General features: G+C 65.8%; 54 protein-coding genes, 1 pseudogene and 1 riboswitch (1 of these 56 only partly in view). Of the genes and pseudogenes, 31 read left to right on the forward strand and 24 right to left on the reverse strand.

All coding sequences use genetic code 11. The features are described from left to right. Window positions 1-114: 114 nt before the first annotated feature. Window positions 115-1,110: a serine hydrolase domain-containing protein gene (locus L6D77_RS08660; RefSeq protein WP_236170036.1), complete on the reverse strand. Its 996-nt coding sequence runs from the start codon at window positions 1,108-1,110 to the stop codon at window positions 115-117. A gap of 114 nt (window positions 1,111-1,224) precedes the next feature. Between L6D77_RS08660 and L6D77_RS08665 the strand changes: the two genes are divergently transcribed. From L6D77_RS08665 to L6D77_RS08675, 3 genes are all read left to right on the forward strand, one after another. Continuing rightward, on the forward strand, window positions 1,225-2,124 hold the full coding sequence (locus tag L6D77_RS08665) for a LysR substrate-binding domain-containing protein (protein ID WP_232881082.1): 900 nt from the start codon (window positions 1,225-1,227) through the stop codon (window positions 2,122-2,124). A gap of 83 nt (window positions 2,125-2,207) precedes the next feature. Continuing rightward, complete coding sequence (locus tag L6D77_RS08670; protein ID WP_232881084.1) at window positions 2,208-2,891, forward strand: phytanoyl-CoA dioxygenase family protein; 684 nt, start codon at window positions 2,208-2,210, stop codon at window positions 2,889-2,891. 94 nt (window positions 2,892-2,985) lie between these two features. Continuing rightward, window positions 2,986-3,486, forward strand: coding sequence for a DUF4019 domain-containing protein (locus tag L6D77_RS08675; RefSeq protein ID WP_232881086.1), 501 nt, complete (start codon window positions 2,986-2,988; stop codon window positions 3,484-3,486). 13 nt (window positions 3,487-3,499) lie between these two features. On the opposite strand, the gene L6D77_RS08680 is transcribed toward L6D77_RS08675, so the two are convergent. The 15 genes from L6D77_RS08680 to L6D77_RS08750 all read right to left on the reverse strand — a co-directional run bounded on the left by L6D77_RS08680 (window position 3,500) and on the right by L6D77_RS08750 (window position 19,985). Next, on the reverse strand, window positions 3,500-4,840 hold the full coding sequence (locus L6D77_RS08680) for an LLM class flavin-dependent oxidoreductase (protein ID WP_232881088.1): 1,341 nt from the start codon (window positions 4,838-4,840) through the stop codon (window positions 3,500-3,502). After that, window positions 4,827-6,371, reverse strand: a complete 1,545-nt coding sequence (locus tag L6D77_RS08685; RefSeq protein WP_232881102.1) for a DHA2 family efflux MFS transporter permease subunit — start codon at window positions 6,369-6,371, stop codon at window positions 4,827-4,829. Before L6D77_RS08685 ends, L6D77_RS08680 begins: the two co-directional genes overlap by 14 nt. Window positions 6,372-6,442: 71 nt before the next feature. Continuing rightward, entirely contained in the window at window positions 6,443-7,192 is a 750-nt protein-coding gene (locus L6D77_RS08690) for a tRNA-dependent cyclodipeptide synthase (protein ID WP_232881104.1), read from the reverse strand. A 5-nt stretch (window positions 7,193-7,197) separates the two neighbouring features. Further along, window positions 7,198-7,974 carry a 2OG-Fe(II) oxygenase gene (locus L6D77_RS08695; protein WP_232881106.1) on the reverse strand — a complete coding sequence of 259 codons (777 nt, stop codon included), beginning with the start codon at window positions 7,972-7,974 and terminating at the stop codon, window positions 7,198-7,200. 231 nt (window positions 7,975-8,205) lie between these two features. Continuing rightward, window positions 8,206-9,426 carry a TonB-dependent receptor plug domain-containing protein gene (locus L6D77_RS08700; RefSeq protein WP_232881117.1) on the reverse strand — a complete coding sequence of 407 codons (1,221 nt, stop codon included), beginning with the start codon at window positions 9,424-9,426 and terminating at the stop codon, window positions 8,206-8,208. Between the two features lie 58 nt (window positions 9,427-9,484). Beyond that, complete coding sequence (locus L6D77_RS08705; protein WP_232881119.1) at window positions 9,485-9,979, reverse strand: RidA family protein; 495 nt, start codon at window positions 9,977-9,979, stop codon at window positions 9,485-9,487. An 88-nt stretch (window positions 9,980-10,067) separates the two neighbouring features. Then, a complete protein-coding gene (locus tag L6D77_RS08710; protein WP_232881121.1) occupies window positions 10,068-11,642 on the reverse strand; it encodes a flavin monoamine oxidase family protein in 1,575 nt (524 codons plus the stop codon). 246 nt (window positions 11,643-11,888) lie between these two features. Beyond that, window positions 11,889-13,091 carry a dipeptidase gene (locus tag L6D77_RS08715; protein WP_232881123.1) on the reverse strand — a complete coding sequence of 401 codons (1,203 nt, stop codon included), beginning with the start codon at window positions 13,089-13,091 and terminating at the stop codon, window positions 11,889-11,891. A 151-nt stretch (window positions 13,092-13,242) separates the two neighbouring features. Then, entirely contained in the window at window positions 13,243-14,202 is a 960-nt protein-coding gene (locus tag L6D77_RS08720; RefSeq protein ID WP_232881132.1) for an ABC transporter substrate-binding protein, read from the reverse strand. 15 nt (window positions 14,203-14,217) lie between these two features. Then, window positions 14,218-15,027: a class II aldolase/adducin family protein gene (locus L6D77_RS08725; RefSeq protein ID WP_232881134.1), complete on the reverse strand. Its 810-nt coding sequence runs from the start codon at window positions 15,025-15,027 to the stop codon at window positions 14,218-14,220. Continuing rightward, window positions 15,024-15,971, reverse strand: a complete 948-nt coding sequence (locus L6D77_RS08730; RefSeq protein ID WP_232881136.1) for an NAD(P)-dependent oxidoreductase — start codon at window positions 15,969-15,971, stop codon at window positions 15,024-15,026. The genes L6D77_RS08725 and L6D77_RS08730 overlap by 4 nt, the downstream gene beginning before the upstream one ends. After that, window positions 15,968-17,158 (reverse strand): acyl-CoA dehydrogenase family protein, encoded by a 1,191-nt coding sequence (locus L6D77_RS08735; protein ID WP_232881138.1) that lies wholly within the window; start codon window positions 17,156-17,158, stop codon window positions 15,968-15,970. Before L6D77_RS08735 ends, L6D77_RS08730 begins: the two co-directional genes overlap by 4 nt. Then, the gene (locus L6D77_RS08740; RefSeq protein ID WP_373870581.1) at window positions 17,155-17,916 is read right to left on the reverse strand and encodes an ABC transporter ATP-binding protein; all 762 of its coding nucleotides are present in this window, start codon (window positions 17,914-17,916) and stop codon (window positions 17,155-17,157) included. Before L6D77_RS08740 ends, L6D77_RS08735 begins: the two co-directional genes overlap by 4 nt. 2 nt (window positions 17,917-17,918) lie before the next feature. Beyond that, window positions 17,919-18,734, reverse strand: coding sequence for an ABC transporter permease (locus tag L6D77_RS08745; RefSeq protein WP_309295651.1), 816 nt, complete (start codon window positions 18,732-18,734; stop codon window positions 17,919-17,921). Window positions 18,735-19,088: 354 nt separating this feature from the next. Next, window positions 19,089-19,985, reverse strand: a complete 897-nt coding sequence (locus tag L6D77_RS08750; protein WP_232881140.1) for a LysR family transcriptional regulator — start codon at window positions 19,983-19,985, stop codon at window positions 19,089-19,091. Between the two features lie 108 nt (window positions 19,986-20,093). Between L6D77_RS08750 and L6D77_RS08755 the strand changes: the two genes are divergently transcribed. Further along, window positions 20,094-20,696 carry a cysteine dioxygenase family protein gene (locus tag L6D77_RS08755; RefSeq protein ID WP_232881142.1) on the forward strand — a complete coding sequence of 201 codons (603 nt, stop codon included), beginning with the start codon at window positions 20,094-20,096 and terminating at the stop codon, window positions 20,694-20,696. After that, the gene (locus tag L6D77_RS08760; RefSeq protein ID WP_232881144.1) at window positions 20,693-22,276 is read left to right on the forward strand and encodes a rhodanese-related sulfurtransferase; all 1,584 of its coding nucleotides are present in this window, start codon (window positions 20,693-20,695) and stop codon (window positions 22,274-22,276) included. Before L6D77_RS08755 ends, L6D77_RS08760 begins: the two co-directional genes overlap by 4 nt. A 146-nt stretch (window positions 22,277-22,422) precedes the next feature. Here the strand turns inward: L6D77_RS08760 and paaX are convergent, their stop codons facing one another. Both paaX and paaY read right to left on the reverse strand, forming a co-directional pair. Then, entirely contained in the window at window positions 22,423-23,346 is a 924-nt protein-coding gene (gene paaX, locus L6D77_RS08765; RefSeq protein WP_232881156.1) for a phenylacetic acid degradation operon negative regulatory protein PaaX, read from the reverse strand. 59 nt (window positions 23,347-23,405) lie between these two features. Next, a complete protein-coding gene (gene paaY / locus L6D77_RS08770) occupies window positions 23,406-24,005 on the reverse strand; it encodes a phenylacetic acid degradation protein PaaY (RefSeq protein WP_232881171.1) in 600 nt (199 codons plus the stop codon). 332 nt (window positions 24,006-24,337) lie between these two features. On the opposite strand from paaY, the gene paaF reads away from it, so the two are divergent. The 19 genes and pseudogenes from paaF to L6D77_RS08865 all read left to right on the forward strand — a co-directional run bounded on the left by paaF (window position 24,338) and on the right by L6D77_RS08865 (window position 43,529). Then, entirely contained in the window at window positions 24,338-25,111 is a 774-nt protein-coding gene (paaF, locus tag L6D77_RS08775) for a 2,3-dehydroadipyl-CoA hydratase PaaF (protein WP_232881174.1), read from the forward strand. 32 nt (window positions 25,112-25,143) lie between these two features. Then, window positions 25,144-25,938 carry a 2-(1,2-epoxy-1,2-dihydrophenyl)acetyl-CoA isomerase PaaG gene (gene paaG / locus L6D77_RS08780; RefSeq protein ID WP_232881185.1) on the forward strand — a complete coding sequence of 265 codons (795 nt, stop codon included), beginning with the start codon at window positions 25,144-25,146 and terminating at the stop codon, window positions 25,936-25,938. 2 nt (window positions 25,939-25,940) lie between these two features. Continuing rightward, entirely contained in the window at window positions 25,941-27,458 is a 1,518-nt protein-coding gene (gene paaH, locus L6D77_RS08785; RefSeq protein ID WP_232881195.1) for a 3-hydroxyacyl-CoA dehydrogenase PaaH, read from the forward strand. Further along, window positions 27,451-27,900, forward strand: coding sequence for a hydroxyphenylacetyl-CoA thioesterase PaaI (paaI, locus tag L6D77_RS08790; RefSeq protein WP_232881197.1), 450 nt, complete (start codon window positions 27,451-27,453; stop codon window positions 27,898-27,900). Before paaH ends, paaI begins: the two co-directional genes overlap by 8 nt. Beyond that, window positions 27,893-29,113: a 3-oxoadipyl-CoA thiolase gene (gene pcaF, locus L6D77_RS08795; RefSeq protein ID WP_232881199.1), complete on the forward strand. Its 1,221-nt coding sequence runs from the start codon at window positions 27,893-27,895 to the stop codon at window positions 29,111-29,113. The genes paaI and pcaF overlap by 8 nt, the downstream gene beginning before the upstream one ends. 95 nt (window positions 29,114-29,208) lie before the next feature. Continuing rightward, a complete protein-coding gene (gene paaK, locus L6D77_RS08800) occupies window positions 29,209-30,528 on the forward strand; it encodes a phenylacetate--CoA ligase PaaK (RefSeq protein WP_232881211.1) in 1,320 nt (439 codons plus the stop codon). Window positions 30,529-30,743: 215 nt separating this feature from the next. Next, window positions 30,744-31,733 (forward strand): 1,2-phenylacetyl-CoA epoxidase subunit PaaA, encoded by a 990-nt coding sequence (gene paaA, locus L6D77_RS08805; protein WP_232881213.1) that lies wholly within the window; start codon window positions 30,744-30,746, stop codon window positions 31,731-31,733. A 26-nt stretch (window positions 31,734-31,759) separates the two neighbouring features. Beyond that, on the forward strand, window positions 31,760-32,041 hold the full coding sequence (gene paaB, locus L6D77_RS08810; RefSeq protein WP_023631078.1) for a 1,2-phenylacetyl-CoA epoxidase subunit PaaB: 282 nt from the start codon (window positions 31,760-31,762) through the stop codon (window positions 32,039-32,041). Window positions 32,042-32,049: 8 nt separating this feature from the next. Next, window positions 32,050-32,808 carry a 1,2-phenylacetyl-CoA epoxidase subunit PaaC gene (gene paaC, locus L6D77_RS08815; RefSeq protein WP_232881226.1) on the forward strand — a complete coding sequence of 253 codons (759 nt, stop codon included), beginning with the start codon at window positions 32,050-32,052 and terminating at the stop codon, window positions 32,806-32,808. After that, on the forward strand, window positions 32,795-33,319 hold the full coding sequence (paaD, locus tag L6D77_RS08820) for a 1,2-phenylacetyl-CoA epoxidase subunit PaaD (RefSeq protein ID WP_232881239.1): 525 nt from the start codon (window positions 32,795-32,797) through the stop codon (window positions 33,317-33,319). Before paaC ends, paaD begins: the two co-directional genes overlap by 14 nt. A gap of 15 nt (window positions 33,320-33,334) precedes the next feature. Further along, a complete protein-coding gene (gene paaE / locus L6D77_RS08825; protein ID WP_232881260.1) occupies window positions 33,335-34,411 on the forward strand; it encodes a 1,2-phenylacetyl-CoA epoxidase subunit PaaE in 1,077 nt (358 codons plus the stop codon). Window positions 34,412-34,622: 211 nt separating this feature from the next. Continuing rightward, a complete protein-coding gene (locus tag L6D77_RS08830) occupies window positions 34,623-34,931 on the forward strand; it encodes a DUF485 domain-containing protein (protein ID WP_110993846.1) in 309 nt (102 codons plus the stop codon). Next, window positions 34,922-36,490 (forward strand): annotated as a pseudogene (locus tag L6D77_RS08835) (cation acetate symporter); the annotation flags it as partial. The gene L6D77_RS08830 and the pseudogene L6D77_RS08835, both read left to right, overlap by 10 nt. A 36-nt stretch (window positions 36,491-36,526) precedes the next feature. Beyond that, on the forward strand, window positions 36,527-37,759 hold the full coding sequence (locus L6D77_RS08840) for an OprD family porin (RefSeq protein ID WP_232881263.1): 1,233 nt from the start codon (window positions 36,527-36,529) through the stop codon (window positions 37,757-37,759). A gap of 24 nt (window positions 37,760-37,783) precedes the next feature. Beyond that, window positions 37,784-39,847, forward strand: coding sequence for a phenylacetic acid degradation bifunctional protein PaaZ (gene paaZ / locus L6D77_RS08845; protein WP_232881273.1), 2,064 nt, complete (start codon window positions 37,784-37,786; stop codon window positions 39,845-39,847). 140 nt (window positions 39,848-39,987) lie between these two features. Further along, a riboswitch (cobalamin riboswitch) is annotated at window positions 39,988-40,193 on the forward strand. Window positions 40,194-40,300: 107 nt separating this feature from the next. Beyond that, entirely contained in the window at window positions 40,301-41,077 is a 777-nt protein-coding gene (locus L6D77_RS08850; protein WP_232881275.1) for an ABC transporter ATP-binding protein, read from the forward strand. Continuing rightward, on the forward strand, window positions 41,074-42,036 hold the full coding sequence (locus L6D77_RS08855; protein ID WP_232881277.1) for an ABC transporter substrate-binding protein: 963 nt from the start codon (window positions 41,074-41,076) through the stop codon (window positions 42,034-42,036). Before L6D77_RS08850 ends, L6D77_RS08855 begins: the two co-directional genes overlap by 4 nt. Further along, entirely contained in the window at window positions 42,033-43,079 is a 1,047-nt protein-coding gene (locus L6D77_RS08860; RefSeq protein WP_232881279.1) for a FecCD family ABC transporter permease, read from the forward strand. Before L6D77_RS08855 ends, L6D77_RS08860 begins: the two co-directional genes overlap by 4 nt. A gap of 138 nt (window positions 43,080-43,217) precedes the next feature. Next, a complete protein-coding gene (locus tag L6D77_RS08865) occupies window positions 43,218-43,529 on the forward strand; it encodes a hypothetical protein (protein ID WP_232881281.1) in 312 nt (103 codons plus the stop codon). Window positions 43,530-43,546: 17 nt separating this feature from the next. Here the strand turns inward: L6D77_RS08865 and L6D77_RS08870 are convergent, their stop codons facing one another. After that, entirely contained in the window at window positions 43,547-45,166 is a 1,620-nt protein-coding gene (locus L6D77_RS08870) for an ATP-binding response regulator (protein ID WP_232881283.1), read from the reverse strand. 107 nt (window positions 45,167-45,273) lie between these two features. On the opposite strand from L6D77_RS08870, the gene L6D77_RS08875 reads away from it, so the two are divergent. Further along, the gene (locus tag L6D77_RS08875) at window positions 45,274-45,888 is read left to right on the forward strand and encodes a LuxR C-terminal-related transcriptional regulator (protein WP_232881286.1); all 615 of its coding nucleotides are present in this window, start codon (window positions 45,274-45,276) and stop codon (window positions 45,886-45,888) included. Between the two features lie 23 nt (window positions 45,889-45,911). Here L6D77_RS08875 and L6D77_RS08880 read toward each other — a convergent pair whose 3' ends face one another. Together L6D77_RS08880 and L6D77_RS08885 are read right to left on the reverse strand one after the other, a co-directional pair. Then, window positions 45,912-46,463 carry an ATP-dependent Clp protease proteolytic subunit gene (locus L6D77_RS08880; protein ID WP_153785062.1) on the reverse strand — a complete coding sequence of 184 codons (552 nt, stop codon included), beginning with the start codon at window positions 46,461-46,463 and terminating at the stop codon, window positions 45,912-45,914. A gap of 12 nt (window positions 46,464-46,475) precedes the next feature. After that, window positions 46,476-46,847, reverse strand: coding sequence for a low affinity iron permease family protein (locus L6D77_RS08885; protein ID WP_232881287.1), 372 nt, complete (start codon window positions 46,845-46,847; stop codon window positions 46,476-46,478). A 145-nt stretch (window positions 46,848-46,992) separates the two neighbouring features. Between L6D77_RS08885 and L6D77_RS08890 the strand changes: the two genes are divergently transcribed. From L6D77_RS08890 to L6D77_RS08900, 3 genes are read left to right on the forward strand one after another with little or no spacing between them, the layout of a single operon-like run. Further along, window positions 46,993-47,766, forward strand: coding sequence for an endonuclease/exonuclease/phosphatase family protein (locus L6D77_RS08890; protein WP_232881297.1), 774 nt, complete (start codon window positions 46,993-46,995; stop codon window positions 47,764-47,766). After that, a complete protein-coding gene (gene clsB, locus L6D77_RS08895; RefSeq protein WP_232881299.1) occupies window positions 47,763-48,965 on the forward strand; it encodes a cardiolipin synthase ClsB in 1,203 nt (400 codons plus the stop codon). The genes L6D77_RS08890 and clsB overlap by 4 nt, the downstream gene beginning before the upstream one ends. After that, window positions 48,965-49,924: a lysylphosphatidylglycerol synthase domain-containing protein gene (locus L6D77_RS08900; protein ID WP_232881315.1), complete on the forward strand. Its 960-nt coding sequence runs from the start codon at window positions 48,965-48,967 to the stop codon at window positions 49,922-49,924. Before clsB ends, L6D77_RS08900 begins: the two co-directional genes overlap by 1 nt. 127 nt (window positions 49,925-50,051) lie before the next feature. Here L6D77_RS08900 and L6D77_RS08905 read toward each other — a convergent pair whose 3' ends face one another. Then, window positions 50,052-50,243, reverse strand: coding sequence for a con-10 family general stress protein (locus tag L6D77_RS08905; protein WP_232881317.1), 192 nt, complete (start codon window positions 50,241-50,243; stop codon window positions 50,052-50,054). A 252-nt stretch (window positions 50,244-50,495) separates the two neighbouring features. Here L6D77_RS08905 and L6D77_RS08910 point away from each other — a divergent pair, with 252 nt between their 5' ends. Then, the gene (locus L6D77_RS08910; protein WP_232881320.1) at window positions 50,496-51,695 is read left to right on the forward strand and encodes a Bcr/CflA family efflux MFS transporter; all 1,200 of its coding nucleotides are present in this window, start codon (window positions 50,496-50,498) and stop codon (window positions 51,693-51,695) included. Between the two features lie 5 nt (window positions 51,696-51,700). Further along, window positions 51,701-52,297 carry a TetR/AcrR family transcriptional regulator gene (locus L6D77_RS08915; protein ID WP_232881322.1) on the forward strand — a complete coding sequence of 199 codons (597 nt, stop codon included), beginning with the start codon at window positions 51,701-51,703 and terminating at the stop codon, window positions 52,295-52,297. A gap of 30 nt (window positions 52,298-52,327) precedes the next feature. Here the strand turns inward: L6D77_RS08915 and hpaR are convergent, their stop codons facing one another. After that, on the reverse strand, window positions 52,328-52,750 hold the full coding sequence (hpaR, locus tag L6D77_RS08920) for a homoprotocatechuate degradation operon regulator HpaR (protein WP_110993855.1): 423 nt from the start codon (window positions 52,748-52,750) through the stop codon (window positions 52,328-52,330). A gap of 175 nt (window positions 52,751-52,925) precedes the next feature. Beyond that, window positions 52,926-53,828, reverse strand: a complete 903-nt coding sequence (hpaA, locus tag L6D77_RS08925) for a 4-hydroxyphenylacetate catabolism regulatory protein HpaA (RefSeq protein ID WP_232881324.1) — start codon at window positions 53,826-53,828, stop codon at window positions 52,926-52,928. Between the two features lie 163 nt (window positions 53,829-53,991). Between hpaA and L6D77_RS08930 the strand changes: the two genes are divergently transcribed. Continuing rightward, a protein-coding gene (locus L6D77_RS08930) for a fumarylacetoacetate hydrolase family protein (protein ID WP_232881337.1) crosses the window boundary here: on the forward strand, window positions 53,992-54,630 show its 5' portion. It continues 36 nt past the right edge of the window; only the first 639 of its 675 coding nucleotides appear in the window; its start codon is at window positions 53,992-53,994; its stop codon lies beyond the right edge, outside the window.

The following is a 54,630-nucleotide window of genomic DNA, read 5'->3' on the forward strand; positions in this document are numbered from 1 at the left end:
GAAGGAGTGGGGGCAACAGCAGCTGCGCTGGTAGACTTATCCACAGTTGCTGGTAACAAAATCAGCAATCCGCCCTGGGTCAAATTTCAATCGGCAGGGTGGGTCAATTTTCCATCAGCGCCAACACAGTTGTCCGCCATCAAGCACGAATTCGCCAAAACGACCCCAGTCGCGCAGCGTGGCGTTGAAACCGTGGCCGCCCATGTCGACTTTTCCAGGGACCAGCGCATGCCAGACACCATCCTGCTGCATGCCGTAACGGCTCCACAGGCGGCTTTCCAGATACTTGGCAATGGTCATGCCCGTGGCGTTTTCCAGTACGCGGCCCACCAACCAGGCACCCCCGGTGTTATAGGACCAGACTTCACCAGGCTTGACGCCTGGCTTGCGCTTGACCGAGCGCACCAGGTTGAGCACGCAGTCATAAGGCTCAGGCTTGGCCTCGCACTGCGTCATATGTGAGAAATCGGAGTCTTTGGAGGTGTAATCTTCGTTCCATTGCACGCCAGAGGTGTGCTGCATCAACTGGTGCAGGGTCACGTCCTGCCATTCGGAGCCTTTGAGTTCCGGAATGTAGACCGAGATCTTGTCGTCCACGGACTTGATCTTGCCTTCCTTCACTGCCATGCCGACCAACACGCTGACCACCGATTTGGCCACCGAGCGCGAGGTCCACAGGGTTTGCGATGTATTGCCCTTGCCATAGTACTCATAGGCAATCTTGCCGTCTTTGAGTACTAACAAACCGGTCACGCTCTGGCTGGCCAGGTAATCGGCAAGGCCGCGTTCCTTGCCTTCCAGGCTGTACTGCACGTCCTTGAGCGGTTTGCTCGCTGCCGGTAGCGGGAACGCTTTGGATTTATGTGTACTGAATACATCCCCGTCGTACATACGATACGTATTACGAAAACCCACCACACGGGTCTCTTGATCCCAACTGAGCATATCCTTGGGCGCCGGCAGCACCTTGTCGAACGGCCGCGGGCACTGCTCTAGGCCTGGCACGCCGCACGCGCCCTTGCTTTCGGCGGCCTGGGTCAGGCCGGAGGTAAGTGCCAGGGCCAGCAGGCTCAGGCCGGTGAACGACTTCTTTCTTGTTGTAGGTCGCATCGGTGGCTCCTCAAAGCGTGGAATTACGCTCGTTGGAGTGTCGGCAACTTGTATCACGCCGAAAAGCACAATAAATTTGCAGCCACTATTACAAAAACTAACAGCCAGGCCGCCATGAACCGTGATCGCTTGCCCCCGCTCAACGCCGTGCGTGCCTTCGAAGCCGCGGCGCGCCTGGGTAGCTACGTCGCCGCCTCGCAAGCGCTGCATGTGACCCAGCCGGCCATCGGCCGCCACGTGAAAAACCTTGAAGACTGGCTGGGTGTGCGCCTGCTTGAACGCTCATCGCGTGGCGTCAGCCTGACCTTGCAAGGCGCGCACTATTACAAGGCCGCCGCCGAAGCCCTGCAGATGCTCGCAGATGCAGGGGCACGCCTGGCCAAGCGCGGCGATGAGCGTTGGTTGCGCATCCTCTGCGGCCCGGCGTTCGCCTCACGCTGGCTGACGCCCCGAATCGAGATCCTGCACAGCCTGCGACCGGATCTGAAAATCGCCATCGAACCCAATTCAACCTTCAACAGCGTCGACGCGCGCCAGGCGGATCTGGCCATCGCCTACGGGTTGCCTGGCGAGCTCTCCGGCGTGCGCGAGGTGTTGATCCGCCCAGAAGTGTTTCCGGTTTGTGCGCCAGGCTACCGCGCACAACTGCCCGCGGGGCTGGAGGCTGAAGACCTGCCGGGCTGTCAGCTGATTCATGTGGACGACGGCACCTGGTGGAACAGCTGGTTCGCAGCCCTGGGCCTTCGCGTACGGGTCAAGGCGCAGACCTCGCATGTCAGCAACGACATTGTGCTGAACCTGGCCCAGCGTGGTCATGGCATCGCATTGGCCAATGAGGTGCTGGTTGGTCGGGAACTGCGCGAAGGCACACTGGTGCGCTGCGTGGCGCAGGCAGTGCCGCTGGAAAGCTATCAACTGCTGACCCCGGCACAAGCCCCCTCTTCCGATGCCCTTTGGTTCATGCAATGGCTAGCCACTACTCTGTGCGAACCTTATCCTGATAATTCGCAGTAACTTCGGCCAAAATCCACAATAATCGGCGATAACTCAACTAAATAAGCATTTAGTCGAGTTATCAACAAAGGACTTCGCCCGCCATGATCCCGCGCGACCAGCTCCACCAAGACGGCTACCTCCTCCTGCGCCAGGCGATCCCAGCCGACTGGCTGCAGGCCCTGCGCAGTACCTTCGACACCTGTAGCAAGCCCTCGGACCAATGGCCAATGCCGCGCGGCAATGACTGGCGCCATTCGCTGCTGGACACCGACCCGATGATCCAGCGGGTGTGCCGCCTGCCCCAGGTCCTGGCCGCCGTCGGCGAACTGATCGGCGAACGCTTCTTCCTTTCCCAGGTGGATGGCCGCGAGCCGCTGGCCGGTGGTGGTTACCAGCAACTGCACCGCGACCTGTCGGTGCACCGGCCGGGCGACATCGCCAACGCCCTGGCCTTCTTCGACGACTACGGCCCCCAGAACGGCGCCACCCGCCTCATTCCCGGCAGCCATCGCCCCGCCACCGACGCCCCGCCCTGCGACTTCAGCGACGAATCCGGGGTCGTGCAACTGTCTGGTGCGGCAGGCGACATCCTGGTGTTCGACGTCGACCTGGTGCATGCCGCCAGCCTGAACCACTCCGGCGCGCGTCGGCGCTCCATCCTGATCGGCTACTTCGCGGATGCGCTGTATGAAACCCATCTGCAAACGCTCGACCTGAGAAACATACGAATGGACACCAGCGAGCGGTTCAACCCTGCAGCCTTTGCCCCTTGGGTTCAGTCATGACGCCGGTCAAGCTGACCTTTGCGCGCTCGACTGGCCATTGCCTGCGACATTCGATTTAATCGTCTGCTGGACCCCTCAACACTCGAGGCTTTGCATGAAGCAGGTTTTCGCCCTATGTGTCAGCGTGTCGCTACTCTCAGGCTGCGATGTCGCGATCAACACCAACGTACCCACCTCAAACGCATCGGCAGTCACGCTCTCCCAGCCAGACTCAGCGCAACAACAGCGGCTGGCAGCCGACACAGCGGCCGAATTCCTGTTGTTGCTGGATGCAGGACGAATCGACATGACCTGGCCGCCTGCTGGCTCGGCCCTCAAGGCAGCGACATCCGAGTCGAACTGGGTAAAAGGAATCCGCGGTTTGCGCGCGGGGCTTGGTGAGCTCAAGCAACGTGATCAGTTCCAGGTTGCGTTCACCAAACAGCTACCGGATGCGCCGCCCGGCCATTACGCAGCCGTTCAGAGCCAGTCGACGTTTGCAAACATTGTGGTCACCGAAGCCGTGCTGCTCAGCGAGGAAGCTGATCAATGGCGTGTGGTCGGCTACAACATCAGTAAAACCGTCGAAGTCTCCGCAGGGATTCGGCTCTTCTAGCGCAATAATCGACTCACCCCGCGAAGTGCCGATTCTGCACAGCGTCCAGGCCCAGGTTTTCGCGTAATGTCCGCCCTTCGTATTCACGTCTGAACAAGCCGACGCGCTGCAACTCGGGTATCACCCATTCAACGAAATCATCCAGCCCACCTGGTAAATGGGTGAACAACAGATTGAAACCATCCGCCGCACCCTCCTCGAACCAGGTCGCCATCTCATCGACAATCTGCTGGGGCGTGCCGACCATCAACCGGTGCCCACCCGCCCCCAGCTTGCGCAGCAGTTGCCCGGCCGTGGGCCGCTCCCGGCGAATCAAGTCCACCACCAATTGCTGACGGCTTTTGTGGCGCTCGGTCACAGGCAATGGGTCCGGCAACACCACCGGCGCATCCGGGGCCAGGCGCTCCAGATCGATGCCGATATCCAGCAGGAACGACAGCGCCTTGAGGGCCGCCTCCGGGTCCACCAAGGCTTGCAATTGCTCGTGCTTCTCCTGCGCCTCGCTGGCGGTGCGCCCGACCACGGGTGCCAGCCCGGGAAACACCTTCAGGGCCGTCGGCGCACGGCCAGCGTTGGCCAGGCGCTGGTGGATATCGTCGTAGAAGGCTCTGCCCTCCTCCAGGCTTTGCTGGGCGGTGAACACCAACTCGGCGCTGCGCGCCGCCAGCGCACGGCCTGCCGGCGAAGAGCCGGCCTGGGCAATCACCGGCCAGCCCTGCACCGGCCGAGGCGCGTTCAATGGCCCACGTACACGGAAGTGTTCGCCCTGATGGTCGAGCACACGCATGCGCTCTGGCTTAAGCCAGGTGCCCGACACCTTGTCCAACACAAACGCATCGTCCGCCCAGCTGTCCCACAACCCGGTCACCACATCGAAAAACTCTTCGGCGCGCGCATAACGGTCGGCATGCGGCAGATGCCCCGGCTGGTTGAAGTTCTCGCCGCCAATCAACGCCGTCACCAGGTTCCATCCGGCCCTGCCACCGGACAGATGATCGAGCGACGCGAACTTGCGGGCAATGTTGTACGGCTCGTTGAAGCTGGTGTTGGCGGTGGCGATCAGGCCGATATGCCGTGTCACCACGGCCAACGCCGGCAGCAAGGTCAGCGGGTCCCAGCGCAGGCTGTAGGCACTGCTGCGCAATACCCGAGGGTCCAGGTCCCCCACTGCCACGTTGTCATTGAGGAACAGCGCGTCGAAACGCCCCCGCTCCAACGTCTGGGCGTACTGCCGATAGCGCTCGAAGTTGATCGAGGCATCGGCATCCGCCTGCGGGTGGCGCCAGCTGCCGGCATGGGCGCCCGAACCGGACAGGAAAGCGCCCAGCCGCAGGCGTGCGTCACGCCTTGCCATGGTTAGGCTCCTGCGCAGGCGCGGCAAGTGCCTTGGTGCGCAGCAGTACGCGCACTGCCCCCCAGACCAGCACCAGGCTCACGGCCAGGAAGATCATCAGTGCCTGGTAGCCTTGCAGAAACGCGTCATGCACCCAACCTTGCAACACATCGCTGCCCTGCCCCAGGTGCTGGGCAAGCAATGCTGCGCCCTGCTCCGGCGAGGCCGCCGCCCGGGCCAGCCAGTCGGTCTGCGCAGGCAGCCCTGTGGCCCGCGACAACGCCTGCGCCGCCACTTCGCGGTAAAGCCCAGCCCCCACCGCCAGCCCCAGGCCGCCACCGACGTTGTGCAGGGTCATCAGTGAGCCCATGGCCACCGAACTCACCTGCTGCGGCACCGACGAAATGCCCAGCACCGTGGAAGGCCCGAGGATGCATGCCCAGCCCAGGCCCATCACGGCAAAGGCCGCCAACAGATGAACCAGCGACGTGGCTTCGCTGAACGCAGCCTGTAGCCCGGCCGACAGCACGAACAGCAGCAACCCGGCCTGCACCAGCAGCGCCGGGCCTTTGCGGTCCACCAGCCGCCCGACCAGCGGAGACAAGAACGCCACCCCAAGCGTGGTCGGCAGCAGCAACAGCCCACTGGCCTGAACACTCTCGCCACGTATCAATGCCAGATACAGCGGCATCAAGAAGAACGCGACGCAGTAGAATACCGCCAGCCCGAAACTGGCCGTCACCGCCGCCGCGAAGCGCCGGTTGGCGAACAGCCGCAGGTCGATGATCGGTGCCTGCACCCGCAACTCCACCCCGACAAACGCCAGCAACGCCACGACTGCAATCGCCAGCACGCGCAATGTCTGCAGCGATGTCCAGCCCCAGGTGGTGCCCTGCACGATCACCAGCACCAGGCTCGGCAAGCCCACCAGCAGCAACACCGCTCCAAGCCAGTCGAGGCGCGAATCGTTCTGCTGCGCACGCGACTCTTGCGCCGCTACGGCAATGATCGCCAGGCTCAGCAACACGAAAGGCACGTTGACCAGGAAGATCCACTGCCAACCGAAGGCACTGGTGATCAGCCCACCCAACACCGGCCCGGCCGCAAGGCCAATACCGTTGACACCGAACAGCACGCCGAACGCCTTGCCCTGCTCCTCACTGGCAAAGGTCGCCGCGACGATCGCTCCAGAGGCGGTGTACAGCACCGCGCACGCCAGCCCTTGGGCAATCCGGGCGGCCACCAGCGTATCGATGTCGCTGGAAAGCCCCGCACCGAGCGAGGCCAGCCCGAATACCACCAGGCCTATGCTCAGCACCCGCCGGCGGCCCTTGAGGTCGGCCAGGCGCCCCACCAGCACCATGGCGCTGGACAACGCCAGAATGAAGCCATTGATAACCCATTGCAGGCTGTCCACTGTCGCACCAAGCTCGGCCTGTAGCGCCGGCAACGCCGTGTTGACGATGGTGAAGTCCACACACCCAAGAAAACTGGCGATGCTCACCCCGAGCAAAGCCCACCATTTGCGTTGCTGTTGCGCAAAAACGCCCATGGAAACTCCTTCCGTCATTTCAGTAAGAAGGCCGTCGTCCGTGTGGCGTGGGGCCTGCGTGGTAAAGGCTTTCAGATGGCGATGGCACTGCCGGCCCAGGCCGGGTGCGCCGCCCCCGGCAAGTTGAAGGGAATCGGGATGCCGCGTTTCTTGAACTTGAGCGGCAGCCAGTGCACCCGCTCGGGGGCATGGGGCTCGATCAGCAGGCGCCGCGCTTCGGCCATGGCATGGGTCATCTGCTGCGGGTAGATCACATAGTCGTAACCCTCCTGCGCCCACTGCGGCAGGATGATCGGCACCTCTTCCAGGATGTACTCGCGGCACTGGGCGGCGGCACGCTCAAGGTCAGCCTCGGGGTCGCGCAATCGCAAGCGCTCGATGAACACGCCAATGGTGCTCTCGATAGCCCCGCGCAGATCCTCGCTGTCACGGTACAGCGCGTTCACCTGCTGACGCAGGTCGGCATAACGGTCCGAGGCCAGCTCCTGGTTCCAGCGGCTGATGCTCACCGGCGCCTCCAGCCCCGCCAGGTACTTGCGGTTGCGTGCCAGCCACGCATCGCCGTCGCGGATCGACGCCGACAACGCCTCGCCCGGCGACTTGCCGTGCTTGTTGTGGCGCTGCAAGGTGTCGGCCACCACGACCTTCACCTGGCTGAAACCGGACTTGTTGATCAGGTGCACCGTCGAGCTGAGCTTCTGCTCCTCGTGGTACTCCTGCCCCACGCTGATCGCCAGCACGCAGCGCTTGCCGGTGAAGTCCAGTTCTTCGCCACCCTTGTTGAAATAGGCTTTGAGATTGATCGCTTCCACATTGCTCATGTCGTCTAGCTCCAGTAGGCCAAAGGCTGGTCGTCGCCGAAATAACCGATGAATACGCCGAGGGTGACCCGGGTGCTGCTGGCCGACGGCCGCACAGCATGGATCAGCCGCGGATTGAGGAAGATCAGGTCGCCCGGCTCGGGTTTGACCACCAGGTCCGGCGGCGGCAGCAGGTGCCGCTCGATGCCATAGGCGCGCTCGCCACGCAGCCGGGTATATTCGCGTTCGTCCGGGTGCAGGTTCCAGATTTCCAGTTCGCCGCCGTCCTCGGGGATCTGCAGGTAGATGTTGGTGGAGAGCTGGGTCAGCAACTGCGGGTGATGGTCTTGCGGGGCGTTGCGCGCCAGGTCATCGGTGTGCGGCGTCAGGTCGACGTTGTTGCCCTGAAAGCGGGCGATGCCAACGAAGCATTTCTGCCCGTTCACATCCAGCAGCCGCGCACCCTTTGCCCAGACTTCATCGAGCAGCAGGCGCAGTTGGTCGATGGGCGATGCCAGCGGCCCGAAGGCGCTGCGGATCTTGCGGATATTGGTGATTGCCTGGTCGTGATAAGCGGCACGGCTGGCATCGTCGTTGATCTCGATGTAGGCCTTGCCGAGGCGCACGAACTCGGTCTGCTCACTGAAGGCGCCACGCAGTTCATGATGGCTCAGCCGGTCCAGGGCCAAGGCCACGGTATCGGGCGATGCAAAACCTTTGATCTGGATGCCCAGGGTGCGGGCGTGAATAACATCTTGTATCTGTGCAGCAGTCAACGCTTCGACGGTGGTAACGGTCAGCATGAACACTCCCTCGCCTATTCCTTGAACGGTTCATTGCGCTTGAGGCGACGTCCTTGTCGTGAGTTCCTTTCAACGCCAGGTCATCTTCAGTAATACCCAAGCACTTGTGAAATATCGTTTTTCTCTAACATCCAAACATTTTTCAAAATATTACAAAGCAACTTTGATAATTATCAGCAATGCGCATGAAGATTATAAAAGTTTCATTTTAAAGTTCGTCGCTAGTTGAACTTATTGCGGCGAATTGAATTGGCGATCCACCAGATGTTCGGCCTCGAAGCCTGTCGCGATGACCCCCTCCTCCTGATACAGCCGCGCCGTGTTGGCCAGGTCCTGTACCAGCGCGTCGTCCACCGCCACCCTGAGGTTGTTGTCGGTGTACAGCTTGGCCTTGTCGCGACCGTAAGTGGTCGACAGGTCGTAGTCCCAGTCGGCGGCCAGCCCCTTGAGCCCGGCGAGCACCTGGTAATCGGTCTCCTCCACTTCACGGGTGGCCTGGCCGCCCTTGGGGTACGGCGGGTTGGCCAGCCAGTTGGTGGCCGTGATGTCGGTGGGGGCGCGGTGGCCCAGCACTTTCTTGCCGTCGCGGTAGCTCAGGGTCGAGAACGAATACAGCTTCAGGTCCTCGCCCAACGGCAGTTCAAGGTTGTAGGCGCCACTGTAGGTACGGTCGCGGCCCAGGCCATATTCCTCGCCCCAGCCATGGCGCTCGGTCAGCCGTGGGTCAGGCTGGCCGTTGGCCAAGGTGGTGAAATTGCCGCGCACGGCGCCGGCGCGGTCGTAGGGTTCCTGCAGCTTGGCGTCGAACGACAGGTTGGCGAAACCGCCGTCGCCCAGCGCGAAGCCCGCGTTGGCCGCTTCATGGCCGCTGGTGCCATCGCCGGCATAGTACTGGCCCACGGAACTGTCGGAGGTGATGCCCTCGGCGTCCCGCTTGAGGATGATGTTGATCACCCCGGCGATCGCGTCCGAGCCATATTGCGCCGCCGCGCCATCGCGCAGTACCTCTATACGCTCGATGGCCGCGGTGGGGATCAGGTCCAGGTCCACCGGCACGGCCGCCGTGCCCACCCGGGCGTTGTTGTTGATCATCGCCGTGTTGTGGCGGCGCTTGCCGTTGACCAGGATCAGCACCTGGTCACCACCCAGCCCGCGCATGCTGATGCCGCGCACCAGGAACGCCGTACCGCCGCCGTTGATGGTCGGCGCGTTGAACGACGGCAACAGGCGCGTGAGCATGTCCTTGAGGCCGTTCTGGCCACTGGTGCGCAGCTGCTCGCCGGAGATCACGTCCACCGGCACCGGGCTGTCGGTCACGGTACGTTGCTGGCTGCCACGCACACCGGTCACCACCACGGTGGACAGGGCCGGGTCGTCGACGGCGAAGGCTTCGCCGGTAAAAGCAAGGGCCAGGGCCGCGGCCACTGGGGAAAGCACGAAGGTCTTGGGCATCTGGGGACTTCCTTGAGGCGGCCGTTCTCGCGGCCGTCATGTCGCATTCAATAAGGGCTCAGCGGGTTTTGGCGGCGACCGCCTCGACCTCGATCAAGGCACCGGGCAATACCAGCCCGGCCACCTGCACCGTGGTGCGGGTCGGCTTCAACGGTTGCCGGTCGCTGCCGAAGAACTGCCGAAAGCCCCGCTGCAAGCCGTCAAAGTCCATGCGCCCCTGCAACTGCGGGTCGCCCACCAGGTACACCCGCAGTTGCACCACATCGCCCAGGCCCAGGCCACGGGGCGCCAGGGCGGCTTCGACCTTGCGCAGCACCGCGACGGTCTGCGCCTCGGTGTCGCCACCGGCACGCAGCGCGTCCTTGGCCGCCTTGGGGTCGACCGGGTCCGGCAAGATGCCGGACACGAACGTCAGCGCCGTGTCCGGCGGCAGGGTCGCCGACTGCAGGATCGGCGAGTTGGGAAAGCTCGAAGGGATGCGCTCGATGTCCGCAGCCTGGCCGGCAGCGGCAAACAGAACCCCCAACCCCAGAAGGGCGTATTTGAAAGGCATGGCGAAGCTCCACGATGTGTAGGCGCCAGCCTCGGAGGTCCGCTACCTGGCAGATGGTTTCAAGTTATGAGCCCGGCATCGCCTGGGTTCAGGCGGTTTTCCGGGAATGCGAGGTGCCTTGCGCACGCTCGAAAAGGTTGCGCACCACGCGCCTCGCGGCACTGGCAGCGGTCTCCTGCCAGATACCCACGCCGCTGTGGGCCAGCCCGTCGCTGGTCAGGTGCACACGGCCCTGGGCCTGATTGAGCAGGTCGTAGTCGGCGTCGGCCAGGGCATGGTTGATCCACGGGCCGAGGCTGTGCGGGATGCGGTTCCAGTCGACCACCAGCGGCTTGCGCAGCTCATGGCCGTGGCCAGGGTGCAGCAGCTCCACCGCCTGGCGCGACAGGGCGATCTGCTCGGCCACGCTCTTGTCGCCGAACTGCCGGGCGACCTCGCCGTTGTTGTAGGCAGCCACCAGGATGCCCTCCGGCTGGTTGAAGCCACCGCTGGGGTACCACAGCCCGGACGACGCCTGGTTGATGAACGACAGCCCGCCGTAGATCTGGTAATCGGTCTCCCAGAAGCGCCGTGACTGCCAGGCCACCTTGTTGGCATAGCCGAACTGCACGCTGGCAATCGCCTGGCGCGCCGCCGCGCTGAAGTTGTGGTCGAGCTTGGCCAGCAAGGGCAACGGCAAGGCGATCACCGCGTAGTCGCTGCTGATCCGCAGGTCCTGGCCATGGTGCCGGTAGCCGATTTCGACCCGGTCTTCATGGTTGCGGATCGAGGCCACCTGCGCCCCCAGGCGCAGGGCATCCTGCAAATGCCGCTGGAAGGCCAGGGGGATACGGTCCATGCCCCCCACCGGCTGGAACATGGTGGGTGAGAACTCCGGGTATTCGTCGATCATCAGTGCGGTGCCCAGCGCCGGGTTGAGCAAGGTGCGCAGCGGCAACGGATCATTGCGCTGGGCCAGTTGATCGCCGGCCCCAGGCCAGACCTTGTAGCCCGAGCGCGCCGAACCCAGGTACTCGAGCTTTTCCGAAAGGTCGCCCCAGGAGCGCAGAAAGCCCAGCAGGTTGCGCTGGTCGGCCAGGCTCAGTTCCTGGTCCAGCGCCTGGCGATTGACCGCCTTGGCCAGCAGCTCGGCCAGGTGGCCACGGCTGTCATTCACCGCCTGGCGGATCTGCATCGGCGGTTGCTCCAGGTCAGGTCGCACCAGGGCATTGCGGCTGGTGTTGACCAGCACCTCCAGCTCCACCCCCAGTTCACGGCAGTAACCGAGCATCAGCTGATGGTGGCTAGGCAAGCGCCCGGGGCCGGCATTGAGGTAGAAGCCGTGGTCGAACTCAGCGGTCTGCATACTGCCATCGGTGAAGCCGACGCGGTCGCCACCGCGGATGGTCCAGTTGCGCCCGCCCACCCGTTCACGGGCTTCCAGCACCGTCACCGCGAAGCCCGCCTTGCGCAGTTCGTAGGCGGCCACCAGGCCACCAATGCCAGCACCGACCACCGTGACACTGGCGCCCTGCCCTACGCTGGCCGGTGACAGCGCCGCATAGTTCTCCTGGCTGGCACGCGCCGGGCTCATCACCCCGAGCAGGCCCATCGCCGCGGTGGCCGCCTGCAGGCCACCGACTGCGCCGATACGGGCAATGAGCTGTCGTCTGGTCAAAGGCATCGCGGGCACTCTCCCTGGTCCACGGTTATTGCATTCGGTTATTACCGCTTGATTCAAAGCTGCAATAACGCTCTATGTGGAGCCATCCTAGAGAGGCGATCGGGATAAGAGAAATACATTTTGAGCATATGCAAATATTAAATTGTTTAATGTCTTTATCATTCCATGCTGCGTATTTCGCATAATTATCTTGTTACATCAGCAGCGGCGTGGGTGCGGGCTTACCCCGCGATAGGGCCTCTAGCCTCAATGCACAGCCTGCGCCTCCCCCATCACCCGCAGCAGGTTGCCGCCCCAGATATCCGCAAGGTCGCCCTCGCCATACCCCGCCTCCAGCAACCGCTGGCTGATCACCGGCAACTGGCTCACATCGCGCAGCCCCTCCACCCCGCCGCCACCGTCCCAGTCCGCGCCAATCCCTACGTGCTTCGGTCCGACCACTTCGAGGATATGCAGCAGGTGACGCATGAAATCGTCCAGCCGGGTGGTCGGCAATGGGTGCAACGCCTCCGCCTCGCGGATGCGCCTGGCCAGGTCCGCCACCTGCGCGGGCGCCAGGCTCGCCGCCAGGCGAAACTCCCGGTACAACGGCGCCAGCGCCTTGTCCCGCTCAGGGTCGGGTAGCCGCGGCACCAGGTCGCTGGCGTAGCTGTTCACCTGGATCACCCCACCCTTGGCCGCCAGCCGGCGCAAACGCTGGTCATCGAGGTTGCGCGGATGCGGCCCGACCGCCCTGGCCCCCGAATGCGAGGCGATCACCGGGGCGCTCGACAGCGCCAGCACCTGGTCGAACACCGCATCGGAGGCGTGGGACACATCGATGAGTATCCCCAGCCGATTGGCCTCCAGCACCAGTGCCCTGCCGGCAGGGCTCAGCCCATGCCACTGCGGTAACGCGGTCGCCGAATCGGCGAAGGTATTGTTCTGCGCATGCACCAGCCCCAGCATGCGCAGGCCCAGCCGGTGGTAGGTGGCCAGCCGGCCAGGGTCCGCCGCCAGCGGTTCGGCGTTCTCCATGCTGATCAGCACCACCCGGCGCCCCGACGCGACGATGGCCGGTACCTGCCTGGCCTCGGTCGCCAGGGAGAATTCCGTGGGCCGTGCGGCGACCATGTCGCGGATCCGGGTGATCACCGCCAGGCCATGTTCACTGGCCAGGGTGCGGCCCTCCGGGGTAAGCGGCCCTTGGGGCGTGAACACCGAGAAGAACCCACCATCCAGCCCGCCTTCGCGCATGCGCGGCAGGTCCACCTGGGAGAGATCGTCGGTGTAGGTGTGGCGCTGGCTGATATCCCAACCTGGCCGGGCCAGCTGCATCGGTGTGTCCAGGTGGCTGTCGAGGACGATCAGGCGTTCGTGCAGCGCCCGGACAGCGGGCGGCACATCGGCCTGTGCACAGGCGCAGGCCAGCACCAGGGCGAATCCGGCGTAATGGGGAAAGCGATACATGAGGGGCAAATCCTTTCGCTAGGTGTACAAGACTGCGGGCGCAAGCCTATGGACTTGCACACACTGTAGGAGCGGCCTTGCCGGGGCGCCGGACCGGCAAGGCCGCTCCTACAGAAAAGCGGCGGTTCACCGCTGCGGCCGCGCAGGACGGCTACACACGCTCCCAGCGGAAACTGCGGTCCCATAGCGGCGCCACATCCAGGCGCTGAGGCAGCACCCCGGCGGCATAAAAGGTGTCGGCGACATCCTGCTGCGAACGCACCGCCGCATCGTCCACCGCCTGCAGCACCCGTGGCCCGCTTTGTGCGCGGTACTGGGCCATGAACACCTCACGAGGGATGCCGAGGATCTGCTCGCAGCGCGCCGCCCAGGCCTCGGGGTTGCGCTGTACCCACTGCCAGCTGTGGTACTCGCGCTGCACGTAGTCCTCGATGGCCGCGCGCTTGCGCGGGTCTTCGATGGCGCGCTGGTTGGCGGCGATCACGTAGTTGCCCGACAGGTAGCCCTGCCCGGTACGCAGCACCCGCGCGCCGCTGCGCAGCTCGGCCAGCTGGATGAAGTAGCCAAAGGTCACCCAGACATCCAGGTTGCCGTTCTGGAACGCGGCAAAACCATCCTGGGGCGTCAGTGCCAGGGGCTGGATGTCATCCAGGGTCAGGCCCTGCTCTTTAAGGGCGCGCAGCAGCAGGTAGTGCGACGAGGTGGAGCGTATATACCCCACCCGCTTGCCGCGCAGTTCCGCCAACGACTGCATGGTCGAGCCCTTGGGCACCACGAAGGCCTGGTTGTTGACGTCGCCGGTCAGCACGGCGATGAGCTTGACCGGTGCCTGGTTCCTGATGCCGAAGATCGGTGGGATCTCACTCATCGGCGCCAGGTCGAGGGTGCCGCTGATCAACGCTTCGAAACCAAGGTTGCCGCCGTTGAACTCGGCATATTTCACGGCGTAGGGCGGGCGCTCGATACCGGCCTGCTCGAAGAAGGTCGGTGCCGCGCCCTTGTAGGTGGCCACACCCAGGGTAAGGCCCTGCCAGTCGCGGGCGAAGGCGCCCGGCAGGGCACAGGCCAACCCGGCAACGGCGCTGTACTTGAGAAAGCGACGACGGTTCATCAATGCTCCTTGCACTCAGTCGAGAAAGTCCGGTTCGTCGCGCAACAGGCGGTCCCAGTACGGCTGGAAACTGAACCAGCCGCCAAACTCGGTACCCACCTGCCGTGCAGTGTGCTCGGCCACGGCCGCGGGGATCGGCCGTGGCGTACCTGCGGCTTGGGCCAGCAGTTGCGCATGGGCAGCGTTGTCCAGGGCGATGAAACGCCACACCGCCGCCTCCACCGTGCGCCCGACGGTGAGCAGGCCATGGTTCTGCAGGATCAGCGCGACCTTGTCCGGCCCCAGCGTGGCGGCGATCCGCGCCCCTTCGCTGGCCTCCAGCACTACGCCGGTGAAGTTGTCGAACAGCGCATGCTTGCCATGAAAGGCGCAGGCATCCTGGGTCAGCGGGTCGAGCAGCCGGCCCAGGCTGGAAAACGCCTTGCCGTACAGCGAATGGGCATGGGCCGCCGCCACCACGTCCGGGCGCGCCTCGTGCAGGGCCGCATGGATGGCGAACGCGGCCAGGTTGAGCGCGCCCTGCCCTTCGACGATCTCGCCGTGGGGGTTGACCAGCAACAGGTCGCTGACCCGGATATGGCCGAAGTACACACCCACCGGGTTGACCCAGAAGTGATCGGGGTATTGCGGGTCGCGCACGGTGATATGGCCGGCGCCGCCCATGTCGAAGCCGTGGCGGGCGAACAGCCGGAACGCACCGGCCAGGCGCTGCTTGCGCAACAGCCGCTCGGCCTCGACCGTGGCCTGCTGCGGCGGCTCCTGCCAGCGAAACACCGTATGGCCATCGCGCGGCAGTGAATAGGCAGAGGGTTGATGGGCGCTCATGGGGTTCCTCCGTGGGCTTGCAGCAGGTTTTCCAGCGGTCGTGCGCTACGGAAATGTTCAAGGTTGCGCGCCAGCAGCGCGGCGAGGTTGCGGTACACCTGCGGCGTGTTCGCCGAGGTGTGGGGGCTCAGCCGGACCTTGGGGTGGCGGTACAACGGGTGGCCGGGCGGCAGTGGCTCGGGCTCGGTGACATCGAGACTGGCCAGGGCCAGGCGGCCGCTGTCCAGTGCTTGCAGCAACGCCTGCTGGTCCACCAGCGTACCCCGGGCAAGGTTGATCAGATGCAGGCCGGGTTTGGCAGCGGCCAGGGTCTGCTGATTGACCACATGCCGGGTTTCAGCGCTGGCTGGTGCCGCCAGCACCACGTGATCGGCCCGGGCGAACAAGGCCTCGAGGCTGGCCACACCCTGCACCCCCGGCACTTCATAAGGCGTGTGCGAGCGCCTCAGCGCGATCACTTCCATACCCAGCGCCAGCGCCTTGCCGGCCAGTGACTGCGCGATGCTGCCGAAGCCATAAAGCCCCAGGGTACTGCCCGCCAGCGACGCCAGCGGGCGCTGTTGCCAGTGGCGACTGTCATCTATCCATACCTCGGGCAGCTGCTTGGCGGCCGCGAACATCGCCGCCAGGGCGAACTCGGCCAGGCTGTCCGCCGTCACCCCCCGGGCACTGGCCACCGGCAGCGGTGCAAGCAGCCAGTCAGGGAAAGCGTCCACCCCCGAGCTGGCCAGTTGCACGAAGCCCAGACCATACGGCCAGCCCACGGGCGGCTCCGGCGCATCGCGCCAATCGGCGTGGGGTGCGGCCACCAGCGCCAGCACATCATCCGGCAACGCCTGCGGTACGCCCCTGGGCACTGCCAGCACGTCCACCCCCGGCAACTGTTCGGCCAGCAACGCGTTGAAGCGCGCGTCCAGCTGGCTGGCAATCCGCACGCCGCTCATGCCTGGCCGCCACGGCTGGGCAAGGCAAAGGCGGTGCGCCCGGCGGCGCCCAGCACCGCATCGTTCTGCGGCGTATGGATACGGCTGCACAGCACATCGCGGTAATGCCGCTCCAGTGGATTGCCCCGGGCCAGCGCCGGGTTGCCGATGGCCTCCACGCCCAGCTCGACGGCGCTGATGGCCTGAGTGGTGACCAGGTACTTGACCTGGGTGGCTTCACTGGCGGGGATGCGCCCTTCGGCGGCGGCATCGAGCAGCACGCGGTTGGACAGCAGCAAGGCATCGATGCGCCCCACCAGCTCCTGGAAGCGCGGCAGGCTCGACAGCGGTGCGCCGAGGTTGGCCGGGGTACGCCCGGCCAGCCAGCCCACCAGCCAGTCGCGGGCGGCGCGGGCGACACCGTCATAGATGCTCGACAGCAGCACCGCCAGCCACAGCACACCGTTGTGGTCCAGCTCGGACGGGCGTGGCTGGTGCGCGGGCAGGATGTCCACGGCGTGTTCTGCAGGCACCAGCACATCCTCGAAGATCACGTCATGGCTGCAGGTGGCCCGCATGCCTAAGTGATCCCAGGTTTCCTCGACCCGAATGCCCGGCGTATCGCGATGCACCAGCCAGGTGCCGACGCGTGGCTCGGCCTCGTCGCTACGCGCCCACACCGACAGCCAGGTCAGGCCGGGGATGCCGGTGGAGTAAATCTTGCGGCCATTGATACGCCAACCCTCGGGCACACGCCGGGCAATGGTGCCCGGCAGGCCGCCACGGGCCGGTGTGCCCAGGTCGGGCTCGACGCGCAGGGCGTTGATCAGCGCGCCATGCTGCACCGCCTCGCGGGCCAGTTGCAGGCGCAGGTGCTCCGGCCACGCCTGGTTCTGCTGCAAGCGGGTGTGCTGCAGATACTGCATCACCAGCACCAGCGCCGTGGACGGCTCGCCCCGGGCCACGGCGGCGACCACCCGCCGCGCCTGGGCCAGCGTGGCCTCGCTGCCGCCCAGCCGACGCGGCACGGTCAGGGCCAGCAGGCCATGCTGGTGCAGGCGTTGCAGGTTGGCGTGGGGAAAGCTGGCATGGCGGTCATGTTCGGCGGCGCTGGCGGCGAATGCCTCGCTCAGCTCCGCCAGCAGGTCGGCGAAGGCTGGCGAGTCAAGGTCCAGTGTGTGCGCAGGGGTATTCACATCGAGGCTCATCGTTGGGCAGTCCGTGCAAGGGTGTGGGCATGGCTGGCAGCTGGAGGTTCGACCCCCAGCAGGCTCAGCAAATGCTGACGCAGGTCCTGAAACCCGCGGCTGGCCACCTCGCGCGGGCGCGGCAGGCGAATGGCGATCTGCTCGGCGATACGCCCCGCCTCCAGCACCACCACACGGTCGGCCAGCAGCAGGGCTTCATCGACGTCGTGGGTCACCAGCAGCACCGAGGGCTGGTGGCTGCGCCACAGCTCGATGATCAGCTGGTGCATGCGAATGCGGGTCAAGGCATCCAGCGCCGCGAACGGCTCGTCGAGCAGCAGCAGCTGCGGCTCGCGCACCAGGGCGCGAGCCAGGGCCACCCGCTGTGCCTCACCGCCGGACAAGGTGCCCGGCCAGGCCCGCACCCGATGGGCCAGGCCCACCTCGCGCAGGGCCGCCAGCGCCCGGTTTTTCGGCTCGGCACCGCGCAGCCCCAGGGTCACGTTGCGCCAGGCCCGTTTCCAGGGCATCAGCCGCGGCTCCTGGAACACCGCCGCATGGGCCTGCGGCACCTCCAGCGTGCCGGCATCCATCGCATCCAGCCCGGCCAGGGCCCGCAACAGCGTGGTCTTGCCCGAGCCGCTACGGCCCAACAAGGCGACGAACTCGCCGGCAGCCAGGTCCAGGTCCAGGCCGTCGAGCACCGCCTGGCCTGCGAACCGGCGCGTCAAACCGCGCACCCGCACCGGTGGGCGCAGGCGTTGCAGTGCAACATCCATGGTCAGTTCCTTATGAAGGTGGGGCGCCAGGCCAGGGCCAGGCGTTCGAGCAGACGCACCAGGCCGTCGATCGACAGGCCCAGCACGCTGTAGACCAGCAGGCAGATGACGATCACATCGGTGCGCATGAAGTCGCGGGCATCGTTGACCAGGTAGCCCAGCCCGGCGCTGGCGTTGATCTGCTCGACCACCACCAGGCCCAGCCAGCTGATGCCGAAGGCGTAGCGCAGGCCCACGAAGAACGCGGGCAAGGCGCCGGGCAGGATCACGTGCCAAACCAGCTCCAGCCGGCCCAGGCCGAACAGTTGGCCGGCCTCCACCAGCTTGGGGTCGACACCGCGAATGCCAGAGAACAGCGTGAGGTACACCGGGAAGGTGGTGCCCAAGGCAATCAGCGCGATCTTCGGTGTTTCCCCCACGCCGAACCAGAGGATGAACAGCGGCACGATGGCCAGGAACGGCAAGGTGCGCAGCATTTGCACAGGTGAATCGATGGCGATCTCACCCCGGCGCGACAGCCCCGCCAACAGTGCCAGCAAGGTGCCGATCGACACGCCAATGGCCAGGCCGCTCAGGGCGCGCTTGAGGGACACCCACAGGTGGCCGGCCAGTTCGCCGCTGACGATCATCTGCCCCAGCGTGTCACCGATGGTGCTGGGCGCGGCGATGATGCGCGCTGGCAGCACCCCGGTACGCGAGGCCAGTTCCCACAGCAGCAACAGCAACAGTGGGCTGACCAGGCGCAGGCCGAGGTTGTGCAAGGCTCGCAGGTGCAGCTGGGCCGTGGCGGGTGCCAGGCTAGTGCTTTGGCGGGGCATTCCTTCTCCTCCCGTGGGGCCGATCCATTGTCGTAGGGCCGCCGGCGGGAGTGTTGATCTAGCCCGCGGCAGCCTGGCTTGATCTACATGCTATCGGTCTTAAAAACGCTCGTGAAATTCGATCTGCTTCTAACCTAATATACGAATTGTGCATTTGTACTTATTGTTTATATGCAAGAGATTTTGATTGTGCAGGCTGCGCGATAGCGCGACAGGCACCCAGGCAGGCGCCGCCTCTGCCACAGGAATGACTGGCCGCTCCTACATCTGTTTCGGGCCGGTCTCTTCTGTGCCATCACCTAGTCCGCCTTGTTGGCACGACGCGGAATCGCATGGGCTCGCAGGGCCGCACCCCTATTGCTGATTCGCCACCCGCTGCGCCACCGTCTCGCCAAACAACGCCACCGGCGCCTGCAAATTGCCCAGAAAGCGCGGATGAATCAGCCACAGGTCGATCACCGGCTTGAAGTCGCTGACCGGCACGATCTCCAGGCGCTCGCGGTGGCGGCTGTTGTCCAGCAGCGGCCGCGGCACCAGGCCCAAACCCAGGCCGTTGGCGATCAGGCCCAGTTGCAGCTCGGTGCCAAAGGTTTCCAGGTTGATCCGCAACGACAGCCCTTCATCGTTCAATGCCCGCTGCAAGCCGGCACGGAAGCCACAGCCATCCGGGTTGAGCACCCAGCCGCGCTGGTAACAGTCCGCCAGCTTGTAGCTGCGTTTGCGCACCTCGCCCTGGGCTGCGACCACCACCAGGTCCATGCGCGCCAACGACCGGCCGACAATGCCCTCGGGGAACACCTTGCCCGCCGGGAACAGCGCTGCCACCGCATCCAGCTCGCCGTTCTCCATCTTGCCCAGCAGGTGGCTGCCCCAGCCGGTGGCCACCTGGGCCTGCAGCTCTGGGTATAGCGCCTTGAGCTGGCTCAGGGCATCGAGCAGTACCACGTCGCCGATGGTTTGCGGCACCCCCAGGCGCAACGCGCCGGTCGGGGAGGAATCACTGAGTACCAATTCGCGCAGCGCGTCCATCTCACGCAGCACCGCGCGGCACTGTTCGTACACACGCATGCCCATGGGGGTCGGCTTGAGGGGTTTGGTGTTGCGGTCCAGCAGGCTCACGCCCAACGCCTCTTCGAAATTCTGCACCCGGCGGGTGATGGCGGGCTGGGTCAGGTGCAGCGATTCGGCAGCCTGGCTGATGGATTGGCTGCGGATGACGGCCACGAATGCATCGATATCATCTATCTTCATTCTTAATTCGCATAATAAATATATGGAAAAATACGCAACAAGAATAATACCTTTTGCCCTGCCACGGTAGCGTTCACCGCTACCTCACCCAGGACATAGAGGGAAGCCATGTCTCATACACCCAACCTTGCACGACTGCGCCGCTTTGTCGTCGACCTTGCCGAGCTGCTCGCCCAGGCGCCGGACGAACCCCGGATACTCGACCAGGGGGCCGGCCTGCTGCGCGAACTGATCAGCGCCGACGACTGGCTGCCGGACGATTACGCCCGACCGAGCCCGGAACGCTACCAGCAATACCTGCTGCACGCCGACTCACGCCAGCAGTTCTCCATCGTCAGTTTTGTCTGGGGGCCAGGCCAGGCGACGCCGGTGCACGACCATCGCACCTGGGGCTTGATCGGTATGCTGCGTGGCAGCGAAATCAGCCAGGGCTTTGCCCTCTCGAAAGGCGCACTGGAGCCCGCTGGGCCTGCCGAGCAACTGCAGCCTGGGCAAGTGATTGCCGTGTCGCCGCGCATCGGCGACCTGCATCAGGTGCGCAACGCCTACGACGACCGCACCTCGATCAGCATCCATGTCTACGGCGCCAATATCGGCGCGGTGCGTCGTGCGGTGTACGGCCCCGACGGCCAGGAGCAACCGTTCATTTCCGGCTACAGCAACCATCACCTGCCCAATCTCTGGGATCTGTCGAAAGAGCATCGCGTATGAGCCAGGTCACCCGCCGTAACTATCAGGATATCCGCCGCGCCCTCCTTGCCCGCCAGGAGCTGGCCTTGCTCGACGTGCGCGAAGAAGATCCCTTCGCCCAGGCCCACCCGCTGTTCGCCGCCAACCTGCCGTTGTCGCGCCTGGAGCTGGAGGTCTTCGCCCGGGTGCCGCGCCGCACAACACCGGTTACCGTCTATGACGACGGCGAAGGCCTGGCTGCGGTGGCGGCGCAGCGCCTGCTCGCCCTCGGCTACCGCGATGTGGCCCTGCTCGAGGGCGGCCTGAACGGTTGGCGTGAGGCCGGTGGCGAGTTGTTCAAGGACGTGAACGTGCCCAGCAAGGCGTTTGGTGAGTTGGTTGAAGCCGAACGGCATACCCCGTCGCTGGTCGCCGAAGAGGTCAAGGCCCTGCTCGATGCCCAGGCCAACGTGGTGGTGCTGGATGCCCGGCGCTTCGACGAGTACCAGACCATGAGCATCCCCGGCGGTATCAGTGTGCCCGGCGCCGAGCTGGTGCTGCGGGTCGCGGAGCTGGCGCCCGACCCCACCACCCACGTCATCGTCAACTGCGCCGGGCGCACCCGCAGCATCATCGGTACCCAGTCACTGGTGAATGCCGGTATTGCCAACCCGGTGTCGGCACTGCGTAACGGCACCATTGGCTGGACCCTGGCCGGGCAGGCGCTGGAACATGGCCAGTCGCGACGCTTTGCCGCCGTATCGGCGGCTACCCGCAGCAACGCTGCCCAGCGTGCTCGAAGTGTGGCGGACCGCGCCGGTGTAGCGCGTATCGACCTCACGGGCCTGCACCAATGGCAGGCCGAGCCTGCGCGTACCACCTACCTGTTCGATGTGCGCACCCCCGAGGAGTTTGCCTTGGGCCACCTGCCCGGCGCCCGCTCGACGCCCGGCGGCCAGCTGGTGCAGGAAACCGACCATTTCGCCAGCGTGCGTGGCGCACGCCTGGTGCTGGTGGACGACGACGGCGTGCGGGCCAACATGAGCGCATCCTGGCTGGCACAACTGGGCTGGCAGGTCGCGGTGCTCGAGGGGGTGTCCGTTGCCGACTTCAACGAACCGGGGGCCTGGGTGGCGCCGGTGCCCGCACCACCGCAGGCACAAGCCATCACACCGGCCAGCTTGGCCGAGTGGCTTGAACAGCCGGCCACCCAGGTGCTGGATTTCACCACCAGCGCCAACCATGTCAGGCAGCATATCCCCGGCGCCGTGTGGGCACTGCGTAGCCAGCTGGCGCAGGTAGTGGCGGCATTGCCCGAGGCGCAGCGTTTCGTGGTGACCTGCGGTTCAAGCCAGCTGGCGCGCTATGCGGCGCCGGAGGTGGCGGCTTTGAGCGGCAAGCCGGTGTTCGTGCTCGAAGGCGGCAATAGCGCCTGGATAGCTGCCGGGTTGCCAACCGAACAGGGCGAACAGCGCCTGGGGGCGCCGCGTATCGACCGCTACCGCCGGCCTTACGAGGGCACCGACAATCCGCGGGAGGCGATGCAGGGCTATCTGGATTGGGAGTTCGGGCTGGTGGAGCAGTTGGGGCGTGATGGGACCCATGGGTTCTTCGTGATCTGAAGCGTCAACCGGCCTTGCGTCATGCGCCAAGGCGTGCAGCGGTACCTTCACAGGAATAATTAGCCCGAAACAAATGTGGGAGCTGGCTTGCCAGCTCCCACATTTGTTTCGGGCCAGTTATGCCTGAGAGATCACCACTGTCCGCCTCATCCCAATCCACCAAAGCGTTTGTAGAAGCTCTCATTGGCATCCGGCAACGGCCCGTCAGCGGTCTCCAGCGCATTGGCCAGGTACTCTTCCGCCCGCCCTTGCACCAGTCGGTACAGGTTGCGGCACAACTGCCGCGCCGCGCGGCCTTCCCAATCACCCGGCAACAGCTCGTCCGGCAACTGCGGATCGCGCAGCAGCAGGCGACGGTATTCGTGGATCAGCAGGGTGCGGGCCAGGAAACAGTCGCCGGCGTCGGGCGCCTCCAGCTCTTTCATCGCCTGCCACAAAGGGCGGAACAGGCGAATGAACTCGCTGTAGTGCTGGCCCAGCTCATCGATGCTCCAGCTCTCGCGCACCTGCGCGCGCAGGGCCTTGGAGGCCAGCACCTCCTGGGCGTGGGTCTCGAACACGATACTGTCATCCTCGGCGTCCAGCTCGCGCAGGGTCGCCGCCAGGTCGGCACGGTCGCTGCGCGGGCAGCCCAGCAGGTTCGGGCCCATGGCACCGAAGCCTTGCCACTCCAGCTCTTCACGCACGCTTTTGCGTTTGGCGGCATCGAGCTGCGACAGCAGCACCAGCGTCCAGGCACCGTTCCAGGCCGGCAGGCTGGCACTGTAGACACGCTTGAAGGCTTTTTCGAAGCGCCGCCGGCCGGTGCCGGTCAGGCTGTAGTAGCTGCGCCGGCCAACCTTCTCGGCAGTCAGCCAGCCTTCCTTGGTCAGGCGGAAGATCGAAGTGCGGATCAACCGTTCATTGATGCCCATCGGCTCCAGCAGGTTGATCAGGCTACCCAGCCAGACCGTGCCGCCATGGGGTTCGATGGCATCGCCATAGAGGGTGATGATCAACGAGCTGGCGCGGATCGGCGTCTGCTCCTGGAAGCGGGTGATCAGGTGGTTCAGGGGGGCAAGGCTGCTCATGGGGGAACGCGGCGCGGCTAAAGCCTCGACTATACCTGCCTGCCGTGGCCGTGCAAGGTTCATGCGCCGCCCTCGGCCTTGGGCCGGAAACCTGAATCGCCCATGCGTGGGCGCTGCGTCTCTGCTTCGGTCAATGGCGGGCACTCCACCATCGATGTCATGCAACGCCGGGTCAGGGCGTGGTATTGGGCGGTGCCGCGTTGCTTCCAGGCCAGTTCCTGGTCGCTGAGCGGGCGCTTGACTTCGGCCGGTGCCCCGACCACCAGGCTCTGCTCCGGGCACTGGAAGCCAGCCTTGACAAAGGCCGTGGCGGCGACGATGCAGCGCGGCGCGATATGCGCACCATCCATCACCACCGCATTCATGCCCACCAGGGCATCTTCGCCCACCCGGCAACCGTGCAACACCGCGCCGTGGCCAACGTGGCCATTGCGCTCGACCACTGTGTCACCGCCAGGGAAGCCGTGCATCACGCAGGTGTCCTGCAGGTTGGCGCCCTGCTCCAGGACGATGCGCCCGAAGTCGCCGCGCAACGAAGCCAGCGGGCCCACATAACAATCGGGGCCGATGATCACATCACCGATCAGGACCGCGCTTGGGTGGACGTAGGCGCTGGGATGAACCACGGGGGTCAGGCCGTCGAGGCGGTAGCAAGGCATGGAGGGGCTCTCGATGTGATTCAGAAGTCTGAAGAATCATGTATCAATTCAAATCGCAACGTCAAATGTGAAGCGACGTATCGCTTCCAGGGTGACGATTCAACGCAGCCGAACCAGCACCAACAGTGCTTTCCCTGGCTTGTACACATGCAACTCAATGGGTGAGGCCGGCTTGCCAGCGCAGTGCCACAACAGCAAAGCCAACCAACAACGAGATACACATAATCAATTTATGTATTGATATTTGGTATCGCATTGCGTCTATACTTGCCCCACAACACCAACAAAAGCCGGCCCCAGCCGGTGCCGAACGTGCAGCCTGAGGTACCACCATGCCAAGCAACCTCGTTGTGCAGCCCCCAGTGGACGGCGTCCGCCTGGTCACCCTGCACCGCCCGCAAGCCCTCAACGCCTTGAACACCGAGCTGCTGGCTGAACTGGCCGCCGAACTCGACGCCGCCGAGCGCGACGAACACACCCACGCCGTGGTCATCACCGGCAGCCGCAAGGCCTTCGCCGCTGGCGCCGATATCCATGAAATGGCTGAACGTGACCTGGTCGGCATCCTCAACGACCCTCGCGTGGCCTATTGGCAACGCATCGCCACCTTCTCCAAGCCACTGATCGCCGCCGTCAACGGCTTCGCCCTGGGTGGCGGCTGCGAACTGGTGATGTGCGCCGATATCGTTGTCGCCGGCAGCGATGCGCGCTTCGGCCAACCCGAAATAAACCTTGGCATCATCCCCGGCGCTGGCGGCACCCAGCGCCTGCTGCGGGCGGTAGGCAAGCCGCTGGCCATGCAGATGGTCCTCGGCGGCGAGGCCATCGACGCCCGCCATGCCCTGCAGGCCGGCCTGGTCAGCGAAGTCACCGAGCCTGAGCTGACGGTCGAGCGCGCCCTGCAGCTGGCCCGCGCCATCGCCGCCAAGGCGCCGCTGGCCGTGCGCCTGGCCAAGGAGGCGCTGCTCAAGGCCCACGACACCGACCTTGCCAGCGGCCTGCGTTTCGAGCGCCACGCTTTCACCCTGCTGGCCGGCACCGCCGACCGCAACGAAGGCATCCGCGCCTTCCAGGAAAAACGCCCGGCCCGCTTCCTCGGCCAGTGACCCTACCCCTCCACCGACGGAGCGCTTCCAGCATGCCTTTCCAACACATCCTGTTTGCCATCGACGACGACGGCGTCGCCCTGCTCAGCTTCAACCGGCCCGAGCAACTGAACAGCTTCAACAGCGCCATGCACCTGGAAGTGCGCGAAGCCCTCAAGCAAGTGCGCCAGAGCGAACACGCCCGGGTGTTGCTGCTGACCGGTGAAGGCCGTGGCTTCTGCGCAGGCCAGGACCTGTCTGACCGTAACGTCGCCCCCGGCGCCGAAATGCCCGACCTGGGCGAGTCCATCGAAAAATTCTACAACCCCCTGGTGCGCAGCCTGCGCGACCTGCCGCTGCCGGTGATCTGTGCCGTCAACGGCGTGGCCGCCGGCGCCGGGGCCAACCTGCCGCTGGCCTGCGACCTGGTGCTGGCCGCCCGTTCGGCCAGTTTCATCCAGGCGTTCTGCAAGATCGGCCTGGTGCCCGACTCTGGCGGTACCTGGCTGCTCCCTCGCCTGATCGGCATGGCCCGAGCCAAGGCGCTGGCATTGCTCGGTGAGCGCCTGAGCGCCGAACAGGCCGAACAGTGGGGCCTGATCTACCGCGTGGTCGACGATGCCGCGCTGCGCGACGAGGCCCTGACCCTGGCCCGTCAGCTGGCGAACCAGCCCACCTACGGCCTGGCCTTGATCAAGCGCGCACTGAACCAGAGCTACGACAACCGTTTCGACCAACAGCTGGAACTGGAACGCGACCTGCAGCGGCTGGCCGGGCGCAGCGAGGACTACCGCGAAGGCGTCAGCGCCTTCATGAACAAGCGCGCCCCCGCGTTCAAGGGGCGTTGACCATGGGTGCTCTCGATCAAAACTCGCTGGTGGCAGTCATCGGTGCCGGAGCCATGGGTGCCGGGATCGCCCAGGTAGCCGCCCAGGCCGGCCACCCGGTTCGCCTCTACGACAACCGCCCAGGCGCCGCGGCACAGGCGGTCGAAGGGATCGACCGGCAACTCGGTCGGCTGGTGGAAAAAGGCAAGTTGGCAGCCGCCGAGCGCGAAGCCATCAGCGCCCGCCTGCAGCCTGTGGAAACCCTCGATGCGCTCGCGCCCGCGCGCCTGGTCATCGAAGCCATCGTCGAAAACCTGTCGATCAAACAAGGCCTGCTGCACCAGCTCGAAGCCCTGTGTGGCGAGGACTGCATCCTCGCCAGCAACACCTCGTCGCTGTCGATCACCAGCCTGGCCGCCGGCCTGCAGCGTCCCCAGCAGGTGATCGGCATGCACTTCTTCAATCCGGCGCCGTTGATGGCGCTGGTGGAGATTGTCTCGGGCCTGGCCACTGAGCCAGCGGTGGCCGCCGCCTTGTACGAAACGGCCAAGGCCTGGGGCAAGCAACCGGTGCACACCCAGTCCACGCCCGGCTTTATCGTCAACCGCGTGGCCCGTCCTTTCTACGCCGAAAGCCTGCGCCTGCTGCAGGAAGGCGCCACCGACTGCGCCACCCTCGATGCGCTGATGCGCGACGCCGGCGGTTTTCGCATGGGCGCTTTCGAACTCACCGACCTGATCGGCCATGACGTCAACTACGCCGTGACCTGCTCGGTGTTCGAGGCCTTCTATGGCGATTTCCGTTTCCAGCCGTCGCTGGTGCAGAAGGCGCTGGTGGATGCCGGGCGCCTGGGGCGCAAGTCCGGCCAAGGCTTCTATAGCTATGCCGAGGGTGCACAAAAACCACAACCACTCACCCTGGCCAGCCAGGCGAAGGTGGATTGCTGCGTCGTAGAAGGTGACCTTGGCGTGCTGCGCCCCCTGGTGGAGCGCTTGCGCGCCAGAGGTATCAGCGTCACCGAACGCGCAGGCGCAGGCCAGCTGCGAGTCGGCGACGCCACCCTGGCGTTGTCCGACGGTCGCCTGGCCAGCCAGCGGGCCCGCGAAGACGGCCTGAGCAACCTGGTCCTGCTCGATCTGGCCCTGGACTATGCCAGCGCTACCCGCATTGCCATCAGCCACGCCGCCAACTGCACAGCCGAGGCTCGCGACCAGGCGATGGCCCTGCTTCGCACCGCCGGGCTCGAGGTCAGCGCCATCGCCGACCTGCCCGGCCTGGTGGTGCTGCGCACCGTGGCCATGCTCGCCAACGAAGCCGCTGACGCGGTGCTGCAAGGGGTAGGCACGCCTGCGGACATCGACCTGGCCATGCGCGCCGGGGTCAATTATCCCCGAGGCCCGCTGGCCTGGGCCGACAGCCTGGGCGTCGGCTACACCCTGCGCGTGCTCGACAACCTGCAACGCAGCTACGGCGAGGAACGCTACCGCCCTTCCCTGCTGCTGCGCCGCACCCACGCCGAAGGAGGCCGCCTGCATGCCTGACCTTTCCCCCCAAGCCCTGGCGCGTGCCTGCGCCCAGGCCATGTTCGCCCGTGACGCGGCCAGCCAAGGCCTGGGCATCGAACTGCTCGACGCCGGCCCCGGCAGCGCCCGCCTGGCCATGACCGTGCGGGCCGACATGATCCAGGGCCACGGTACTTGCCATGGCGGCTTTCTATTCGCCCTGGCCGACTCGGCCTTTGCCTTCGCCTGCAACAGCCATGACCAAGCCACGGTCGCCCTGGGTTGCAGCATCGACTACATCGCCCCGGCCAGACGCGGCGACCAGCTCGTCGCCAGCGCGACCGAACTGAGTCGCAAAGGCCGCACGGGCAACTACGACGTACGCATCGAAAACCAGCAGGGCGAGTTGATCGCCCTGTTCCACGGCAAATCCTACAGGGTGCGCGGCAGCGTGCTGGCACCGGAGACTTCCCATGACTGACACCCTCCAGCCCCAGGCGTTGATCATTGATGCCGTGCGCACCCCCATCGGCCGTTACGGCGGCGCGCTGGCCAGCGTGCGCCCCGACGACCTGGCCGCAATACCGATCAAGGCGCTGATGGCCCGCCACCCGGAACTGGACTGGAGCCAGATCGACGATGTGATCCTCGGCTGCGCCAACCAGGCCGGCGAGGACAACCGCAACGTCGCGCGCATGGCCAGCCTGCTGGCCGGGTTGCCGGTCAGCGTGCCCGGCACCACCCTCAACCGCCTGTGCGGCTCGGGCCTGGACGCCATCGGCAATGCCGCCCGCGCCCTGCGCTGCGGCGAGGCAGGGCTGATGCTGGCAGGTGGCGTTGAGTCGATGTCCCGCGCGCCGTTCGTGATGGGCAAGTCCGAGCAGGCGTTCGGCCGCAGCGCCGAGCTGTACGACACCACCATCGGCTGGCGATTCGTCAACAAACTGATGCAAGCGCAGTACGGCATCGACTCGATGCCCGAAACCGCTGAAAACGTCGCCACGCAGTTCGGCATCAGCCGTGCGGACCAGGACGCCTTCGCCCTGCGCAGCCAGCACAAGGCCGCCGCAGCCCAGGCCAGCGGGCGCCTGGCCCAGGAGATCGTGCCAGTCGAGATCCCCCAGCGCAAAGGCCCGGCCAAATGCGTCGAGCACGACGAGCATCCGCGTGGCGACACCACCCTTGAACAACTGGCGCGCCTGGGCACGCCGTTCCGCGAGGGCGGCAGCGTCACCGCCGGCAATGCCTCCGGGGTCAACGACGGCGCCTGCGCCCTGCTGCTGGCCAGCCCCGAGGCCGCGCGCCGGCACAAGCTCAAGGCCCGTGGCCGCGTGCTGGGGTTGGCGGTGGCTGGCGTCGAGCCGCGGATCATGGGCATCGGCCCTGTGCCTGCGACCCACAAAGTGCTGGAACTGACCGGCCTGGCGCTGGCCGACATGGACGTGATCGAACTCAATGAAGCCTTTGCGGCCCAAGGCCTGGCCGTGTTGCGCGAACTGGGCCTGGCCGACGACGACCCGCGGGTCAACCCCAACGGCGGCGCCATCGCCCTGGGCCACCCGCTGGGCATGAGCGGCGCGCGTCTGGTCACCACCGCCCTGCACCAGCTTGAACGGACTGGCGGGCGCTACGCCCTGTGCACCATGTGCATTGGCGTCGGCCAGGGCATCGCCCTGGTGATCGAACGCCTCTGATCAGCCACCCAGAGACGCAATGCAACGCGGGCAGTATGCTGCCCTCCATGACACTCAGGGCCCCGGCCCATGACAAGAACAATTCGAGTGAGACCATGAACCACTACGCCAAAGCCGACCGTGCCCTGCTCGACCCCATGGAAACCGCCAGCCTCGACGCGCTGCGCCAGCACCAGCTGGAGCGCCTGCGCTGGAGCCTGCTGCACGCCTACCAGAACGTGCCTTTGTACCGCCAGCGCTTCGACGCCTGCGGCGCCCACCCGGACGACCTGCACACGCTGGACGACCTGGCCAAGTTCCCCTTCACCGGCAAGAACGACCTGCGCGACAACTACCCCTACGGCATGTTCGCCGTGCCCCAGGACCAGGTGGTGCGCCTGCATGCGTCCAGCGGCACCACCGGCAAGCCGACCGTGGTCGGCTACACCCAGAACGACATCGACACCTGGGCCAACGTGGTGGCGCGCTCGATCCGCGCCGCCGGCGGGCGCAAGGGCGACAAGGTGCACGTCTCCTACGGCTATGGCCTGTTCACCGGCGGCCTCGGCGCCCACTACGGCGCCGAGCGCCTGGGCTGCACGGTGATCCCGATGTCTGGCGGCCAGACCGAAAAGCAAGTGCAGCTGATCCGCGACTTCCAGCCCGACATCATCATGGTCACGCCGTCGTACATGCTCAACCTGGCCGACGAGATCGAGCGCCAGGGCATTGCCCCCGACGACCTCAAGCTGCGCCTGGGCATCTTCGGTGCCGAGCCCTGGACCGACGAGCTGCGCCGCTCCATCGAGCAGCGCCTGGGCATCAACGCCCTGGACATCTATGGCCTGTCGGAAATCATGGGGCCGGGTGTGGCCATGGAATGCATCGAGACCAAGGACGGCCCGACCATCTGGGAAGACCACTTCTACCCCGAGATCATCGACCCGGTGACCGGCGCCGTGCTGCCGGACGGCCAGCTCGGCGAGCTGGTGTTCACCTCGCTGAGCAAGGAGGCGCTGCCGATGGTGCGCTACCGCACCCGCGACCTCACCCGCCTGCTGCCCGGCACGGCCCGGCCGATGCGGCGCATTGGCAAGATCACCGGGCGCAGCGACGACATGCTGATCATCCGCGGGGTCAATGTGTTCCCCACGCAGATCGAAGAGCAGGTCTTGAAAATAAAACAGCTTTCAGAGCTATACGAGATTCATCTGTATCGCAATGGCAACCTTGACAGCGTCGAGGTGCACGTGGAGCTGCGCGCCGACAGCCAGTACCTGGATGAAGGCCAGCGCAAGCAGGTGGTGGGCGAGCTGGCGAAGCAGATCAAGACCTATATCGGCATCAGTACGCAAGTGCATCTGCAGCCGTGCGGGGCCTTGAAGCGCTCCGAGGGTAAAGCTTGCCACGTGTACGATAAGCGTATGGCTAGCTGATTCAACCGCTGCCAGTCGAGCCCCGGCATGGTCCGGGGCTTTTTTTCGCCTGCGGGAAAGCCTGGGGGCGCTTTGCGCCCCTTTCGCGGCAGCCCCGGCAACCTCAATGCGATACACAAATCCTATTTGATACATCAAATACTGTTTGATGTTGTGTTTTGTATCGCTTATAAATACTCCACGCCCCAACGCAGCCCACCCCCGGGAGCCCGAACATGTACGCACAGCTCGTAGAAACCGGCGTCAAACGCCTCAAGTCGCTGGAAGAGATGTCGCCCGAAGAGCGCGCCTTCCAGGAAAAGATCGACGCCGAGATCAAGATCGAAGCCAAGAACTGGATGCCCGACGCCTACCGCCAGACCCTCATCCGCCAGATCTCCCAGCACGCCCACTCCGAGATCGTCGGCATGCTGCCCGAGGGCAACTGGGTCACCCGCGCCCCGTCGCTCAAGCGCAAGCTGCAGCTGATGGCCAAGATCCAGGACGAAGCCGGCCACGGCCTGTACCTGTACAGCGCCATGGAAACCCTCGGCGCCGACCGCGACGAAGAGATCGCCAAGCTGCACAGCGGCAAGGCCAAGTATTCGAGCATCTTCAACTACCCCACCCTCAGCTGGGCCGACATGGGCGCGGTAGGCTGGCTGGTCGACGGCGCCGCGATCGTCAACCAGGTGGTGCTGCAGCGCACCTCCTACGGCCCGTACTCGCGCGCCATGGTGCGCATCTGCAAGGAAGAGAGCTTCCACCAGCGCCAGGGCTACGAGCTGCTGCTGACCATGATGCGCGACGGCACCCAGGCCCAGCGCGACATGGTCCAGGACGCCATCAACCGCCTGTGGTGGCCGGCGCTGATGATGTTCGGCCCCAGCGACGAACACTCGCCCAACAGCGCCCAGTCGATGGCCTGGAAGATCAAGCGCCAGACCAACGACGAACTGCGCCAGCGCTTCATCGACCAGACCGTGCCGCAGCTGGAACTGCTCGGCTGCACCGCCCCCGACCCTGAGCTCAAGTGGAACGCCGAACGCGGTCACTACGACTTCGGCGAAATCCAGTGGGACGAGTTCTACGAAGTGATCAAGGGCAATGGCCCCTGCAACCAGGAGCGCGTCGCCACCCGCCGCAAGGCCATCGAGGACGGCGCCTGGGTACGCGAGGCCGCCGTGGCCTACGCGCGCAAACAACAGAACAAGAACGCCGCCTGAAGCGGCCATCGATGCGGAGATCGAGCATGTCTGACTGGACCCTCTACGAAGTATTCGTGCGCAGCAAGCACGGCCTCAACCACAAGCACGTCGGCAGCGTGCATGCCGCCGACGCCGCCATGGCCATCGAGAACGCCCGCGAGCTGTACACCCGCCGCAGCGAAGGCGTGAGCCTGTGGGTGGTGCCCTCGGCGCTGATCACCGCCTCTTCGCCCGACGAGAAAGACCCGCTGTTCGCCCCGGCGGACGACAAGGTCTACCGCCATGCCAGCTTCTACGAGCTGCCCGCCGAAGTCGGCCACATGTGAGGCCCGCCATGCACAAGCAAGCACTTATCCAATACCTGCTGCTGCTCGGCGACAGCGCCCTGGTCCAGGGCCAGCGCCTGTGCGAGTGGTGCGGCAAGGCCCCGGCGCTGGAAGAAGAACTGGCGCTGATGAACGTCGGCCTCGACCTGGTGGGCCAGGCCCGCAACTGGCTGGACTACGCCGCCGAGCTGCTGGACGACGGCCGCGACGCCGATGCCCTGGCGTTCCGTCGCGACGAACGCGCCTACCGCAACCTGCTGCTGGTGGAGCAACCCAACGGCGACTACGCCTTGACCATGCTCAAGCAGTTCCTCTATGACGCCTGGCACCACGCCACCCTCGAAGGGCTCACGGCCTCCAGCGATGAACGCATTGCCGGCATCGCCGCCAAGGCCCTGAAAGAAGTCACCTACCACCTGCGCCGCTCCGGCGAATGGGTGCAGCGCCTGGGTGGCGGCACGGAAGAAAGCCGTCGGCGCATGCTCGAGGCCATTCCGGCGCTGTGGCGCTTCACGGTCGAATTGAGCGTCGCCAACGACAGCGAAGTCCAGCTGGCCCAGGCCGGTATCGCCGCCGACCCGGCGCAGATTGCCCACCACTGGCTGGACACCGTCATGGCCCTGTTCGCCTCGGTCGACCTGCCCCTGCCCAAGGCCGCCAGCCATTTCTACCTGGACGGGCGCAAGGGCCTGCACACCGAACACCTGGGCCTGCTGCTGGCCGAAATGCAGTACCTGCCGCGAGCCTACCCCGATGCAACCTGGTGAGCTGATCGCCGGCGACCGCGGCGCCCGGGCCCAGCAGCACGGCGACCTGGCCCATGCCTGGGCGGTGCTGGCCGAGGTGATGGACCCGGAAGTGCCGGTGGTCAGCGTGGTCGACTTAGGCATCGTGCGCGACCTCGACTGGCGCGCCGGCCACCTGCACCTGGTGGTCACCCCGACCTACTCCGGCTGCCCGGCCACCGAAGTGATCGAGGGCGACATCCGCCAGGCCCTGGAGCTGGCCGGTTTTGCCGAACCCGCACTGGAGCGCCGGCTGATACCGGCCTGGAGCACCGACTGGATCAGTGCCCAAGGCCGTGAGCGCCTGCGCGCCTATGGCATCGCCCCACCCGAGGGCAGCGCCAGCCTGCGCGGCGCAGCCCCCAGCGTGTGCTGCCCGCAGTGCGGCAGCGCCCATACCGAACTGCTCAGCCAGTTCGGCTCCACCGCCTGCAAGGCGCTGTACCGCTGCCGCGCGTGCCTGGAGCCGTTCGACTATTTCAAATGCCTTTGAGCCGTGGAGAACGCCATGAGCCCGTTTCACAGCCTGACCATCAAGCAAGTGCGCCAGGAAACCCGCGACGCCGTGTCCATCGCCTTCGACGTGCCCGCACACCTGCAGGAAGATTTCCGCTTCACCCAGGGCCAGTACCTGGTCATGCGCACCCAGCTCGATGACGAGGAAGTGCGCCGCTCCTATTCGATCTGCAGCGCGGTGCAGGATGGCGAGCTGCGCGTGGCGGTCAAGCGCGTGCCCGGCGGGCGCTTCTCGGCCTTCGCCAACGAAGTGCTCAAGGCCGGCCAGCAACTGGAGGTGATGCCGCCGTCGGGCAACTTCTTCGTGCCGTTGGACCCGGCGCGCCAGGGCAACTACCTGGGCGTGGCCGCCGGCAGCGGCATCACCCCGATCCTGTCGCTGGTCGCCACCACCCTGGCCAGCGAGCCCCACAGCCGCTTCACCTTGCTGTACGGCAACCGCGCCAGCAACAGCGCGCTGTTCCGCGACCGCCTGGAAGACCTGAAGAACCAGTACCTGGACCGCCTCAACCTGATCTTCGTGTTCAGCCGCGAGCAGCAGGACGTCGACCTGTACAACGGCCGCATCGACGCCGACAAGTGCGGCCAGCTGTTCTCCCGCTGGCTGGACGTGAAGCAGCTCGACGCCGCGTTCATCTGTGGCCCCCAGGCCATGACCGAGACCGTGCGCGACAGCCTGCAGGCCAACGGCATGGACAACGCGCGCATCCACTACGAACTGTTCGCCGCAGCCGGCAGCGAAGCCCGTCGCGAAGCCCGCGAGGCCGCCCGCGAGCTGGATTCGGCGGTCAGCCATGTAACGGTGATCAGCGATGGCCGCGCCCTGGCCTTCGACCTGCCGCGCAACACCCGCAGCGTGCTCGACGCCGGCAACGCCATCGGCGCCGAGCTGCCCTACTCGTGCAAGGCCGGGGTGTGCTCGACCTGCAAGTGCAAGGTGATCGAGGGCGAGGTGGAGATGGACAGCAACCATGCCCTGGAAGACTACGAAGTGGCCGCCGGCTACGTGCTGTCGTGCCAGACCTACCCCCTGAGCGACAAGGTGGTGCTCGACTTCGACCAGCTCTGACACCGAGCCGCCTTGCGCTTGGTAGGAGCGGCCTTGCGCCGCGAAAGGACCGCAACGCGGTCCCAGGATCTCGGATCCAGCCCCAAGATCGCCGGGACCGCGTTGCGGTCCTTTCGCGGCACAAGGCCGCTCCTACAGGGAGTGTGCAAGCCCTGAGCAACCCCCGCGTGACCTGAAAAAACAATTACAACAGCCAGAGAGAACGCCAGCCATGACACCCGAACACCTCGAGAGCATCAACAACCACCCCGACTTCCAACAGCTGATCAAGCGCAAGCGCCGCCTCAACGGCACGCTCACCTTGACCATGCTCGCCGCCTACTACGGCTTCGTCCTGCTGGTGGCGTTCGCCCCCGGCGTGCTCGGCCAGTCCCTGAGCGGCGGAGTCACCAGCGTCGGCATGCTGGTCGGGGTACTGATGGTGCTGCTGTCCTTCGCCCTCACCGGCATCTACACCCATCGCGCCAACACCGTGCTCGACCCGCTCAACGACAAGGTCAAGCAGGAGTGCGCACGATGAACTGGACCGCCATCTCGATGTTCCTGGTGTTCGTCTGCTTCACCCTGCTGGTGACCCGCTGGGCCGCCTTGCGCACCCGCTCGGCCAGTGACTTCTACACCGCCGGCGGTGGCCTCACCGGCATGCAGAACGGCCTGGCGATCGCCGGCGACATGATCAGCGCCGCGTCCTTCCTGGGCATCTCGGCGATGATGTTCATGAACGGCTACGACGGCCTGCTCTACGCCCTGGGCGTGCTGGCCGGCTGGCCGATCATCCTGTTCCTGATCGCCGAGCGCCTGCGCAACCTGGGCAAGTACACCTTCGCCGACGTGGTCTCCTACCGCCTGGCCCAGGGCCCGGTGCGCATCACCTCGGCGTTCGGCACCCTGACCGTGGCGCTGCTGTACCTGGTGGCGCAGATGGTCGGCGCCGGCAAGCTGATCGAACTGCTGTTCGGCATCAGCTACCTGTACGCGGTGATGCTGGTGGGCGTGCTGATGGTGCTGTACGTGACCTTCGGTGGCATGCTCGCCACCACCTGGGTGCAGATCATCAAGGCGGTGATGCTGCTGTCGGGCACCAGCTTCATGGCGTTCATGGTGCTCAAGCACTTCGGTTTCAGCACCGAAGCGATGTTTGCCAGCGCCGTGGCCGTGCATGCCAAGGGCCAGGCGATCATGGCCCCGGGGGCGCTGCTGTCCAACCCGGTGGACGCGATTTCGCTGGGGCTGGGGATGATGTTCGGCACCGCCGGGCTGCCGCATATCCTGATGCGCTTCTTCACCGTCAGCGACGCCAAGGAAGCGCGCAAGAGCGTGTTCTACGCCACCGGTTTCATCGGCTACTTCTACCTGCTGCTGATCGTCATCGGCTTTGGCGCCATCGTCATGGTCGGCACCGAGCCGTCCTACCGCGATGCCGCAGGCGCGATCATCGGCGGCGGCAACATGGTCGCGGTACACCTGGCGCAAGCGGTGGGCGGCAACCTGTTCCTCGGTTTCATCTCGGCGGTGGCCTTCGCCACCATCCTCGCCGTGGTTGCCGGCCTGGCGTTGTCCGGCGCCTCTGCGGTGTCCCACGACCTGTACGCCTGCGTGATGCGCAAAGGCCAGGCCAGCGAACAGCAGGAAATGCGCGTGTCGCGCATCGCCACCCTGGTGATCGGCCTGTTCGCGGTGCTGCTGGGCCTGCTGTTCGAGTCGCAGAACATCGCCTTCCTGTCCGGCCTGGTGCTGGCCGTGGCCGCCTCGGTCAATTTCCCGGTGCTGCTGCTGTCGATGTTCTGGAAAGGCCTGACCACCCGCGGTGCGGTGGGCGGCAGCCTGGCCGGGCTGGTCTCGGCGATCGTGCTGGTGGTGCTGGGCCCGGCGGTGTGGGTCAACGTGCTGCACAACGAGCACGCCCTGTTCCCGTACAGCAACCCGGCGCTGTTCTCCATGTCGCTGGCGTTCCTCGGCGCCTGGGCCTTCTCGGTCACCGACAGCTCCCGGCGCGCCCAGGACGAACGCGGCCGCTACCTGGCCCAGTTCATCCGCTCCATGACCGGTATCGGCGCCGCCGGCGCCAGCAAGCACTGAACAGCAAAAACAATAAGAACGACGGGGACAACAACAATGAGCCGCACACGCCTCACCTCGGCCGCCTGGCTGGCCACCCTCGCCCTGCCCTTGCCGGCCCTGGCGGACTTCATCGGCGACAGCCACGCGCGCGTCGAGCTGCGCAACCACTACATCAACCGCGACTTCCGCCAGGACAATGCTCCGCAGAGCAAGGCCGAAGAATGGGGCCAGGGTTTCACCGCGCGCTTCGAGTCGGGCTTTACCGACGGCCCGGTTGGCGTCGGGGTGGACGCCATGGGCCAGCTGGGTATCAAGCTCGACTCCAGCCGTGACCGGCGCGGCACCGGCCTGCTGCCGTTCGGCCCCAACAGCAAGGAGCCGGTGGACGACTACAGCGAGCTGGGCCTGACCGGCAAGCTGCGGGTGTCCAAGAGCACCCTGCGCCTGGGCACCCTGCAGCCGATCCTGCCGGTGGTGGTGTACAACGACACCCGCCTGCTGGCCTCGACCTTCCAGGGCGGCCTGCTGACCAGCCAGGAGCTGGACGGCCTGACCTTCAATGGCGGGCGCCTGACCAAGGCCAACCTGCGCGACTCGTCCGGGCGTGACGATATCGGCTACGGCGCCGCCACCAGCGACCACTTCGACTTCGGCGGCGGCAGCTATGCCCTCACCCCGCAGACCAGCGTCAGCTACTACTACGCCAAGCTCGAAGACATCTACCGCCAGCAGTACGTGGGTTTGCTGCACACCCAGCCACTGGCCGAAGGCGTGAGCCTGCGCAGCGACCTGCGCTACTTCGACAGCCGTGGCGACGGCGCCGAGCGCGCCGGCAACATCGACAACCGCAACTTCAACGCCATGTTCACCCTGGGCGTGAAGGCCCACAAATTCACCGCCACCTGGCAGCAGATGTCCGGCGACAGCGCCTTCCCGTTCCTCAACGGCGGCGACCCGTACACCGTCAACCTGGTCACCTACAACACCTTCACTCGCGCCGGGCTCGATTCCTGGCAGGTGCGCTACGACTACGACTTCGTCGCCATGGGTATCCCCGGCCTGAGTTTCATGACCCGCTACACCGACGGCCGTCATGCCGAAACCGCGACCATCAGCAATGGCCGCGAGCGCGAACGCGACACCGACATCACCTACGTCATCCAGAGCGGCCCGTTCAAGGACGTCAGCCTGCGCTGGCGCAACGTTACCTTCCGTTCCGGCAATGGCCTGACCAATGCCGTGGACGAGAACCGCCTGATCATCGGCTACACCCTGGCGCTCTGGTAAGCGCGCCCTTCAAAGGAGAACAGCATGTCCGCCGCCCCTACCCTGCAAAGCTTCATCGCCGGCCGCTGGATCGGCCAGCACGGCGCCCAGGCCCTGCGCAGCGCCCTGGACGGCCACGTCCTGGCCTACAGCCACGAAGAACGCCCGGACTTCGCCGAGGCCGTGGATTTCGCCCGCGTGCAGGGCCTACAGACCTTGCTGGCCATGGACTTCCAGCAGCGCGCCGCACGCCTGAAAGCCCTGGCGCTGTACCTGGCCGAACGCAAGGAACAGCTCTACGCCCTGTCCCACCACAGCGGCGCCACCCGCGCCGACAGCTGGATCGACATCGAAGGCGGCAACGCCACGCTGTTCGCCTATTCGAGCATGGGCCGCCGCGAGCTGCCGTCGGGCAACCTGGTGCATGAAGGCCCGGCGATCCCCCTGGGCAAGCAGGGCCACTTCGCCGGCAGCCATATCCTGGTGCCGCGCACGGGCGTGGCCGTGCATATCAACGCCTTCAACTTCCCCATCTGGGGGATGCTGGAGAAGTTCGCCCCGACCTTCCTCGCCGGCATGCCCTGCATCGTCAAGCCCGCCACCTCCACCAGCTACCTGACCGAGACCGTGGTACGGCTGATGAACGAGTCCGGCCTGTTGCCGGCCGGCAGCCTGCAACTGGTGATCGGCAGCACCGGCGACCTGCTCGAGCGCCTGCAGGGCCAGGACCTGGTGACCTTCACCGGCTCCGCCGACACCGCCGCCAAGCTGCGCGTCACACCGAACCTGGTGCGCAATTCGGTGCCGTTCAACGCCGAGGCGGACTCGCTCAACTGCGCCATCCTCGGCCCGGACGCAAGCCCTGACAGCGAAGAGTTCGAGCTGTACATCAAGGAGGTGGCGCGGGAGATGACCACCAAGGCCGGGCAGAAATGCACGGCCATTCGCCGCGCCATCGTCCCGGCCAGGCACATCGACGCCGTGGCCACCCGGCTGCGCGAGCGGCTGCGCAAGGTGGTGGTCGGCGACCCGTCGTTCGAAGGCGTGCGCATGGGCGCCCTGGCCTCCCACGACCAGCAGCGCGATGTCGGTGAGCGCGTGCGCATGCTGCTGGACAGCTGCGACCAACTGCTGGGCGCCAGCGATGGCTTTACCCCGGTCGGTGACGGCGTGGCCGAAGGCGCGTTCTTCGCCCCGACCCTGCTGCTGGCCCGCGACCCGCACGCCGAGGGCGGCGCCCACGATATCGAAGCGTTCGGCCCGGTCAGCACGCTGATGGCCTACGACGACCTCGACGAAGCCCTGGCCCTGGCGGCCCGTGGCAAGGGCAGCCTGGTGGCGACCCTGGTCACCGCCGACCGCGCGGTGGCGGCCAAGGCCATCCCGGCCGCTGCGGCCTGGCACGGCCGCCTGCTGGTGCTCGACAGCGAAGCGGCCAAGGAGTCCACCGGCCATGGCTCGCCACTGCCGCAGCTCAAGCACGGCGGCCCCGGCCGCGCCGGCGGCGGTGAAGAGCTGGGCGGCCTGCGCGCGGTCAAGCACTACCTGCAACGCGCCGCGGTGCAAGGCTCGCCGAGCATGCTGATGGCGGTGACCGGTGAATACGTGCGCGGCGCCGAGGTGATCGAAACCGAGGTGCACCCGTTCCGCCGTCACTTCGATGACCTGCGCATCGGTGAGTCGTTGCTGACCCACCGCCGCACCGTGACCGAGGCGGACCTTGTGAACTTCGGCTGCCTGTCGGGCGATCACTTCTACATGCACTTCGACGAGATCGCGGCGAAGCAGTCGCAGTTCGGCAAGCGCATTGCCCACGGCTATTTCGTGCTGTCGGCGGCGGCCGGGCTGTTCGTTTCGCCGGGTGAAGGGCCGGTGCTGGCCAACTATGGCCTGGATACCCTGCGCTTCATCACCCCGGTGGGCATTGGCGACACCATCCAGGCGCGGTTGACCTGCAAGCGCAAGATCGACCAGGGCAAGACCAGCCCCCAGGGCCAGCCACAAGGGGTGGTGGCGTGGGATGTGGAGGTGACCAACCAGTTGGGGGAGCTGGTGGCCAGCTATGACATCCTGACGTTGGTACTCAAGCGCCCGGCGGCGTCCATCTGACGGATTTGCACGACCACTGTAGGAGCGGCCTTGCCGGTCCGGCGCCCCGGCAAGGCCGCTCCTACAACCAGACAGTTGCTCTCGCGCCGATCGTTCTGGCACCTGCCCAGCGGTTGACTCACAACCCTATCAATGCTCAGATGCGCCCCTTGTTTTCAGGTGTCCCTGGCCGCCGCGCCAGGGGTTAAACGGGAAGCCGGTGCCTCACCCAAGGTGAACAGTCCGGCGCTGCCCCCGCAACGGTAAGCGAGCAAGGCATTCGACAGACCACTGTGCCACGGCATGGGAAGGTGAGTGCCCGGTGACCCTCGCAAGCCCGGAGACCGGCCTGGATTCGCTGTTGGCTACTCCCGCGGTGGGCGGGTGCGCGCAGGTCCCGTGGCGCCCCGCTGCCCGTACCGCCTTCCCGCACATCTGCCGCTGGGGTTCATTCTCCCTACGGTGCCTGTTCGTATGTCGTCCCCCCTGCTGCACCTCGAACGCCTGTCCTATGCGCTGTCGCCTGACGAGCCGCCGCTGCTCGACGGTATCGACCTGCACCTGTACCCCGGCGAATTCGTTGGCCTGATCGGCCCCAATGGCAGCGGCAAGACCAGCCTCTTGCGCTGCGTCTACCGTTTCAGCCGGCCGCAGCAGGGCCAGGTATTGCTCGATGGCGAGGATATCTGGCGCCAGTCGCCACGTTGGGTGGCCCGCCGCCTGGCGGTGATGCTGCAAGAGTTTCCCGAGGATTTCGGCCTTGATGTGCGGGCCGTCGTCGCCATGGGCCGTACCCCGCACCTGGGCTGGCTGGCCAGCGACAGCGACCCGGCGCCAGTGGACGATGCGCTGCGCCAACTGGGCCTTGAAAGCCGTGCCGGGCAACCGTTCGCCAGCCTGTCGGGCGGTGAAAAGCAACGCGTGCTGCTGGCCCGGGCCCTGGCCCAGCAGCCTCGGTTGCTGGTGCTGGACGAGCCGACCAACCACCTCGACCCGCGTTACCAGCTGGCGTTGCTGCAGCACCTGCGCGGCACCGGCCTGGGGCTGCTGGCAAGCTTTCACGACCTCAACCTGGCGGCGGCGTTTTGCGACCGGCTGTATGTGATCGAACAGGGCCGCATCGTCGCCCACGGCACGCCGACGCAGGTGCTGACCGAGCAGTGCCTGGCCGACGTGTTCGGGGTACAGGCCCTGGTCGACCGTCACCCCGTGGGCGATCACCCACGCATCACCTGGATCAGCCCCGCATGAAGCGTTCGCTCCTGGCTTTGCTCGCCGGCCTGGCCTTGACCGCCCAGGCCAGCGATTACCCCGTGACGGTGCGCAGCTGCGACCGCGACGTGACCTTTGATCACGCCCCCCTGAGGGCCGTCAGCCACGACGTCAACCTCACCGACATGCTCCTGGCCCTGGGCCTGCGTGACCGCATGGCCGGTTACAGCGGTATCAGCGGCTGGAAAACCCTGGACGCCTCGATGCGTGAGGCCCTGGGCGGGCTTGCGGAGCTTGCGGCGCGTTACCCGTCCCTGGAAAACCTGCTGGATGCCAATGCCGACTTCCTGTTCGCCGGCTGGAGCTACGGCATGCAGGTTGGCGGGCCGGTAACCCCGCAGCGCCTGGCGCCGTTCGGCATAGCGGTCTACGAGCTGAGCGAATCCTGCTCGCGGATCATGCCCCGCCCACCTGCACGCCTCGACGACCTGTACACCGACCTGGAGAACCTTGGGCGCATCTTCGATGTGGCGCCACGGGCCCAGGCGCTGATCACCCAGTTGCGCCAACGTGTGGCCCGAGTCACTACCGCGCTGGCCGATGTTCATGCAAAGCCCCGGGTATTCCTCTACGACAGCGGCGAAGACCGCCCGACCACCTCCGGCAGCCTGGGCATGCCTCAGGCGCTGATCGAGGCGGCCGCCGGCGACAACGTCATGGCCGACGTCAAGGCCAGCTGGACCGAAGTGAGTTGGGAAAGCGTGGTCGAACGCGACCCCGAGGTCATCGTGATCGTCGACTATGGCCCGACCACCTGGCAGCAAAAACGCGATTTCCTGCTGCAGCACCCTGCGCTGGGCGCTGTGGCGGCCATTCGCGCGCAGCGTTTCGTGGTGCTGTCGTACCTGCAAGTGACGCCTTCGCTGGCAAATGCCGACGCCATCGAGCACCTGGCGGGCGCGCTGCACCCGCAGCGGTTCGCCGAGGTGCGCCCATGACGTCATTGCGCTCCCTTGCGGCCTATCGCCTGTTGCTGGTGGGGCTGTTGCTCGCGTTGCTGTGTTCCTGCGTGCTGTCGCTGGGCTTCGGCGCTGCCCAGGTGCCGCTGGACAAGGTGATGCAGATCGTCGGCGAGCAACTGGGGTTGACCCAGACAGGCGATTTCAGCCGTGGCCAGGCCCAGATCGTCTGGCAGATCCGCGCGCCCAGGGTGTTGCTCGGCGCGCTGGTCGGCGCGGGCCTGGCGTTGGTCGGTGGCGCCTTGCAGGCGGTGACCCGCAACCCGCTGGCAGACCCGCACTTGCTGGGGGTGAGTTCCGGCGCCGTGCTTGGCGCGGTACTGGTGGTGCTGTACCTGGGCCCGTTCGCAGGCCCGCTGAGCCTGCCGCTGGCGGCCTTCGGCGGTGCCCTGGCCAGCATGCTGCTGGTGCTGGGCGTGGCCAGCCAGCGCGGGCGATTGGACAGCGAACGCCTGCTGCTGGCCGGGGTGGCGGTGTCGTTCGTGGTCATGGCCCTGGCCAACCTGCTGCTGTACACCGGCGACCCCCATGCCGCCAGTTCGGTGATGTTCTGGATGCTCGGTGGCCTGGGGCTGGCGCAGTGGTCGCTGCTGTGGCTGCCCGCCGCCAGTGTGCTGGGCGGTTTCATACTGTTGATGTGCCTGGCGCGCGCGCTCAATGCCTTGCTTGGTGGCGAACAGACCGCCGTCAGCCTGGGCTTCGACACACGCCGGGTACGCGCACTGGTGTTCGTGGGCTGCGCGCTGTTGACCGGCGTGCTGGTGTCGCTGTCCGGGGCCATCGGTTTCGTTGGGCTGATGCTGCCGCACGTGGCCAGGCGGCTGGTCGGTGCCGAGCACCGTCGATTGCTGCCTGCCTGCGCCCTGCTGGGTGGGTTGTTCATGGTGTGGGTGGATGTCGGCGCCCGTACCCTGATCGCGCCGCAGGACCTGCCGATCGGTATCGCCACCGCGGCGATCGGTGGGCTGTTCTTCATCGTGCTGTTACGCAGGTCGGGGCGCCATGGCATCGCCAGCAGGTGATCGGTATTGGCTGGCCATCGGCCATCTCGTACATCTGCCCTACATCGTGTGGCCCTTCCCGGCGCTATAGTCGGCCCACCGTCAGCCCTTGCGACCCCCAGGGCGGCGCCTCCAGAACAATGCCAAGGAAGCCACGCGATGAACGCCAAGCCCATTGCCTTCAAACCCCTGTTGCTGCTCGCCGTCGTGGCGGGCCTGGCCGGTTGCCAGACAGCCAAGCCCTCCCCGGAAACCCTCAAGCAGCGGGCTGAAATCACCCTCGGTACCCCGGTGAACCAGGTCAGCAAGGTGCGCAACGACTCCAATACCACCTACTTCACCGCCAGCACCGCCAAGGGCCAGTACGACTGCCAGGTGCCCAGTGGCGGCCTGGTCGCCGTGGCCGGCATGGGGATCTACACGCCTTCGCCGACGTGCTGGAAAGAAGGCCAGGCGCCGGTCTTCCAATAATGGCCAGTGGCGCCGGCCTAGTTGACCGGCGCCACGGATGACGTACGCAGGGCGCGCAACGCGCCGCGCAGCTCCACCGGGCGAACCGGCTTGGCCAGGACTGCGATGCCACAGGCCTGCAACCTGCCTTGCAAAGGCTCCAGGTCGTGCCCGGTCATGATCAGTGCCGGCACCGCGAAGCCGCGCTGCTCACGCAGCCGTTCGATAACATCGATGCCGGTCGCCTCGGGGCCGAGGTCGTAATCGGCGACGATCACATCGCAATCACGGGCCGCCGCCCTGGCCGAATCCAGCGCCTGCACCTCGCACCCCCAGCGCTGCAACAGCGCACAGGTGGCCTGCAGCACGTTGGGGTCATCCTCCACCAGGCACACCCGCAAGCCATTGAGCAGCCCGGCCTGCGCTGCAGGGGCTGCCTTGCGCTGCGGCGCAAGCGCTGCAACCTTCGGCAGGCCCTCAAGCCTGACACTGGTGCCGTGACCAAAGCGTGAGCGCAACACCACCTCAAGGCCCATCAATTGCCCGAGCCGCTTGACGATCGGCAGGCCCAGGCCCACGCCCTCGACATCCTTGTCGCACGCCTCGCGCACCCGGTAGAACTCCTCGAACACCTTGCCCTGGTCCGCCTCGGCAATGCCTCGGCCCTGGTCACAGACCATGATTGCCAAGCCCTCGCCGCAACGGCGCACGCCGATCAGCAGCGGCTGCCCCGCGGCGTACTTGAAGGCGTTGGACAGCAGGTTCTGCACCATGGTCGCCAGCATGCCCGGGTCGGCCCGCGTCCAGTGCCGGCTGGGCACCAGGCGCATGTGCACGCCCGCCCAACGCGCCGCCTCGGCGTTCTGGCGCAGCAGGTCGCGCAGCAAGGTGTCCAGCGCGAACACCTCCAGGGCCGGCTGCAACTTGCCGTTGTCCAGGGTGTACAGGTCCAGAATCGACCGGAACAACTGCGAGACGTTGTGCAGCGAGCGGTCGATGCTGTCCACCAACCGGCTGGCTTCATCGGTGAGCGGTGCTTCGCGCAAGCACGCGGTATACAGGCCGATGGAGTGAATCGGCTGGCGCAGGTCGTGGCTGGCCTGGGCGAGGAAACGTGATTTTTCCCGGGTGGCCGCCTCGGCCAGGGCCGTGGCCTTGCGCGTGCGCTCCAGCAGCAGGTGGGCATAGAACGGGATCAAGGTGGTGGTGGTCAGCAGCATCGGCAGCAGGAACGGCTGTTGCTGCCAGTACGGTGTCAGCCGCCACACCACCAGCAATGCCAGCAGGTCCAGCACGGTGGCGATGGCCAGGTAGCGCGAACCGAAGCGCATGCCGTTGCCCAGGTTGATCCACACCATCACCGCGTACAGCGGTAACGCCGCCTCGCCCCCGACCACCAGGCCAAAACTGGTGGCGGTGTAGTCATGGACCATGCCCAGGATGCGTCGCCAGGGGTAATGCCCAGGCCAGTGCGCGATGGCCTGGCGCAGGCCCACCGACAGCACCACGAACGCCGCGTAGTAGAGCACCACCGGCAGGTAGGTGGCAGGCGTGCGGCCCGGCAGGAAGCCCAGCAAGGCGACATAGCTGATGGCGCACGAGGCGACGATGATGCGCAGATTGGCCTGGTCCAGTTCGCTGTTTTTCTCGAACTTCATGGGGTAACGTCCTTGTGCGCCAGTAGGCATCTTGTGCAATGGCCCACGCCAAGCGCCATGCCAGGCTGCTAAATTAGCACGGGTTGGCCAACAGGGAGTTTGCTCGCGTGAGTTGCCGCATCATCGTGGCGGATGACCATCCGCTGTTCAGGGAAGCCATGGTCAGCACTGTGCGCCGCCTGCTGCCCGAGGCCGTGCTCGAAGAAGCCGCGTGCCTGGCGGATGTGCTGAGGCTGGCCGGCGACGGCGCGGTCCCCGATACCCTGATCCTGGACCTGCGCTTCCCCGGCCTGACCTGCATCGGCCGCCTGGCCGAACTGCGCCAGCAGTTGCCGCGCACCACCCTGATCATCGTGTCGATGGTCGACGACCCCGGTGTCATCGACGACGTCATGGCCGCCGGTGTCGATGGTTTCATCGGCAAGAGCGTCGCGCCCGCGGCACTGGGCGCCGCCATTCTGGCGATCCGCGCGGGCGAGGTGGTGGTCGAATACGCCAGCAGTGGCCTGCTGGCACAGGGCATGGCCGACCCCGCGCTGCAACGGCTGACGCAACGCCAGCAGGACGTGCTGCGCCTGGTTGCCCAAGGCAAGACCAACAAGGAAATCGCCCGCGCGCTGGCGATTTCGCCCTTTACCGTGCGCATTCATGTCTCGTCGCTGCTCAAGGCCCTCAATGTGCCTACCCGCACTGCGGCGGCGGCCAAGTACGCCGGCTATTGACCCTGGCACTGCACAGCCCTGCATCACGCATGCACGCTCCACTGCGTGCTATCCGCCGCAATCGGCAAATCGTCGATGGCCTGAATCAGCCCGCAACGCAGCGCCTCCTCCGGCCCCAGAATGCGCGGGTAAGCCATCAGGTAGCGCGGTACATCCAGCGCCTCGCTGCCCCCTGCGGTCCGTTCGACAACAATCTGCTCATACAAACGCAGGTCGTAATCCAGGCTCATGGCGTACTCGGCCATGCGCGCATGGTCCACCGAACCGTGCAGGGTCCAGTGGAACGGATGGAACAGGAACTTGCTCAGCGCGCAGGCGGTACGGTGGCTACCGGCGAGGAAGATGATATTGCCCATGGACTCCACCGTGCCGAGGTTATGGGTGTGCACCGGCACCGGCAGGCTGCGCAGGAAGTTGTACAGGGTAAAGCCATAGCTGCACTCGCCGCCCATGGTGGCGATGTTCAGCTGCAGCAATTCTGCGCCCTGCTGCAGGGCCCGCGAGCAGGTGTTGATCAGGTTGCCGCAGGTGGACGAGTTGATGGGGCCGGTGTAGTGAATGATGTGCCTGGCCATGGGGCCTCCCGGTCAGTCGGGTTGTCTGGGCTGTTCGTCCTGCTCGCCGAGGCGCTGGTACTGCTTGCGCAAGGCATGCAGTTCGGTCGCGTCCATGTCTTCCAGGTCGAGCAGCGCCTTGTGCGCGCGCCGGGTGGTGCGCAGCAGTTCGTCGATCTTGATGTGCAGCTCGTCGTTGTCACGGTTCTGGGTGTTCTGGATCAGAAACACCATCAGGAAGGTGATGATGGTGGTCGAGGTATTGATCACCAGTTGCCAGGTGTCGTTGAAGTGGAACAGCGGCCCGCTGACACCCCAGATCAGGATCAGCAGCAGCGCCAGCACGAATGTCAGCGGGCGGCCGCTGTGGCTGGCAAGCCATTGGGCGAATCGGTCGAATTTCATGGTGCCGGGCTCCTGCGTGATCCCCTGCTAGCGGTGGAGGCGCAAGGCACGGGCAAAGTTCCATGCGCCGCCAGTCAATCAAGCTGAACCCTTCGCGTTGTCTGCCTGTCGCTACTGAAGGCAAATGACTGCAAAGGGAAACCGCGTGAACAAGACCCTGGCCGCCCCACGTAGCAGCAGCGACACGCTCACCGCCGTGCATCAGCTCACCGTGCTGACCCTCAACGTGCACAAGGGCTTCACCCCGTTCAACCGGCGCTTCATCCTGCCCGAGCTGCGCGAAGCGGTGAGGGCCACCGGCGCGGACCTTGTGTTCCTGCAAGAGGTGCACGGCAGCCATCAGCAGCACGCGCGGCGACACCCGGCCTGGCCCGAAGCGCCGCAGTACGAGTTTCTCGCCGACAGCATGTGGCCGCAGTTCGCCTATGGCCGCAATGCGGTCTACCCCCATGGCGACCATGGCAACGCGCTGCTGTCGAAGTTCCCCATCGCCGCCTACGACAACTTCGACGTGTCGATCGACGGTAACGAACAGCGTGGCTTGTTGCATTGCCGCCTGGAGGTACCGGGCCATGAGCAACTGCACGCGGTGTGCGTGCACCTGGGGCTGCGTGAGCAGCATCGGCGGCGCCAGGTGCAGCTGTTGCTGCAATTGCTCGACCGCTTGCCGGCGGATGCACCGGTGGTGGTTGCTGGCGATTTCAATGACTGGCGGCTGAAGGCCGATGCACTGTTGACTGGGCGCCTGGCAGAAGCCTTCGGCACCCCGGCCCGCAGCTTCCCGGCGCGCCTGCCCTTGCTGCGCCTGGACCGCATCTACCTGCACAACGCCCGCGCCGACAGTGCCCACGTGCTGTCCCGCTACCCCTGGTCCCATCTTTCCGACCATGCCCCGCTGGTGGCGCAGGTGAGCCTGTGAAGCCCGCCTGGCGTGACGGCAACCAGGTCGAGTTGCTGATCAACGGCGAGGAATATTACCCCCGGGTGTTCGCGGCCATGGCCCAGGCGCGCGAGGAAATCCTGCTGGAAACCTTCATCATCTACGACGACAAGGTCGGCCAGCAGTTGCGCCAGGTGCTGGTCGACGCCGCCCGCCGTGGCGTGAGGGTCGAAGTGGCGGTGGACGGCTATGGCACCGCCGACCTGCCCGCCGACTTCATCACCTCGCTGACCGACGCCGGTGTGCGCCTTCATGCCTTCGACCCGCAACCGCGCCTGGCGGGCATGCGCACCAACCTGTTCCGCCGCCTGCACCGCAAGATTGTGGTGGTGGACGGGCAAGAGGCGTTCATCGGCGGCATCAACTACAGCGCCGACCACTTGGCAGACTACGGGCCACAGGCCAAGCAGGATTATGCGGTGCAGGTGCGCGGGCCGGTGGTGGCGCAGGTGCATGCCAGCAGCCGCAAGCTGATGGCCCCGGTGCTGCAGGCGCCGGCCGAGGTCAGGCCAACCACCGCCCCCGCGGGCGCCGCCCAGGCCATGCTGGTGGTGCGCGACAACGAACGCCAGCGCACCGCCATCGAAGCGCAGTACCTCGAGGTGTTTCGCCAGGCGCGCCAGCGCATCGTCGTCGCCAACGCCTATTTCTTCCCCGGTTACCGGCTGCTGCGCGAGCTGCGCAATGCCGCCCGGCGCGGCGTCGAGGTAACCCTGATTCTCCAGGGCCAACCCGACATGCGCTGGGTGCGCACGCTGTCGCGGCTGCTCTATAACTACCTGCTGCGCGACCAGGTACGCATCCACGAGTACTGCCAGCGCCCGCTGCACGGCAAGGTGGCGCTGGTGGATGACGACTGGGCGACCGTGGGTTCAAGCAACCTCGACCCGCTGAGCCTGGCGTTCAACCTTGAAGCCAACCTCTTGATCCGCGATCGCGCTTTCAACCACCGGCTGCATGAGCACCTGAGCGAACTGGCCCGGCAGCACTGCAAGGCCGTGACCCTGGAACGCATGGTGCGCGGCTATTGGTGGCGAGCGCCGCTGATCTTCCTCGGCTTTCACCTCACCCGTTACTTCCCGCGCATCGCCGGCTGGTTCCCTGCGCACCGCCAGCGCCTCAAGGCCCTGCAACCGCAGGACGAAACGCCAGCGCGCTGCCACGAGGGCAACACCTGATGGTCGCCAAACGCTGGCAGATCCTGGGCAAGCGCCTGCTGACCCTGGTGTTCCTGGTGCTGATCCCGGCCTTGCTGTTCATGCTGGTGCGCAACCTCGACTGGCAGGAGGTTCGCCAGTCGCTGCTGGCCTACAAGCCCTCGACCCTGCTGATCGGCCTGGGGTTGGCGCTGTGCAGTTACCTGGTGTTCGCCAGCTACGACCTGCTGGCCCGGGCCTACACCGGCCATCGGTTGCCGGCGCGCCAAGTGTTGCCGGTGGCCTTCGTCTGCTATGCCTTCAACCTCAACTTCACCACCTGGGTCGGCGGCGTGGCCCTGCGCTACCGCCTGTATGGCCGCCTGGGGCTGGATAACGCGACCATCACCCGCATCCTGACGCTGGGTTTGCTGACCAACTGGATGGGCTACTTGCTGCTGGCCGGCAGCGTGTTCGCCCTGGGCGTCGTCAAGCTGCCAGGCAACTGGGCGGTCGGTGCCGGCGGGCTGCGCCTGATCGGCGTGCTGATGGTGGCGGTCGCCCTCGCCTACCTGCTGGCGTGCGCGTTTGCCAAACGCCGCACCTGGCACCCGCGTGGCCACGAGATCACCCTGCCCTCGCTGCGCCTGGCGCTGTGCCAGGTGGCTGTGGGCGCTGCCAATTGGGCGTTGATGGCGGCGCTGATCTATTGGTTGTTGCCAGGGCAACTGTTCTACCCGGCAGTCCTCGGCGTACTGCTCATCAGTTGTGTAGCCGGGGCGGTGGCCCATATTCCCGCCGGGCTCGGGGTGCTGGAAACAGTGTTCCTGACACTGCTGCACGGCCAGCTCGGCCAAGGCAGCCTGGTGGCGGCGCTACTGGGCTACCGCACCCTGTACTACCTGATTCCCCTGCTGCTGGCGGTGCTCACCTACCTGGTGCTGGAAAAACGCGCCAGGCAACTGCGGGCGAGTGGCGAGGCGGCAGGCCGAAAGCCGTGATGAAGCCGCGTGGATTGCCCAACAACATCCTTGTCGGGCGTACTGAAAAGACACCTCGGCCATAGATTGTGCGGATGGAAACGTTCAAGACGCAGTGCCAGGGGCCCCTGGCACTGCTGGGCCTCACTTACGAGCGGCCACCCTTGCGGCCGGACTCGGGGCTCTGGCGGTGCTCACCACCGGTGCTTTGCCCACCTTTGCGGCCGGCTTCAGAGGCCTTGTCGCGGTCATTGGCGAAATTCCCAGGGTTTTTCGAACCGCCCTGGTGGCCCATTTTGTCGCTGTCCTTGCTCATCTTGTCGTTGTCTTTGGTAGCCATGGTCATCAACCTCGTTTGGCTTGGGGATGCACGGTTGCGTGCCGTACATGGTGTGGGAGTACAGCGATAACGGCGGATTCGGTTTATTGCGGATTCATCGGACCGGTGGCGCTAAACAAGCAATGACTGTGTATTTGGCGCGCAAGCGGCATAGGCCATCGCTGGGCAAGTTGACCCCGGGCATGAATATGCTTAATCTCAGCACAACCTACCGGTCGGTAGGTATATTTTTGTCCAATGGATTTCGCTGTCATGCCCACCCACTCAAACCTGCGCTTCGCCGCCTCCCTCGCCTTGATCGGCGCCCTCGGCCCTTCGGCCATCGACATGTACCTGGCCAGCCTGCCGGAAATGGCCCGCGACTTCGGCACCGGCTATCCCCAGGTGCAATTGACCCTGACCGTGTTCCTGCTGGCCATGGGCGCCGGGCAACTGCTGTTCGGCCCGCTGGTGGATGCGCTGGGCCGGCGCCGGCCGTTGCTGTTGGGGTTGCTGGTGTTCACGGTCACCTCGCTGGCCGCGGCAGCGGCCAACTCACTCGAAGCACTGCTGCTGGCTCGCCTGATCCAGGGCCTGGCCAGCGCGCTGACCCTGGTAGTGATCATGAGCATGGTGCGCGACGTCGCCGACGGCGCACGGGCGGCACAGATCTTTGCCCTGCTGATGACCATCGAAGGCCTGGCGCCGATTCTCGCCCCGGCGGTGGGCGGCGTGGTGGATGCCGCCTGGGGCTGGCGGGCGATCATGCTGGTACTGGGTGGGCTTGGCCTCCTGACCTTGCTCAACTCCGCGCTGGCGTTGGGTGAAACCTTGCCCGCCGCGCAGCGCGTGCGCCTGGCGCCGCGTAGTGTATTGCGCACCTATGCGCGTATCGCCCGTGACGGCGCCTTCCTGCGCCCGGCCCTGGCGCTGTCGGCGGTGTTCTTTTTCCTGTTCGCCTACATCGCCGGTTCCGCCTACGTGTACCAGCAGCATTTCGGGCTGACCAGCACCCAGTTCGGCATGCTGTTCGGCGCCTGTGGCGTGGCCATTCTGCTGGGCGCCGCGGGGTCGGGCCTGTGGGTGAAGCGCCACGGCGTGGCCCGGGTGGCCTGGTGGGGTGCGCTGTGCATGGGCGCCGGCGCACTGCTGACGGTGGTGGGCGGCGGTTTGCCGGTGCTGTTGGGCGGCGTGGTGCTGGCGTTGTTCGGCCTGGGCATCTGCGAGGCCACGCTGATGGCCTTGGCGATGTCTTCGCAACACCGCGATGTCGGCTCCACTGCCGCGCTGCTCGGTGCCTTGCAACTGGTGATCTCGTCCAGCGCCACGCCCCTGGCCGGGCACCTGGCGACCCTCGGCCCGCAGGCCTGGGCCTGGCTGTTGGCCGGTGCCGCCGTGGTCATCCTGGGTTTGACCCGCGCCGCCCTGGCAAAGACAATCAGCGCCTCGCACTACAGCGTCAACCCGGAGTGACCGCCTTGAAAGCCCTGACCCCTTCCGCCGCGCGCATTTGCGACCACGCCGTCGAACACTTTGCCGAGCATGGCTACGACGGCTCGTCACTGAACGAAATCGCGGCCCAGGCGGGCATGCGCAAGGCCTCGCTGTATGCGCACTTCGCCAACAAGGATGCGTTGTTCGTCTGTGCGTTCGAGCGCGCCCTGGCCGAGGAGACCGCCTATGTCGAAGCGGGCTTCGCCCATGAGGCCGCAGATCGTGAGGCGCCGGGGCACTGGCACCCGCTGCACCTGGCCGAGCGCTATGCCGGCTCGGCCAATTTGCGCTTCGTGCTGCGCAGCGCGTTCCTGCCGCCGGCGCCGATACGCTCGATCGTGACCACGGGGTTCGAGGCGTATCTGGAGCAGATTCGCCTGGGCTTCTGCCAGGCCCTGCGCGAGCGGCATGGCTGGGCCCGCAGCGATGGCAACAAGCTGGAGCTGTATGGGGATGCTTATCTTGGGATCATCGACAGCCTGCATGTGGAGCTGCTGTATGCGAACCCGGCGGTGTATGCGCGGCGGGCGGCTTCGTTGTTGAAGATATTGGATGATTCGTTGGGGTTGGCCGGCCAGTAAGGGGCTGGGGCGCTCAGCGCCCCAATTGCATCATGGTTGAATCTTCTTCAACTCATTAAGCAACCCCATCAATTGCTCCAGCTTGTCCGCCCCGAATTGGCGCTGGATCTCCTGGTAATTGCGCTCCATCTCCTCGCTCATCGCCAAAAATGCCTGCTGCCCGCGCACGGTCAGGCTGATGAAGATCCGTCGCTGATCCTCCGGCGACTTGCGCCGCCCCACCAGCCCGTCACGCTCCAGGCGCTTGAGCACGCCGCTCATGCTCGGCTTGAGAATGCACGCCAGGTCCGCCAACTGGTGGCTCTCCAGCTCGCCCTGCTGGCGCAGGATACGGATCACCCGCCATTGCTGTTCGGTCAGGTCATGGGCATTGAGGGCCGGGCGGAAGAACGCCATGGTCGCTTCACGGGCCTGCAGCAGGGTCAAGGTCAGGGAGGGTCTTGGGATGGTCATTGGGCTCGGCTGGTTTTATTAAGATATTAATGAAGTGAAATACATTTCCACCCGGCCTGTCCAGCCCCTGTGAAAAGTACCAGCGCTCCTGCCTAACGCCCATTCTCGCTGCCGCCGGGCCATTGCACGATGCGCTTGAAGCTTGAGGCCTGGAGCGGGTCACCTGATGCAACCCTCACCGCAACGCCCCTTGCCGCTGGCGATACTCGCCCGGCGTCATCTGCGCATGGCGCTGGAAGAACCGGCTGAAATACGCCGGGTCCTTGAAGCCCAGCTGGTAGCAGATCTCGTTGGCCGAGCCGCCTGTATACAGCAGCAGGCGCCGCGCCTCCTGCATCAAGCGCTCGAACACCAGGCGCTTGGACGGCAGGTCGGCGATGCGTCGGCATACATCGTTCAGCCGCGCCTCCGTCACACCCAACGCCGCCGCGTAGGCCGGCAAGGCCCAGTGCTCAAGGTAATGGCGTTCGATCAGTTCATTGAAGCGGTGGAACAGCTGCAAGTCCTCGTGCCGCGCCGGCATCGCCTCCAGCGAATTGGCACACAGCCGCAGCAGGCTGATCATCACCAGCCGTGCCAGGTCATGCAGCGCCGTGCCCTGCCCCGCCTGGCCGTGGCCGACTTCGCTGCCGAGCAGGTCGAACAGCTGCGCCAGTCGATGCGCCTCTTCCCGCGCCGGCCCCTGCAGGTGCCCCAGGGCGACACAGGCTGGTTGCAGGCGCGGCGCGCTGATCAGCCCAGGCTCGGCCTCCAGCAGTTGCCACACCAGCTGCTGGCGCACGGTCAGCACATGGCCATCGGCGTCGGCCTCTGTGACGAAAGCATGGGGGATCGTCGGCGGGGTAAGGAAGAACATCGGCCCCGACTCGTGGTAGCGCTGTTCGTCAAGGTACACCCGCACGCTGCCGGTCTTCACGTAATGCACCTGGAAGAAGCGGTCATGGCGGTGCACCGGCATGTTGCGGCCAAAAAAGCCGGCCAGGTTGCCGAGCCGGTCGTAGTGCACCTCGCTGTCGCTGTAGCGCTGGTCGTAGACCTGACCGATGTTGATGTTGGGGATCGGCTGTCGTTCTTTCATTGTTGTTCTCGCAGCGGTGGAACAGGCCGGGCAATGCATCGTAGCACTGCCCGGCGAGCGGGGAATGCCTTGACGATCGTTAACATCTTAATTATAACGTTAACACATTAACAAAAACGCAATGAAGCGTCCCGTGGCGCTTCGCCTTCCGCAGGAGAAAAGCATGAGCCGTGCCTTGCACGAGGTCGCCACCGGCAGCCTGTTCGGCGTCGCCCTGAACTACCAGGGCCTGCTGCAGCAGCACCTGGCGTCTTTCCATAACGCGCCGTACCAGCAGCCGCCGGTCAAGCCGGTGCTGTTCATAAAGACCCCCAATACCCGTAACAGCCATGCACAAGCAGTGACCTACCCTGCGGGAGTAGAACGCCTGCAGCCCGGCCCGGCACTGGGCGTGGTGATCGGCAAGGACGCCAGCCGTGTGAGCGTTGAAAACGCCCTCGAACACGTGGCCGGCTACACCATCGTCAACGAATTCAGCCTGCCCGAAGACAGCTACTACCGCCCGGCCGTCAAGGCCAAGTGCCGCGACGGCTTCTGCCCGCTGGGGCCGGAGCTGGTGCCAGCGGCCCAGATAGGCAACCCCGACGCGCTGGGCATCCGCCTGTGGGTCAACGGCGAGCTGCGCCAGCACAACAACACCGCCAACTGCGTGCGCAGCGTGGCCCGGCTGATCGCCGAAATCAGCGAGTTCATGACCCTGCATGCCGGCGACGTGCTGATCACCGGCACCCCGGAGGGCCGTGTCGATGTGCTGCCCGGTGACCGGGTGACCGTCGAGATCGACGGCCTCGGCCAGCTGACC

Origin of the sequence: Pseudomonas parasichuanensis, assembly GCF_021601385.1 — a bacterium.
GTDB classification, from domain to species: domain Bacteria; phylum Pseudomonadota; class Gammaproteobacteria; order Pseudomonadales; family Pseudomonadaceae; genus Aquipseudomonas; species Aquipseudomonas parasichuanensis.

What these genes read in the sequence shown, in the direction of transcription:
- paaY (WP_232881171.1), bottom strand. Translation starts at nt 24,005, where the DNA reads ATGCCTTGCTACCGCCTCGACGGCCTGACCCCCGTGGTTCATCCCAGC.
- L6D77_RS08670 (WP_232881084.1), top strand. Translation starts at nt 2,208, where the DNA reads ATGATCCCGCGCGACCAGCTCCACCAAGACGGCTACCTCCTCCTGCGC.
- L6D77_RS08740 (WP_373870581.1), bottom strand. Translation starts at nt 17,916, where the DNA reads ATGGATGTTGCACTGCAACGCCTGCGCCCACCGGTGCGGGTGCGCGGT.
- L6D77_RS08880 (WP_153785062.1), bottom strand. Translation starts at nt 46,463, where the DNA reads ATGGCCAGGCACATCATTCACTACACCGGCCCCATCAACTCGTCCACC.
- L6D77_RS08745 (WP_309295651.1), bottom strand. Translation starts at nt 18,734, where the DNA reads ATGCCCCGCCAAAGCACTAGCCTGGCACCCGCCACGGCCCAGCTGCAC.
- paaI (WP_232881197.1), top strand. Translation starts at nt 27,451, where the DNA reads ATGCCTGACCTTTCCCCCCAAGCCCTGGCGCGTGCCTGCGCCCAGGCC.
- hpaR (WP_110993855.1), bottom strand. Translation starts at nt 52,750, where the DNA reads ATGACCATCCCAAGACCCTCCCTGACCTTGACCCTGCTGCAGGCCCGT.
- paaZ (WP_232881273.1), top strand. Translation starts at nt 37,784, where the DNA reads ATGTCCGCCGCCCCTACCCTGCAAAGCTTCATCGCCGGCCGCTGGATC.
- L6D77_RS08695 (WP_232881106.1), bottom strand. Translation starts at nt 7,974, where the DNA reads ATGCTGACCGTTACCACCGTCGAAGCGTTGACTGCTGCACAGATACAA.
- L6D77_RS08750 (WP_232881140.1), bottom strand. Translation starts at nt 19,985, where the DNA reads ATGAAGATAGATGATATCGATGCATTCGTGGCCGTCATCCGCAGCCAA.
- paaD (WP_232881239.1), top strand. Translation starts at nt 32,795, where the DNA reads ATGCAACCTGGTGAGCTGATCGCCGGCGACCGCGGCGCCCGGGCCCAG.
- paaF (WP_232881174.1), top strand. Translation starts at nt 24,338, where the DNA reads ATGCCAAGCAACCTCGTTGTGCAGCCCCCAGTGGACGGCGTCCGCCTG.
- L6D77_RS08870 (WP_232881283.1), bottom strand. Translation starts at nt 45,166, where the DNA reads ATGAAGTTCGAGAAAAACAGCGAACTGGACCAGGCCAATCTGCGCATC.
- L6D77_RS08730 (WP_232881136.1), bottom strand. Translation starts at nt 15,971, where the DNA reads ATGAGCGGCGTGCGGATTGCCAGCCAGCTGGACGCGCGCTTCAACGCG.
- L6D77_RS08715 (WP_232881123.1), bottom strand. Translation starts at nt 13,091, where the DNA reads ATGTATCGCTTTCCCCATTACGCCGGATTCGCCCTGGTGCTGGCCTGC.
- L6D77_RS08840 (WP_232881263.1), top strand. Translation starts at nt 36,527, where the DNA reads ATGAGCCGCACACGCCTCACCTCGGCCGCCTGGCTGGCCACCCTCGCC.
- L6D77_RS08690 (WP_232881104.1), bottom strand. Translation starts at nt 7,192, where the DNA reads ATGAGCAATGTGGAAGCGATCAATCTCAAAGCCTATTTCAACAAGGGT.
- L6D77_RS08905 (WP_232881317.1), bottom strand. Translation starts at nt 50,243, where the DNA reads ATGGCTACCAAAGACAACGACAAGATGAGCAAGGACAGCGACAAAATG.
- paaH (WP_232881195.1), top strand. Translation starts at nt 25,941, where the DNA reads ATGGGTGCTCTCGATCAAAACTCGCTGGTGGCAGTCATCGGTGCCGGA.
- L6D77_RS08885 (WP_232881287.1), bottom strand. Translation starts at nt 46,847, where the DNA reads ATGAAATTCGACCGATTCGCCCAATGGCTTGCCAGCCACAGCGGCCGC.
- paaK (WP_232881211.1), top strand. Translation starts at nt 29,209, where the DNA reads ATGAACCACTACGCCAAAGCCGACCGTGCCCTGCTCGACCCCATGGAA.
- L6D77_RS08685 (WP_232881102.1), bottom strand. Translation starts at nt 6,371, where the DNA reads ATGGGCGTTTTTGCGCAACAGCAACGCAAATGGTGGGCTTTGCTCGGG.
- paaX (WP_232881156.1), bottom strand. Translation starts at nt 23,346, where the DNA reads ATGAGCAGCCTTGCCCCCCTGAACCACCTGATCACCCGCTTCCAGGAG.
- L6D77_RS08760 (WP_232881144.1), top strand. Translation starts at nt 20,693, where the DNA reads ATGAGCCAGGTCACCCGCCGTAACTATCAGGATATCCGCCGCGCCCTC.
- hpaA (WP_232881324.1), bottom strand. Translation starts at nt 53,828, where the DNA reads ATGAAAGAACGACAGCCGATCCCCAACATCAACATCGGTCAGGTCTAC.
- L6D77_RS08900 (WP_232881315.1), top strand. Translation starts at nt 48,965, where the DNA reads ATGGTCGCCAAACGCTGGCAGATCCTGGGCAAGCGCCTGCTGACCCTG.
- L6D77_RS08735 (WP_232881138.1), bottom strand. Translation starts at nt 17,158, where the DNA reads ATGAGCCTCGATGTGAATACCCCTGCGCACACACTGGACCTTGACTCG.
- L6D77_RS08855 (WP_232881277.1), top strand. Translation starts at nt 41,074, where the DNA reads ATGAAGCGTTCGCTCCTGGCTTTGCTCGCCGGCCTGGCCTTGACCGCC.
- L6D77_RS08850 (WP_232881275.1), top strand. Translation starts at nt 40,301, where the DNA reads ATGTCGTCCCCCCTGCTGCACCTCGAACGCCTGTCCTATGCGCTGTCG.
- L6D77_RS08710 (WP_232881121.1), bottom strand. Translation starts at nt 11,642, where the DNA reads ATGCCTTTGACCAGACGACAGCTCATTGCCCGTATCGGCGCAGTCGGT.
- L6D77_RS08660 (WP_236170036.1), bottom strand. Translation starts at nt 1,110, where the DNA reads ATGCGACCTACAACAAGAAAGAAGTCGTTCACCGGCCTGAGCCTGCTG.
- L6D77_RS08700 (WP_232881117.1), bottom strand. Translation starts at nt 9,426, where the DNA reads ATGCCCAAGACCTTCGTGCTTTCCCCAGTGGCCGCGGCCCTGGCCCTT.
- L6D77_RS08705 (WP_232881119.1), bottom strand. Translation starts at nt 9,979, where the DNA reads ATGCCTTTCAAATACGCCCTTCTGGGGTTGGGGGTTCTGTTTGCCGCT.
- paaE (WP_232881260.1), top strand. Translation starts at nt 33,335, where the DNA reads ATGAGCCCGTTTCACAGCCTGACCATCAAGCAAGTGCGCCAGGAAACC.
- paaA (WP_232881213.1), top strand. Translation starts at nt 30,744, where the DNA reads ATGTACGCACAGCTCGTAGAAACCGGCGTCAAACGCCTCAAGTCGCTG.
- L6D77_RS08830 (WP_110993846.1), top strand. Translation starts at nt 34,623, where the DNA reads ATGACACCCGAACACCTCGAGAGCATCAACAACCACCCCGACTTCCAA.
- L6D77_RS08725 (WP_232881134.1), bottom strand. Translation starts at nt 15,027, where the DNA reads ATGAGCGCCCATCAACCCTCTGCCTATTCACTGCCGCGCGATGGCCAT.
- paaB (WP_023631078.1), top strand. Translation starts at nt 31,760, where the DNA reads ATGTCTGACTGGACCCTCTACGAAGTATTCGTGCGCAGCAAGCACGGC.
- L6D77_RS08680 (WP_232881088.1), bottom strand. Translation starts at nt 4,840, where the DNA reads ATGGCAAGGCGTGACGCACGCCTGCGGCTGGGCGCTTTCCTGTCCGGT.
- L6D77_RS08860 (WP_232881279.1), top strand. Translation starts at nt 42,033, where the DNA reads ATGACGTCATTGCGCTCCCTTGCGGCCTATCGCCTGTTGCTGGTGGGG.
- L6D77_RS08675 (WP_232881086.1), top strand. Translation starts at nt 2,986, where the DNA reads ATGAAGCAGGTTTTCGCCCTATGTGTCAGCGTGTCGCTACTCTCAGGC.
- L6D77_RS08720 (WP_232881132.1), bottom strand. Translation starts at nt 14,202, where the DNA reads ATGAACCGTCGTCGCTTTCTCAAGTACAGCGCCGTTGCCGGGTTGGCC.
- L6D77_RS08755 (WP_232881142.1), top strand. Translation starts at nt 20,094, where the DNA reads ATGTCTCATACACCCAACCTTGCACGACTGCGCCGCTTTGTCGTCGAC.
- L6D77_RS08665 (WP_232881082.1), top strand. Translation starts at nt 1,225, where the DNA reads ATGAACCGTGATCGCTTGCCCCCGCTCAACGCCGTGCGTGCCTTCGAA.
- paaC (WP_232881226.1), top strand. Translation starts at nt 32,050, where the DNA reads ATGCACAAGCAAGCACTTATCCAATACCTGCTGCTGCTCGGCGACAGC.
- L6D77_RS08910 (WP_232881320.1), top strand. Translation starts at nt 50,496, where the DNA reads ATGCCCACCCACTCAAACCTGCGCTTCGCCGCCTCCCTCGCCTTGATC.
- paaG (WP_232881185.1), top strand. Translation starts at nt 25,144, where the DNA reads ATGCCTTTCCAACACATCCTGTTTGCCATCGACGACGACGGCGTCGCC.
- pcaF (WP_232881199.1), top strand. Translation starts at nt 27,893, where the DNA reads ATGACTGACACCCTCCAGCCCCAGGCGTTGATCATTGATGCCGTGCGC.
- L6D77_RS08865 (WP_232881281.1), top strand. Translation starts at nt 43,218, where the DNA reads ATGAACGCCAAGCCCATTGCCTTCAAACCCCTGTTGCTGCTCGCCGTC.